This is a genomic window from Tolypothrix campylonemoides VB511288_2, assembly GCF_045999855.1.
Taxonomy (GTDB): Bacteria; Cyanobacteriota; Cyanobacteriia; order Cyanobacteriales; family Nostocaceae; genus Scytonema; species Scytonema bouteillei_A.
In genome coordinates, this window is the sequence record NZ_JBFPMW010000025.1 from 1 (window position 1) to 50,861 (window position 50,861).

General features: G+C 40.6%; 53 protein-coding genes and 1 CRISPR repeat array. Of the genes, 23 read left to right on the forward strand and 30 right to left on the reverse strand.

Going from position 1 to position 50,861, the window contains the following annotated elements; genetic code table 11:
* Nucleotides 1–1,843: 1,843 nt before the first annotated feature.
* Nucleotides 1,844–2,134 (reverse strand): hypothetical protein, encoded by a 291-nt coding sequence (locus tag AB0756_RS39360; protein ID WP_038113185.1) that lies wholly within the window; start codon nt 2,132–2,134, stop codon nt 1,844–1,846.
* A gap of 122 nt (nt 2,135–2,256) precedes the next feature.
* Between AB0756_RS39360 and AB0756_RS39365 the strand changes: the two genes are divergently transcribed.
* Both AB0756_RS39365 and AB0756_RS39370 read left to right on the forward strand, forming a co-directional pair.
* The gene (locus tag AB0756_RS39365) at nt 2,257–4,974 is read left to right on the forward strand and encodes a TnsA endonuclease N-terminal domain-containing protein (protein ID WP_050046025.1); all 2,718 of its coding nucleotides are present in this window, start codon (nt 2,257–2,259) and stop codon (nt 4,972–4,974) included.
* The gene (locus tag AB0756_RS39370; protein ID WP_038092080.1) at nt 4,974–6,533 is read left to right on the forward strand and encodes an ATP-binding protein; all 1,560 of its coding nucleotides are present in this window, start codon (nt 4,974–4,976) and stop codon (nt 6,531–6,533) included. Before AB0756_RS39365 ends, AB0756_RS39370 begins: the two co-directional genes overlap by 1 nt.
* A gap of 1,283 nt (nt 6,534–7,816) precedes the next feature.
* On the opposite strand, the gene AB0756_RS39375 is transcribed toward AB0756_RS39370, so the two are convergent.
* The 5 genes from AB0756_RS39375 to AB0756_RS39395 form a co-directional block, all read right to left on the reverse strand.
* Nucleotides 7,817–7,984, reverse strand: coding sequence for a hypothetical protein (locus AB0756_RS39375; protein WP_153021583.1), 168 nt, complete (start codon nt 7,982–7,984; stop codon nt 7,817–7,819).
* Nucleotides 7,985–8,119: 135 nt separating this feature from the next.
* On the reverse strand, nt 8,120–8,317 hold the full coding sequence (locus AB0756_RS39380; RefSeq protein ID WP_038092026.1) for a hypothetical protein: 198 nt from the start codon (nt 8,315–8,317) through the stop codon (nt 8,120–8,122).
* A gap of 68 nt (nt 8,318–8,385) precedes the next feature.
* On the reverse strand, nt 8,386–9,597 hold the full coding sequence (locus AB0756_RS39385; RefSeq protein ID WP_050045089.1) for a hypothetical protein: 1,212 nt from the start codon (nt 9,595–9,597) through the stop codon (nt 8,386–8,388).
* 82 nt (nt 9,598–9,679) lie between these two features.
* Nucleotides 9,680–10,714: a protelomerase family protein gene (locus AB0756_RS39390; RefSeq protein WP_038092023.1), complete on the reverse strand. Its 1,035-nt coding sequence runs from the start codon at nt 10,712–10,714 to the stop codon at nt 9,680–9,682.
* A 186-nt stretch (nt 10,715–10,900) separates the two neighbouring features.
* The gene (locus AB0756_RS39395) at nt 10,901–11,146 is read right to left on the reverse strand and encodes a hypothetical protein (protein ID WP_038092021.1); all 246 of its coding nucleotides are present in this window, start codon (nt 11,144–11,146) and stop codon (nt 10,901–10,903) included.
* 289 nt (nt 11,147–11,435) lie between these two features.
* Here AB0756_RS39395 and AB0756_RS39400 point away from each other — a divergent pair, with 289 nt between their 5' ends.
* Both AB0756_RS39400 and AB0756_RS39405 read left to right on the forward strand, forming a co-directional pair.
* Nucleotides 11,436–11,741 carry a hypothetical protein gene (locus tag AB0756_RS39400; protein ID WP_038092018.1) on the forward strand — a complete coding sequence of 102 codons (306 nt, stop codon included), beginning with the start codon at nt 11,436–11,438 and terminating at the stop codon, nt 11,739–11,741.
* 345 nt (nt 11,742–12,086) lie between these two features.
* Nucleotides 12,087–12,539, forward strand: coding sequence for a hypothetical protein (locus AB0756_RS39405; protein WP_408019797.1), 453 nt, complete (start codon nt 12,087–12,089; stop codon nt 12,537–12,539).
* A gap of 78 nt (nt 12,540–12,617) precedes the next feature.
* On the opposite strand, the gene AB0756_RS39410 is transcribed toward AB0756_RS39405, so the two are convergent.
* The 4 genes from AB0756_RS39410 to AB0756_RS39425 all read right to left on the reverse strand — a co-directional run bounded on the left by AB0756_RS39410 (nt 12,618) and on the right by AB0756_RS39425 (nt 18,178).
* Nucleotides 12,618–13,049 carry a response regulator gene (locus AB0756_RS39410; protein ID WP_408104055.1) on the reverse strand — a complete coding sequence of 144 codons (432 nt, stop codon included), beginning with the start codon at nt 13,047–13,049 and terminating at the stop codon, nt 12,618–12,620.
* A gap of 401 nt (nt 13,050–13,450) precedes the next feature.
* The gene (locus AB0756_RS39415; protein ID WP_408019799.1) at nt 13,451–13,774 is read right to left on the reverse strand and encodes a hypothetical protein; all 324 of its coding nucleotides are present in this window, start codon (nt 13,772–13,774) and stop codon (nt 13,451–13,453) included.
* A 465-nt stretch (nt 13,775–14,239) separates the two neighbouring features.
* Nucleotides 14,240–17,830, reverse strand: coding sequence for a HEAT repeat domain-containing protein (locus tag AB0756_RS39420; protein ID WP_408019800.1), 3,591 nt, complete (start codon nt 17,828–17,830; stop codon nt 14,240–14,242).
* Between the two features lie 198 nt (nt 17,831–18,028).
* The gene (locus tag AB0756_RS39425) at nt 18,029–18,178 is read right to left on the reverse strand and encodes a hypothetical protein (RefSeq protein ID WP_153021565.1); all 150 of its coding nucleotides are present in this window, start codon (nt 18,176–18,178) and stop codon (nt 18,029–18,031) included.
* Here AB0756_RS39425 and AB0756_RS39430 point away from each other — a divergent pair.
* A complete protein-coding gene (locus AB0756_RS39430; RefSeq protein ID WP_050045162.1) occupies nt 18,171–18,461 on the forward strand; it encodes a hypothetical protein in 291 nt (96 codons plus the stop codon). The genes AB0756_RS39425 and AB0756_RS39430 overlap by 8 nt on opposite strands.
* 276 nt (nt 18,462–18,737) lie before the next feature.
* Here the strand turns inward: AB0756_RS39430 and AB0756_RS39435 are convergent, their stop codons facing one another.
* Complete coding sequence (locus AB0756_RS39435; RefSeq protein WP_038091987.1) at nt 18,738–19,502, reverse strand: SDR family oxidoreductase; 765 nt, start codon at nt 19,500–19,502, stop codon at nt 18,738–18,740.
* 202 nt (nt 19,503–19,704) lie between these two features.
* On the opposite strand from AB0756_RS39435, the gene AB0756_RS39440 reads away from it, so the two are divergent.
* On the forward strand, nt 19,705–20,478 hold the full coding sequence (locus AB0756_RS39440; protein WP_050045161.1) for a helix-turn-helix domain-containing protein: 774 nt from the start codon (nt 19,705–19,707) through the stop codon (nt 20,476–20,478).
* Between the two features lies 1 nt (nt 20,479).
* Nucleotides 20,480–20,779, forward strand: coding sequence for a terminase small subunit (locus AB0756_RS39445; RefSeq protein ID WP_050045160.1), 300 nt, complete (start codon nt 20,480–20,482; stop codon nt 20,777–20,779).
* 211 nt (nt 20,780–20,990) lie between these two features.
* Here the strand turns inward: AB0756_RS39445 and AB0756_RS39450 are convergent, their stop codons facing one another.
* From AB0756_RS39450 to AB0756_RS39480, 7 genes are all read right to left on the reverse strand, one after another.
* Complete coding sequence (locus tag AB0756_RS39450) at nt 20,991–24,323, reverse strand: plasmid replication protein, CyRepA1 family (RefSeq protein WP_038091982.1); 3,333 nt, start codon at nt 24,321–24,323, stop codon at nt 20,991–20,993.
* The gene (locus tag AB0756_RS39455; RefSeq protein ID WP_038091981.1) at nt 24,320–24,505 is read right to left on the reverse strand and encodes a hypothetical protein; all 186 of its coding nucleotides are present in this window, start codon (nt 24,503–24,505) and stop codon (nt 24,320–24,322) included. The genes AB0756_RS39450 and AB0756_RS39455 overlap by 4 nt, the downstream gene beginning before the upstream one ends.
* A 239-nt stretch (nt 24,506–24,744) precedes the next feature.
* On the reverse strand, nt 24,745–25,719 hold the full coding sequence (locus AB0756_RS39460; RefSeq protein WP_038091978.1) for a hypothetical protein: 975 nt from the start codon (nt 25,717–25,719) through the stop codon (nt 24,745–24,747).
* Nucleotides 25,720–25,880: 161 nt separating this feature from the next.
* Nucleotides 25,881–26,546, reverse strand: coding sequence for a tyrosine-type recombinase/integrase (locus AB0756_RS39465; RefSeq protein WP_038091970.1), 666 nt, complete (start codon nt 26,544–26,546; stop codon nt 25,881–25,883).
* Between the two features lie 101 nt (nt 26,547–26,647).
* The gene (locus tag AB0756_RS39470) at nt 26,648–26,809 is read right to left on the reverse strand and encodes a hypothetical protein (protein ID WP_408019801.1); all 162 of its coding nucleotides are present in this window, start codon (nt 26,807–26,809) and stop codon (nt 26,648–26,650) included.
* Nucleotides 26,810–26,863: 54 nt separating this feature from the next.
* Nucleotides 26,864–27,136, reverse strand: coding sequence for a hypothetical protein (locus AB0756_RS39475; RefSeq protein WP_038091967.1), 273 nt, complete (start codon nt 27,134–27,136; stop codon nt 26,864–26,866).
* Entirely contained in the window at nt 27,129–27,305 is a 177-nt protein-coding gene (locus AB0756_RS39480) for a ribbon-helix-helix domain-containing protein (RefSeq protein ID WP_082051665.1), read from the reverse strand. Before AB0756_RS39480 ends, AB0756_RS39475 begins: the two co-directional genes overlap by 8 nt.
* Before the next feature lie 122 nt (nt 27,306–27,427).
* Between AB0756_RS39480 and AB0756_RS39485 the strand changes: the two genes are divergently transcribed.
* Nucleotides 27,428–27,598: a hypothetical protein gene (locus tag AB0756_RS39485; protein WP_153021612.1), complete on the forward strand. Its 171-nt coding sequence runs from the start codon at nt 27,428–27,430 to the stop codon at nt 27,596–27,598.
* Nucleotides 27,599–27,657: 59 nt separating this feature from the next.
* Here the strand turns inward: AB0756_RS39485 and AB0756_RS39490 are convergent, their stop codons facing one another.
* Nucleotides 27,658–27,825: a hypothetical protein gene (locus AB0756_RS39490; protein ID WP_153021611.1), complete on the reverse strand. Its 168-nt coding sequence runs from the start codon at nt 27,823–27,825 to the stop codon at nt 27,658–27,660.
* Nucleotides 27,826–27,840: 15 nt separating this feature from the next.
* On the opposite strand from AB0756_RS39490, the gene AB0756_RS39495 reads away from it, so the two are divergent.
* From AB0756_RS39495 to AB0756_RS39525, 7 genes are all read left to right on the forward strand, one after another.
* Complete coding sequence (locus tag AB0756_RS39495) at nt 27,841–27,963, forward strand: hypothetical protein (RefSeq protein ID WP_408019802.1); 123 nt, start codon at nt 27,841–27,843, stop codon at nt 27,961–27,963.
* Between the two features lie 16 nt (nt 27,964–27,979).
* Complete coding sequence (locus AB0756_RS39500; protein ID WP_038091963.1) at nt 27,980–28,429, forward strand: hypothetical protein; 450 nt, start codon at nt 27,980–27,982, stop codon at nt 28,427–28,429.
* A gap of 82 nt (nt 28,430–28,511) precedes the next feature.
* Nucleotides 28,512–29,354 (forward strand): hypothetical protein, encoded by an 843-nt coding sequence (locus tag AB0756_RS39505; RefSeq protein ID WP_038091960.1) that lies wholly within the window; start codon nt 28,512–28,514, stop codon nt 29,352–29,354.
* 67 nt (nt 29,355–29,421) lie between these two features.
* Nucleotides 29,422–31,713 (forward strand): hypothetical protein, encoded by a 2,292-nt coding sequence (locus AB0756_RS39510; RefSeq protein WP_038091957.1) that lies wholly within the window; start codon nt 29,422–29,424, stop codon nt 31,711–31,713.
* A gap of 233 nt (nt 31,714–31,946) precedes the next feature.
* Entirely contained in the window at nt 31,947–32,153 is a 207-nt protein-coding gene (locus AB0756_RS39515; protein ID WP_408019803.1) for a hypothetical protein, read from the forward strand.
* Between the two features lie 106 nt (nt 32,154–32,259).
* On the forward strand, nt 32,260–33,318 hold the full coding sequence (locus AB0756_RS39520) for a hypothetical protein (protein ID WP_038091942.1): 1,059 nt from the start codon (nt 32,260–32,262) through the stop codon (nt 33,316–33,318).
* Entirely contained in the window at nt 33,318–33,593 is a 276-nt protein-coding gene (locus tag AB0756_RS39525) for a hypothetical protein (RefSeq protein ID WP_038091940.1), read from the forward strand. Before AB0756_RS39520 ends, AB0756_RS39525 begins: the two co-directional genes overlap by 1 nt.
* 152 nt (nt 33,594–33,745) lie before the next feature.
* Here AB0756_RS39525 and AB0756_RS39530 read toward each other — a convergent pair whose 3' ends face one another.
* Both AB0756_RS39530 and AB0756_RS39535 read right to left on the reverse strand, forming a co-directional pair.
* The gene (locus AB0756_RS39530) at nt 33,746–34,012 is read right to left on the reverse strand and encodes a hypothetical protein (RefSeq protein ID WP_038091938.1); all 267 of its coding nucleotides are present in this window, start codon (nt 34,010–34,012) and stop codon (nt 33,746–33,748) included.
* Between the two features lie 103 nt (nt 34,013–34,115).
* Nucleotides 34,116–34,394 carry a hypothetical protein gene (locus AB0756_RS39535; RefSeq protein WP_038091935.1) on the reverse strand — a complete coding sequence of 93 codons (279 nt, stop codon included), beginning with the start codon at nt 34,392–34,394 and terminating at the stop codon, nt 34,116–34,118.
* A gap of 337 nt (nt 34,395–34,731) precedes the next feature.
* Between AB0756_RS39535 and AB0756_RS39540 the strand changes: the two genes are divergently transcribed.
* Both AB0756_RS39540 and AB0756_RS39545 read left to right on the forward strand, forming a co-directional pair.
* A complete protein-coding gene (locus AB0756_RS39540) occupies nt 34,732–35,010 on the forward strand; it encodes a site-specific integrase (RefSeq protein WP_038091932.1) in 279 nt (92 codons plus the stop codon).
* A 1,025-nt stretch (nt 35,011–36,035) separates the two neighbouring features.
* Nucleotides 36,036–36,513: direct repeats of the CRISPR family, unit length 37 nt; unit sequence GTTTCAATCCCCTTACGGGGTGTTAGTTAAATGAAAC.
* A gap of 622 nt (nt 36,514–37,135) precedes the next feature.
* Nucleotides 37,136–39,484: an effector-associated domain EAD1-containing protein gene (locus AB0756_RS39545; protein WP_038091926.1), complete on the forward strand. Its 2,349-nt coding sequence runs from the start codon at nt 37,136–37,138 to the stop codon at nt 39,482–39,484.
* Nucleotides 39,485–39,548: 64 nt separating this feature from the next.
* Here the strand turns inward: AB0756_RS39545 and AB0756_RS39550 are convergent, their stop codons facing one another.
* Nucleotides 39,549–39,779 (reverse strand): hypothetical protein, encoded by a 231-nt coding sequence (locus AB0756_RS39550; protein ID WP_038091924.1) that lies wholly within the window; start codon nt 39,777–39,779, stop codon nt 39,549–39,551.
* A complete protein-coding gene (locus AB0756_RS39555; protein ID WP_038091922.1) occupies nt 39,776–40,378 on the reverse strand; it encodes a nucleotide-binding protein in 603 nt (200 codons plus the stop codon). Before AB0756_RS39555 ends, AB0756_RS39550 begins: the two co-directional genes overlap by 4 nt.
* Nucleotides 40,379–40,666: 288 nt before the next feature.
* Here AB0756_RS39555 and AB0756_RS39560 point away from each other — a divergent pair, with 288 nt between their 5' ends.
* Entirely contained in the window at nt 40,667–41,098 is a 432-nt protein-coding gene (locus AB0756_RS39560) for a response regulator (protein ID WP_408104055.1), read from the forward strand.
* Here the strand turns inward: AB0756_RS39560 and AB0756_RS39565 are convergent, their stop codons facing one another.
* Nucleotides 41,099–41,311 (reverse strand): hypothetical protein, encoded by a 213-nt coding sequence (locus AB0756_RS39565; protein WP_038091918.1) that lies wholly within the window; start codon nt 41,309–41,311, stop codon nt 41,099–41,101.
* Nucleotides 41,312–41,687: 376 nt separating this feature from the next.
* Here AB0756_RS39565 and AB0756_RS39570 point away from each other — a divergent pair, with 376 nt between their 5' ends.
* A complete protein-coding gene (locus AB0756_RS39570) occupies nt 41,688–41,933 on the forward strand; it encodes a hypothetical protein (protein ID WP_038091916.1) in 246 nt (81 codons plus the stop codon).
* A 225-nt stretch (nt 41,934–42,158) separates the two neighbouring features.
* Here AB0756_RS39570 and AB0756_RS39575 read toward each other — a convergent pair whose 3' ends face one another.
* Nucleotides 42,159–42,338, reverse strand: a complete 180-nt coding sequence (locus AB0756_RS39575) for a hypothetical protein (RefSeq protein WP_038091913.1) — start codon at nt 42,336–42,338, stop codon at nt 42,159–42,161.
* Nucleotides 42,339–42,478: 140 nt separating this feature from the next.
* Here AB0756_RS39575 and AB0756_RS39580 point away from each other — a divergent pair, with 140 nt between their 5' ends.
* Nucleotides 42,479–43,198 carry a Rad50 family protein gene (locus AB0756_RS39580; protein WP_137986431.1) on the forward strand — a complete coding sequence of 240 codons (720 nt, stop codon included), beginning with the start codon at nt 42,479–42,481 and terminating at the stop codon, nt 43,196–43,198.
* Nucleotides 43,199–43,383: 185 nt separating this feature from the next.
* On the forward strand, nt 43,384–45,495 hold the full coding sequence (locus tag AB0756_RS39585) for a protelomerase family protein (protein WP_408019804.1): 2,112 nt from the start codon (nt 43,384–43,386) through the stop codon (nt 45,493–45,495).
* Between the two features lie 167 nt (nt 45,496–45,662).
* Here the strand turns inward: AB0756_RS39585 and AB0756_RS39590 are convergent, their stop codons facing one another.
* From AB0756_RS39590 to AB0756_RS39605, 4 genes are all read right to left on the reverse strand, one after another.
* Nucleotides 45,663–46,082: a response regulator gene (locus tag AB0756_RS39590; protein WP_038092048.1), complete on the reverse strand. Its 420-nt coding sequence runs from the start codon at nt 46,080–46,082 to the stop codon at nt 45,663–45,665.
* Between the two features lie 96 nt (nt 46,083–46,178).
* Nucleotides 46,179–46,526, reverse strand: coding sequence for a hypothetical protein (locus AB0756_RS39595; protein WP_038092051.1), 348 nt, complete (start codon nt 46,524–46,526; stop codon nt 46,179–46,181).
* Between the two features lie 486 nt (nt 46,527–47,012).
* Nucleotides 47,013–47,609, reverse strand: coding sequence for an IS630 family transposase (locus tag AB0756_RS39600; protein WP_202048575.1), 597 nt, complete (start codon nt 47,607–47,609; stop codon nt 47,013–47,015).
* A complete protein-coding gene (locus AB0756_RS39605; protein ID WP_038092057.1) occupies nt 47,561–47,959 on the reverse strand; it encodes a helix-turn-helix domain-containing protein in 399 nt (132 codons plus the stop codon). The genes AB0756_RS39600 and AB0756_RS39605 overlap by 49 nt, the downstream gene beginning before the upstream one ends.
* A gap of 306 nt (nt 47,960–48,265) precedes the next feature.
* Here AB0756_RS39605 and AB0756_RS39610 point away from each other — a divergent pair, with 306 nt between their 5' ends.
* Nucleotides 48,266–48,577 carry a hypothetical protein gene (locus AB0756_RS39610; RefSeq protein WP_050045397.1) on the forward strand — a complete coding sequence of 104 codons (312 nt, stop codon included), beginning with the start codon at nt 48,266–48,268 and terminating at the stop codon, nt 48,575–48,577.
* 503 nt (nt 48,578–49,080) lie between these two features.
* Here the strand turns inward: AB0756_RS39610 and AB0756_RS39615 are convergent.
* Nucleotides 49,081–49,641: an O-methyltransferase gene (locus AB0756_RS39615; protein WP_038124551.1), complete on the reverse strand. Its 561-nt coding sequence runs from the start codon at nt 49,639–49,641 to the stop codon at nt 49,081–49,083.
* Nucleotides 49,642–49,924: 283 nt separating this feature from the next.
* On the opposite strand from AB0756_RS39615, the gene AB0756_RS39620 reads away from it, so the two are divergent.
* Nucleotides 49,925–50,257 carry a hypothetical protein gene (locus AB0756_RS39620; protein ID WP_137986172.1) on the forward strand — a complete coding sequence of 111 codons (333 nt, stop codon included), beginning with the start codon at nt 49,925–49,927 and terminating at the stop codon, nt 50,255–50,257.
* The last annotated feature ends 604 nt before the right edge of the window (nt 50,258–50,861 follow it).

A 50,861-nucleotide genomic window follows, 5' to 3' on the forward strand; every position in this document is an offset into this window, starting at 1 on the left:
GGTAGCAAGGTATCTATGGATTAGTCGTTTTGTCTTGTTTTATGTGTGTATTAGTCCTCTAGTTAATATATACATACCCTCTAGTCTATGCATAATTGCATTGATATGCCGTCTAGTCTACCCATAGTTGCATGGTTAAACCGTCTGGTCTATACATAAATACCTAAATATATCCTCTTGTATACCCATAATTGCATGGTTATACCCTCTAGTATTGGCATAGTTGTAATGACTTGTCCACTAGTCTATGCATCATTGCCATAGTTCGTCCCCATTCCTCAGACTCAACCCTCTAGTCTACCCATATCTGCCTTGACTTGTCCACTGGTATAGACATATATATGCATAACCACAGCCCACAGCTAGACCTGACCCTCTAGTACAGACATGACAGCATTCTTCTGTTACCGTGTCCACCATAGATTTTCGCTCTACCATTGTCACTTATTCATTGAGAATTCCAATAGTTATGGCTGCTACCCCAATCATCCCATGACTACCCTAGTCTACCTTGTCCATAGATAGCTACCGCGTCCACTTCTCCCAATCCTCAATCCCTATGTCACTGTCATGTGACTGGTTAGAAGCGTGATCGCATTCAACCTGACTTCACCGCGTCCACTTCTCCAGATGCTACTTCTCCCCAATCCCTACTCCCCCAGTCCCCAGTCCCCAGTCCCAATTTTGCGTCCACAGCTACCCTGGCTTATATAAATATGGATAGCTGTGGACGTAACGCACCCTAATATTTAGAGTACTTACCACTATCCATAGACTGTCATCGCGACAGCTTCACAATAATCAAGTAAAGTTCTATGGTTTGGACGTGAGAAAAGTTGGCTTATCGGGAACGATAAGAGTCGATGCGTATAAAGTGGTTGCGAGCGCATACAATTTTTAGCCCATACCGCGATCGCGTCTCCAGTCAGCAATCCTTATATCACCGTCAGATGATTGTTGCGTGACTGGTTACTACCACTTACGCGATCGCATTTCCTCTACCCCCCTACTCCCCAATCCCCAATCTCAACCTCACCGCGTCCACCGCTGCTACTCTACCGCTTCATTGGCTACTTGATTACCACTTCTCCCTAGTGCGTTGCGATCGCGCCTCCAGTCAGCATCCTTATGTCACCGTCATATGATTGCCGCTTCACCGGGCCACCACTCCCCTACTCCTATTCCCCAATCCCCAGTGACAAATTTCCGATTCTTACATAATTCGATAATCTAATAGTTGCAATTTCAATAATTGCAGTTTCAACGTAGTCACGCTCATTAAATATATAGATCTAACAACTTCCAAGACTACAGACTACGCCTACGACTACTGCTACTCCCATGACTACCATTGAGCAAATACTTTGCATACGTAATATACGTACCCGTTGGTAGTCACGCTCATTAAATATATAGATCTAACAACTTCCAAGACTACAGACTACGCCTACGACTACTGCTACTCCCATGACTACCATTGAGCAAATACTTTGCATACGTAATATACGTACCCGTTGGTAGTCACGCTCATTAAATATATAGATCTAACAACTTCCAAGACTACAGACCATGACTACGACTACCAGAATTCTCCATAACTACTAATATTGAGCGTGGCTACCATGCCTACCAGAAAAACTGCCCTCTAAAATCGCTTGCAGACGGCTTGAAATGTCTTGAGGGCATCAATCTTCATTCTCTGGGGTAGCTGGCATTGCAGCGCCATACATCGCGTGACTACTGCTACATATACTACATTTGTAGTGTATAGGGCGTGGGATTGGGGGTGCGATCGCAATAAATCAGTGGACACCAACGCGTGGACACGGTGAACTTTTGAAGGTCAATTTTTCAGCCCGTATCTACAACGGCTTTTATGACTTAAACCATAACTTGAGCCAGTTTGTGAACCATAACTTGAGCCATAAGTAACGGCAAAATAAGCCTTACGGGAAAAAGCGAAAGAAAACTTTGCAGCAAATAATGAGCCAGAGTTGATTTTTTGCACTATAATATGAATTGGAGTTTTAAAAACCTGAGTGGACAAAACCCCAAGCAAACAAACAGCTTTTAGCCGTACAAATTTCAACTTTTGTCCTAAAATATGATTCAAAATAACCAAGATATGCTTCACTCCCCCCGTAATTAGTAATATAGACTTGTGTAGTGAAACCCAAAAATGTCTCTAGATATAGGGTTTTAGGGAGAGTCAAGAAAAAAAGAAGCCCAAACACACACCTATCACCTGTGGCATCAATGAACTCCTCTGAATTTGACCAATGGTGTTCCCAACAGCAACTAACGGCATCTTGCCAAGACCTAATTGCCACAATCAGGTCAGCCCCACCCTCACGTCGTGTACAAGGACGCGCCAAAAACGTCAGCGGAGTTTACCCCAGCCGGAAAATGGGTCAAACCATCCAATTTGAGAGCCACACCGTAGAACTGTGGGCAATCTACCAAATGGAACACGACCCAGAGGTATTGGAATACTACGACCAGCCACCCCCCTTCAAAATCCAGTACCACAACAAAACAGGACGCAAAATAGGTCACTACCATACCCCAGACTTCTTCGTACTCAGAACTAATGGTGCAGCTTGGGAAGAATGGAAAACCGAAACCGAACTCAAACGACTAGCCGAAAAATACCCCGGACGCTACCAAAAAACAGCCGACGGGAAATGGCACAGCCCACCAGGATGTGCCCATGCTTCTTCCTACGGACTTAAATACCACATCCGCACCGATAGCGAACTGCATCCCATCTTCAGCCAAAACCTCATCTTTCTAGAAGACTACCTGAGATTCAACACCAACATCCCCCACACCATCACTGAACAAACACTCACCGCAGTCCAAGCCAACCCCGGAATCACCATAACCGCCACACTTGCTTCAATACCCGGAGTCAGAGCTAACGACATCTACGCCATGATAGCCACAGAGCAACTCTACGTAGATCTGTATGCAGCACCCCTAGTAGAACACTGGCGAGTACAACTATATCTAGACCAACAAACCCATCAAGCCTACACACATCTAGCCATAACAACACAGCACCATCAACCAATACCCCCACCCACAGCACTCCTACCTTCCACAATCCTGCTATGGGACTCTAAGCCCTGGACATTAGTCAACTTTGGTGAAATCGCCACCACACTCCTACCAGAAATCGGACAACCCATTCAACTACCAACAGCTTATTTCCTGCAACTATTAGTTTGCGGCAACATCAAAATTCAAAATTCAGAAAAACAAGCATCCATCAATAATGCAGTCCAAGCACTCATGGATGCCGCCTCTCCCAGCGACCTCAGCCAAGCAAACCGCCGATTTCATCTAGTACAAGCCTATATTCAGCACCAGGCAGATATCTACAAAGATATTCCTGCCAGTACCTTGAAACGATGGGTAAAACAGTTTCGAGAAGCCGAAGCCAGGTATGGTTGCGGTTACGTTGGTTTACTACCACGTACTTCTAGGCGAGGAAATCGTCAAACCAAAGCACCAAACCAATCAAGCGAACTACTCAATAAATTTATTATCGAACACTTCGAGACACCTAGGCAAGCACCAGCAGCTTCAGTATATAGATTATATATTAGAGCTTGTAACGAATTAAATATACAACCCCTGAGTTCACGCACCTTTTATCACCGCCTCAAACAGCGCCCCATTCATGAACAAACCAAAAAACGTCAGGGAGCAAAAGCTGCATACTCAACAGAACCAACAATCTTAGAACTAGCCCTAACCACGCCCCGGCATGGAGACAGACCCTTTGCCATCGTCCACATTGACCACACCCAACTCGACATCGAACTACGCTCAATTACCACAGGACGGAACTTAGGAAGACCTTGGCTAACATTACTCATTGATGCCTATTCCCGACGTATCCTCGCCCTTTATCTCACCTTTGACCCACCCAGTTACAGGTCTTGCATGATGGCACTACGGTCTTGTATCCAGCGATTTGGTCGTTTTCCAGGGGCCGTAGTCGTAGATGGCGGCAAAGAATTTCATAGCCTTTACTTTGACACCCTACTAGCACGCTACCACTGCATCAAAAAAACACGTCCTGGTGGTAAACCGCGTTTTGGTTCAGTCATAGAACGATTGTTCGGCACAACAAATACCGCGTTTGTATACAACCTCTTAGGTAACACCCAAGCCAGTAAACAACCACGGCAACTGACTCCATCCGTTGACCCCAAACAACAAGCTGTGTGGACATTGGCAGATTTGTATACTTACCTCAGCGAGTGGGCCTACACCATTTACGACACCAGCGAGCATGATTCCTTGGGAGCAACACCATTACAAGTGTATACCGACTCCTTGCTGATAGCCGGAGAACGAGAACACCGACACATTGCCTACAACGAAGACTTCCTCATGGCTACACGCCCCAGTACAGCCAAAGGAACGGCTTTAGTCCAGCCAGGAGTTGGAATTAAAGTCAACTATCTTTATTACTGGAATGATGCTTTCCGCAATCCTGCCGTTGAAAAAACCAAAGTTCCCGTGCGCTATGACCCCTTTGATATGGGTGCAGCTTATGCCTATCTAGAAGGACGCTGGGTTAAATGTATCTCCCAGTATTACAGCACCTTTGTCGGACGTACAGAGAAAGAAGTGCTGTTAGCCGCAGAGGAAATCAGAAAAAAAGACAAGGGGAATTCTCAGAGTACGAATATCTCAGCTAAACGATTAGCAGATTTTATCGCCAGAGCGCAAGAGCATGAAACGCTTCTACTGCAAAGATTACGGGATTTAGAAGCCAAAAGTGTACGGGAAAATTTAACATCTGGTGGACATGATGTCCCGTCCGTTTCCCAAGTACAAGTTATACCGCAATCAATAGCAGTTCCACTCAACAGCAAAGATGTCGCCAAAGTTCATAAAACTGAAAATATCCAACTGTTGGATGTCACAAAACTGCCTGTTTTTGAGGAATACAAGTAATGGAGAACTTTCCTGAATCAGCACAGTCCCAACTCAAGCAATTCAAGGAATATGCAATATCTCATCCCCAGTTGGCACAAGTGGATATGTTGCTGATGGGTGCGATTCGTGAACCTGCGGGGTTTGCCCATGTCTTGGTGTATGGACCTAGCGGGGTGGGAAAAACGACGATGATTCGGCAGATTACTAAACGCTTAAATGGGACTACTGTTGACCAGAATGGTTCTCTTTCGTCTGGCTATCGCAATGGCAATATGTCCCCAATGCCACTGTTACTGGTAGAAACACGACCTCCTGACGGTGGGTTGTTTAATCGTACTGATTATTACCGCACGGCACTGAGGTTATTGGGAGAGCCATTTTATGAGCGGCGGATGATGGTGGATATTGATGCCGAGCAAACCTGGGAGAAAAAGGGGCGTGGCAGAAGTAAAACGGCACAGTTTAATGATTCTCCTGAACTGCGTCAGGCTTTGGAAGAAGCAATGAGTAAACGCGGTGTTAAGGCTGTGATTTTGGATGAGGCGCAGCATTTAATGAAGATTGGTAGTGGGGCTAGTGGTGGTAAGCTTTTAGACCAGTTGGATTGGATTAAGTCGATGACGAATGTGACTGGTGTACTGCATATTCTCATTGGCACTTATGAACTTTTGAATTTTCGCAATTTAAGTGGACAGGCATCACGCCGGGGGTTAGATATTCATTTCCCCCGTTATTTGTTTCAGCATGAACTTGATAGGCAGGATTTTCAGGGAGTTTTACTGGCGCTGCTGAGGCAAGTTCCCCTTCAGGTTGATATTCCGGCTTTGATGCAGCATTGGGTTTATTTCTATGAGCGTTCTATTGGTTGCGTAGGCGTGTTGAAGGATTGGTTAATTCGGGCAGTAGCGGCGGCGTTGCACGATGGTTGTGATACCCTGACTTTGGAGCGATTGCATGAACATACTCTTTCGCTGGCTCAGTGTGAGCGGATGGCGATAGAGGCAACTGAGGGTGAACAAAAACTTTGTTACATGGAAAGTCGCCGCGAACATTTATGGCATTTGTTACAGATGGGGATGACTTCGACTTCTGTTCCTGGTGGGATTGTAGATTTATCATCTGGGTCAAAGTCTACTGTTGCACCTGTTTCTACTGCTACTACTAAATCTACTCGTAAAAAACGTTCTGACGCACAGACGCTACAGGCTAATACTCCTACTCCTACTTCAGAAGCAATAGCTAGTAGCCCAGAACCTAAGAAGAGGCAAACTCGAAAAAAGAAGGAATCTCCTGTGGTAGTAACTGAAGCTACACAGAACACTCAAGAAATGACGCAGGATATACCCAGTGCTGTGACTGAGGTCGCAGAATCACAAACTCAGCCTAAGAAGAGACAAACTCGGAAAAAGAAGGATACTGCTGTAGTTTCCGAGGAAATGCCACAAGATACACTTAGTTCTCAATTCGAGGTAATATCTTTAACAACTGAGTCTAACAATGTTGAAGCAGTTCCCAAGAAAAATGGGCGTAGGAGTGTCGGACAACGCAAGCCACAACGAGATAAGGTTGGGGAGTAGGTAGAAAATTTACAATCTTTTGCTTAATAGAGTGATGTATTGATTAAGAGCTTTTTGGGTTGTTTTGTACCCAGGGGCTTGTTTACCTAATTTTAGTTCCTGTAATACTTGGTCGCGTAAAACTTCAAGTTCCACCATGTTCGGCAGTGTCGGTGTACGCGGTTGTTGATCTTGATTTTCCTCTTTCCGTGTAATACATGGGAAACTCCCCTCTTCTTCCCGTGTATTACTTGGTGTATGAGAACAAAAAAGTTCTACATAAGACAATAAAGTCGTACACAAGACAATAAAGTCCTACACTGAAACCATCCATACTTTGGTACGTTTGCGACTGGATTTTGTATGATGGGCCGTATCACTTAAAGCATTTTCAATCATCTTGGTGTAAAACTTTATTGTCACGCTCGCTCCTCAAAAAAGGAATGGGCAAACGTCCCAAGGTAAAACTTTATTGTCAATCCAGTTTTTTTGGCTAACGTAAGATTAAGGCTTGGGGGCTACGCCAGTGTAAGACTTTATTGTCTCAATACACTTGGTAGATTGTTGCTTTTTACCATCTCTTCTAAATAATCTGCTCAAGTTATTCCTAAGCATTCAGCAGCTATGCCCAATGCTTTCCATGTGTCATCTGTTAGTCTCAATGAGCGGATTTGACGGTAATCATCGTTTTTGAGGGTAAATTTCCCTTGAATATCCCGTTTCAACATCACCCTTTCCATGTAATACACCGTTAGGTTAACAAATTTCTACTGTGTAATACATGGGGAAATGAATTTTCTACTTTGACCGTTTTTTTGACCCATAAAATGAACATCTACTTTGTGAAGCATAATGTGAGCTAAAAGCTCATTTTATGGTGCAAGTCACAGCTTTCGATTTCCAACCGCGTAGCGAGCATGCTAACAAAAAAAAGGCGATCGGCGACAAGGTAACGGATGGAGGGGGGAGGTGGAAGGGTAAGTATTTGTGCTTATGAATGACAAGAAGCCCACACTGCACGGGTATGGGCGAATTTTAAGAACCATTTTGTTCACTTTAAAACTTAACATTGTAGGGCAAAATAATTGACACTCCTACAGCGAGAAAACCGTAGGAGTGTCAAAGAGATTTATAGTCAAGGTCTTTATAGCAACTGACCCCGTTTGAATTAAGTAATTTAATCCTTTATTTAAGATTAAAAATTTTCAGTTATGTAACAGCTAGCTAAAGACAGATAAGTATTTCAACCTTTAGAAGGATGATTTATGTGCTTAATAGTACGGTTTGTTGGTCAAGCGTTAGGATTATAGGTCACTTAATTCTTTAGCGATTTGTCTGGCGATTCGTTGTACTCGGCTTCTAAATACTAGTTCTTGGCTTGTAAGTTGTAACTCCTCACTTCTGGTAACAAGTTCTAAACTTATAGTTCTCAGTTGTATATTCCAAATTTTTAGTTGTTCGGCGGTCATCATAGCTATCACTCTTGTTTTTCACACTACCAGTATCATTCAATCAACATAGTCGTTTCTTCTGTTCAATGGCTTATATGAAAACTGATTTGAGCAAGCTAGATTCTCACAAGTAATCGAAGGGATAGCGATAGCGCTTCACCAAAACGGGTAGTACTGCCTCATTTTGGCTTCTATTGCGTTGCAAAAATCCGTAGTTAAGTGATGTAGTCTCTTCTGCCTTTTAATATCTATTCTTTGTTCAAAATTCAAATTTTTTCCGTCTTTAAACTCTTGTTCAAGTTTTTGGTACAAAACTTTTATTCTTACCATATCTAAATCTTCATCTTGATTCATAATTTATTACTCTTTACTTTAGGTTTCTTAATGTTAAGAGTAGGAGGAAACATCCCCTACTTTTAAATTTAAGCTAACTTCTCAATTTCACCAGTTTCTTCGATTAAAATTCCTTCACTAACTAGTACATAAGTATATGCTTTCCGTCCGTCCTTAACTCGCACTTTATAACCAGGGTTAGCTTTGAGAATATCGTGAATTTCTAATAGTGAGGTTTCGATAGGAACTACTTTGATTTGCGTTGCCTTGGGCAATGTTGGCTTAGTCGTTGGTTTTACAGTAGTTTCTACTTTGGTTTCTTTTGGTGCGATAGCTTCGCTGCTGCCCTTTGGGCAGATCGCTACTGCTGGCATGGATGACTCAGAGAAATTCACAAAATCAATGTCTCGCTCAATTGCCGTAGATCTGCCTCGATTGTCATAGGCGTTGAGTCCATGCTTGGTGTTATGGTCATCAATCATCACTTTGTACTGTTCCATAACGTTCTTAATCAATGTCATCTTTGACCCTGTTAAAGCATTGATAGCAGTACCAGTAAGGCACCACTTTTGTGATTTTTCAGTCGCCATATCGTTGTGATGCATGATGGCGACCATAGCGCGTTTAGCCAGTTCTTCAGCCCTACCCGGTAATGTTCTTAACTTTGAATTGTTCAAGAGTTCAGCAGTAGGGATGGATTCTAGATCGGTCTTAGTAGCTTGCTCAGCTTTGCCTACCACTGTTCGGGCATACACTCTACAGGCTTGTTTGATAAAGTCAGCTAGGCTCATTCCAGAGTGATTGAGAGCATTTTCAACAATTGCTTGAGTCTCTGTGTCCAGTTCTAGTTGTTGCAGTGTCATATCTTCTAGTTTTGTAGTTTGGGGCTGTGGTTGTTCTTGTGGCTGTTCTTGTGGTTGTGACTCAGTTTGTGTAGTTGGCAATTCTGGGAGGTTGTTAAAATATGCAGTTCTTGCTTTGTCTCCAACAATTTCCCATCGTTCAGTACTTGAGGTTAAATACCAAAGTGCTAAATGCTCATAACGGGATATTTGACCCTTACCCTGTGTTGTATGGTAGTAGCCTCTTTTAGCAGATTCATTATCGGGGAATGCTTGCTTAATGGTTTTGCGAACGGTGGGCAAACCTCTAGTACTGAAACTACTGAAATTTTTGATTGCTGCTCTTAATTCGTGCCAAGCTTCAATAGTCAGAGTTTTAATGACTGTTTCATCAGTAATGCCTTGAAGCTTAGAAGCTAGTTCCTGACCGATTTTTGTAGCGATTTCTGCCTGTGACATAATTAAGATATCATTTACTTGATTTGTATCTTTAGACTAACCCTCTAGTTTATAATCGTCAAGAGGGTTGGTCTAGGGATTCTTAAATTTTTGTGATTGTCCCAGGTTTGATTTCGTATCGCTTGTAAGCATTGATGGTATTTTCGTCATCATCCCCTAAGATGTCCTTGGCGTAGTCCGTAAAATCATACTTATCAACTGTGGGGTCATTTTCAATACACGCTCTTAAATAAGCAGCACGGAACTTGTGGTATGTTCGCTCATCTTCTGGGAAGATGTCCCAATCCTTTACAGCCAGATTAAGAACTTTTGACCATGTGCGGTTGACTCGTTCGGGGTCAGAATCCCTAGAAAAGCGTTTACCTTTACCCTCAAGCCAATCTAAACCAGTGCAAACCAATTCCGCAGGGAGTAGGGTAGGAATGTAGAACGTAGCTTTTTTAAGTGGAATGCTCTTAGCTCCTATCTTTACCTTGCGGTCTTTACCCTTGAGTTGACCCCTAAAAGCAATCTCATATTCATCTGACTGTTCAAATACGGCTGAACAGTGTACTTCTCCCATCCGCCTACCAGTTGCTAGCGCGATCGCACAACTAACATCAATCCAGTTTGGCTCTTTACCCTCTGCTACCTCAGTCAGTGCGTTATGGGCAAACTTAAGGGAGTTGGTTAAATCAATCTGGACGCGGTTTTCTTTTTGGCGACGTTCGGTAACTTTTCCTCTATAACGGATGTTTTGACGTTCTTTATACTCGCTAAACAGATAACTAAGAGCATTCCCAAAGTGAGTAGCAATGGTGTTTACTGGATTCACTAGAGCAGGATCTTTTAATTGAGTTTTAGCAGCTTGTTTTAGTGCTTTTTTGAGTGCAGTAATTTGTCTCAAGCAAGTGCCATACTCTTTTTCATCCTCTGGCTTATCATCTGGGTAAGTAAGCTTGAGTAGTCGAGCTTCTTGCACCGCTAATTTTTCCCATCCCGGTATATCCCCTACTCCCTTCTTACGCTGATTCAGTTTGTATGGTGCGAGTGCTTCAAAAATCGGTAACAGCTTTTTTACGCGCTCGTCTATAAAATTATTTTCTAACTCATCACTTGACTTCACTTGTCTACTCATACCTTGTTTTCCTAGTTATGCTTTAAGTCTAACCAAGGCTATATGCAATGTCAAGAGGGTTAGTCATAAGATACAGGGAGGCACTTACATAATGCTAAAAATAACCACCTAACACGTAGGCTAGGCGGTCATAGAATATTTATTCTTTTTTAAACAGGGATTTATTAGATCTTATGTTGTAAAGCACTAAATTTGCTTGTATTTTGCTAAAAACGGATTTAAATGCTTGTTCTGCTTATGTTTTGCTAACCATTGTTCACAAACTTCATTAACCAGTTCTATTTCTTCACGGGTAAAGTCTTCATCTGATTTTCCTGAAGCTAGAATTTTTGCGGCTATTGCAGCTTTATTGTACTCAACGCCTCGTTTGAACAATTCTACGTAGTATATGTTCTCCTTATCTTCAACAGTGGCATGAAACCTTCTTTCCATTAACTAAGCCATCCTAGGGAACTACAAAGCTACCACTACTAGAATGTGTAAATGTCGATAGTGATTACAGCCACCAAAAGATAGACCAACATTTCATCCTTAAGTTAGATGTTTTTTAAAACTATTACTTTAGGTAGAGATGAAGACCATGATTGGAAAAATTTGTTCGGGCATTTATCCCTCTAATATTCTTTAACAATCTGGACTCAGAAAAGGCGCATACAGCGCCTATGATTACCATAAGAAAAAAATCATTGCAGAAATTAATTTTTAGGAATTTCGATAGCTAATGTTGTTTGAAAAAGCAGACATTCCTTTTCCAAAAAAAATGTATTACTTTACACAATTAGTAGCTACTATTGACTATCGCCATCATTATTTTTATGTATATCACTATCCCGAACTTGTAGCTTTTAACTGGCTCGTAATTGTAAACGGGATAGCAGGCGGTTTAGTCGAGGTAGGGGTACATTGGGTGTCTTGTCGTGAAGATGCAGAGCTATGGGGCAAGCTCTGTATTGACGCAATTTATACGGGAAAACACTCTGAATTCCTTGAAGAATCTAAAAAAGCAGGGCAAATACCAAAACTCTGATTTAGCTACGCTGATTCAGCTTATATGGTGCGAGTGCTTCAAAAATCGGTAATAACTTCTTAACTCGGTCATCAATAAAATTATTTTCTAGTTCATCACTTGACTGGACTTGTCTATTTATACCTTGTTTACTTTAGTTATGCTTTCAGTCTAACCAAGGTTGCAGTCAACGTCAAGAGGGTTAGTAATGGCATGAAGAAAAACACTAATATGGTACAAGAAAAATATTTGACCGCGACTGAGCAATTAATCTTCTGAGAATTTACGTAGTTTTACTGATTGCTTGTCTGATAATAATAATTAAATTGAGTGAGAAAGTATTTTTGAAGTAATTGTGTAAGAACTATGGTTAGTAACTCAATAGACTTAGTTTTTGGAACTATTGTCAACATGGCTAATGGAAATAAATATAAAGCTATTGCGGTTCAAGATATTTTCAAAGAAACCAATTTAGATCCAACTACTTTAATTAATGCTTTGGAAATTTTAGAGAAAAGAGTTTTTATTAAATTATCTAGTCCTTTTTCTAATGGTATAGATGTGCATTCTGTATTTATTACTCTAGAAGGTATAGCAATCACAGTAAATCATTTAATAAGCTTAGTTATTCAAAGTATTGTTAATATGGCTAATGGAGATAAAGATAAAGCTATTCCAGTTCAAGATATTTTAAAAGAAACCAATTTAGAAGAAACTACTTTAATTAATGTTTTAGAAATTTTAGAGAAAAGAGGTTCAATTAAACTATCTAACCCTTTTTATAATGGCATAAATGTAAATGCTGTATTTATTAAATAAAAAGCTATCTTACGTGCTCAAAGTGACATCATGAAGGCACAAGCACCGAAACAAGAATCTTCAGAATCTGACTCATAATCATTGGTACATAAGTTTTTTGACTTTTGCTATTAAATCATCAGGGTCAATAGGTTTTATTAAACATACGTTAAATCCGGATGCTAAAGCTAAATCACAATCATCTTTTGTAGCTAAAGCAGTTATAGCAATTGCAGGAATCATGCTGAGGGTAGTGTTAAGGTTTCTAATTTTACGAATAAATGAATAGCCATTAACTTGAGGCATAACTATGTCGCTAATTAAAATATTTGGTTGACATTCCTTTATTATCTCTAAAGCTTCTATGGCTGATGATACTGTTGTTACTTGAATACCGTAGAGCGCAAGAATAAAAGCAATTAATATACCGTTATCAACATCATCATCTACTACAAGTGCTCGTAATCCATCTAAAGCTTGAGAATTATTTTCCACGTCATTAGGATGACAATCATAAGTATGATTTATCATAGTAATAGTATCTCCTATTTGAGAGTCCAATTAGGGGCGAAGTCCTGCTAGAGACTAGGTGGCACTAGTTTTCTAGTGGGCATCTAATATTAGTTCATTTAATCAATTTCTCTATTTTAAATTTTCTTCTTAATCAAGTATTTCTATTTAGTAAGTCAGATTCTTGCTAGCGTCGTTTACTTTTGGAAGTGTAGAAATGTCGTCAATACTCTAAATGGGTTTTTCACAAAAAATTCTTAACCTACGAATGTAGTATGATGCCATGCTTTGTGAAGTAAATATACTTATTAGAGTCAGATTTTTTAGAATTGGACGTTTTGTTCCAATGTAGTACGCTGCTATCCCTTGGTGTGCGGTTGTTTTAGTGCGATGTCGTCAAACACACTCTGTAGAACTTTGGCTTATCTTTCACACCACTGCATTTCTATTTCTGCTGAATAACTATAATTCTCACTATAATGAGTTACTTTAGTAATTCTAAAATTTTGATTTCTCCAAACAAGAAATTCTCCTACTATAGGAGTTCTAGGTAATCTCATTATTTTAGATTGTACGGATTTTAATACTGGGTCAGATTCTAATACATTTTCAGGAATCCCTACGGGAATAACACGAATTTTATTCATCAACCATATGCCACTGCAAAAGTAGACAAAATCTTGAATTATTGTGTACTTTTCAAGCGGGATTAAGAAATTTCTCAAAATCATACTAGAATTAAACATTTCAACTTTCTCCCTTAAGATAGTCTGATATTTCTTCCTATAGGTAGATGATATTCGCATTTTTCTTAAAATGCAGCATTTGTGTACAGACTTTAGTAAGTGACTTTGAGGAAGTTGTGAGGTGTGTAGGAATTAGCCTAATATCGTGTGTAGTACGCTGCTATTCCTTGATGTGCGGTTGTTTTAGCGCGATGTCGTCAAAAACATATTTCCAAAAAATCAACTCAAGCATCAAAACGCAACGAAACCCGACCACTCTCCCCCAGCGACTATTTTTAGCTAGTGATTTCAGCAATAGACTGAAATTGTTTGCGTCCAGCATGGCAGTGATCGAACATGGCTTATGTGAAAACAGATTTAAGCAACCCAGATTCTTGCAAACTAGATTCTCATAACTAATCGAAGGGATAGCACTTCACCGCAACGGGTAGACTGCTTCATTCTGGCTTCTATCTCATCCTATAACTACCCTTGCCTTTCTTCATTCCAAGCTTGATAAAAATCTGGATAAGTCATAGTTTGGGCGCAGTGCCAGAGAACTTCGTAAGCCTCATTATTTAATAAGCGATTTTTCAAAACTGTGACAACTGTTGCCATCTTCTGAGGTTCTGTTAACAATCCTTTTAAACTAGATGCCGCGTGCCAACGGGTTTCTTCATCTTGAGAATCCCGAATTAATTCTACTAATGCAGTGATAGCAGTGGTGTTATTTGGAGCTATTTGAACTAAACTATATGCCGCTAGCCAACGGGTAGTTCCAGATTGAGAATCCCGAATGAATTCCACTAATGCAGTGATAGCCATGGTGTTATTTGGGGCTATTTGAACTAAACTATATGCCGCGTGCCAACGGGTTTCTTCATCTTGAGAATCCCGAATTAATTCCTCTAATGCAGTGATAGCAGTGGTGTTATTTGGAGCTATTTTCACTAAACTATATGCTGCTTGCAAACGGGTAGATTCAGATTGAGAATTCCGAATTGATTCCTCTAATGCAGTGATAGCGGTGGTGTTATTTGGAGCTATTTTTCCTAAACTAACTGCCACTTGCAAACGAGTAGCTCCAGATTGAGAATCCCGAATTAATTCCTCTAATACAGTGATAGCCGTGGTGTTATTTGGAGCTATTTCTCCTAAACTATATGCCGCTTGCAAACGAGTAGCTCCAGATTGAGAATCCCGAATTAATTCCACTAATGCAGTGATAGCAGTGGTGTTATTTGGAGCTATTTTCACTAAACTATCTGCCGCTTGCAAACGAGTAGATCCAGATTGAGAATCCCGAATTAACTCCTCTAATGCAGTGATAGCCGTGGTGTTATTTGGAGCTATTTTCACTAGACTATTTGCCGCTTGCATACGGGTATATTCATCTTGACAATCCCGAATCAATTCCACTAATGCAGTGATAGCAGTGGTGTTATTTGGAGCTATTTTCACTAAACTATCTGCCGCTTGTATACGGGTATATTCATCTTGAGAATTCCGAATCAATTCCTCTAATGCAGTGATAGCCGTGGTGTTATTTGGAGCTATTTCTCCTAAACTATCTGCCGCTTGCATACGGGTATATTCATCTTGACAATCCCGAATGAATTCCTCTAATGCAGTGATAGCCGTGGTGTTATTTGGAGCTATTTTTCCTAAACTATCTGCCGCTTGTATACGGGTATATTCATCTTGACAATCCCGAATCAATTCTTCTAATGCAGTGATAGCCGTCGTGTTATTTTGAGCTATTTCAACTAAACTAGATGCCGCTTCCAAACGGGTATATTCATCTTGACAATCCCGAATGAATTCTTCTAATACAGTGATAGCCATGGTGTTATTTGGAGCTATTTGAACTAAACTAGATGCCGCTTCCCAACGGGTAGTTCCAGATTGAGAATTCCGAATAAATTCCTCTAATACAGTGATAGCCGTCGTGTTATTTTGAGCTATTTGAACTAAACTAGATGCCGCTTCCCAACGGGTAGTTCTAGATTGAGAATCCCAAATTAATTCCACTAATGCAGTGATAGCCGTGGTGTTATTTGGGGCTATTTCTCCTAAACTATATGCCGCTTGCATACGGGTATATTCATCTTGAGAATTAGCGATTAAATTCTCTAAGGCAGCGCTCGCTCTTTCAAGATTCGTCTCTACAAGTACAGTCCTAGCATTTTCTACTATATTTTGGTTAAATGTCTGCCATTGCCGTGAGTGATTATTGAAATACCCAAATCTCCATGTAACGATTTGGTTTACTATTTCATCTACTTGAGAGCAATCTTTGAGTTCAGTAATTCCCACAGCCGCTAAAAAGTAAGCTTTATATTCATAAAAACCTTTGTCTACATCTTTTCTGTTCCATTGACCGCATCTATCCTGAAAGTTTACCAACGCTCCAATAAATTCGTGCTTCTGCTCTTCTTTTATATCCTCTCGCCCCAACCACAGCAAAATCACCTCTTTCCACTGTGATTCAAATATACGATAAGTTCCTTGCTCTGGATTTTGAGGAACGTGACTCAGAAAATAGTGCCAATCTTCAACAGCTAACGCCGCGAAATATTCTTCAAAGGTAGCATGGTAAAAAGCATAAACTTTTTCTTCACTGTTAGATCCAGCCGCAATGCCTACAGAATTCAGCCAACCTAATTGTAATGCTTTGTAAAACAGCGAAGTCTCATCATCTGGATCTCCGAGTTCTTTTGTGATAAAACTTTCTAGCAACCGGAACCGTGAACCACCCTCGTCGATATCCCACAGGGCTAAACATCCTAAAGCGTTGCTTAAGTCTCGTTGTTCTTTTTGACTAGTGGGGAAACGGTTTTCTTTCCATTTGTAGAACTGCCTTACAAATCGCTTGTATAGTCCCGCTTTTGTTTGTGGTAAATTTCCCTCTTCACTTTGCCAGATACTACATAACAGCGTCAAACGCAGCGGAGTTTGCACCAAGTCCCGCAAGCCCACTCGTCCAGATGAGTCTAATTCTGTCTTTAACCGTTCTCCTTTTTCAATGTCTTCTATAAACCAGTTGTCGATAAACTGATGTACTTGTTGAGGGTAGTTAAAGTTTAGTAGACGATAGGTTTCAAAAGTTTCTAGTGCATGACGATCTGCTTGCCAGACATTCAATCGGCACGTTAACACCACCCGCGATAAACTCACCCATCCATTTAACTGACGAGAAATTTCTTCTAACAGGTAATAAGATGCTGAGCTTCCAGATATTTCATCTACCCCGTCTAACAGCAACCAGACATGATTTTTCTGAAATAGCTCTATTAAGATTTCTTCTTGTTTTGGTATTATACATCCTACCTTTAAAGTATTTTTTAGCCAATTTTGCAATAAATATTCTTCTAGACTTTTGGACTGTAAATCCGCCAAAGAAATCCAGATTGGAAATCCTAAATCTTTCTCTAACAGCCAAAAAGCGATCGCTTGGAGTAGTGTTGTTTTTCCAGCACCTGGTTCTCCAATCACAGCTATTCGCTTACCTTTGGTTTTCCCTTCACCGCGTTCTAGAATTTGGCTGAAAAAAGCTTCATGCTCAAATCGTTGCTGCGTTTCATACTCTGGTTCATAAAGACGTGTTCCCGCATCTGGGGAAATGTCTTCCTTTTTGCGTTTATCCGTTTTTGTTCTCTGCACGAATGCTAGGGGAACATAAATTGGCTCTCTTTCTTTTTTGGCAGACTCATCTTGCATCAAAACATTACTGGTTATTCGCTTCTGTGGTTTCAGCATTTCTCTACAGACTTTGTGCCAGTTAATAAAAGTAGCTGTAGTTTCAAGAGCCAGACCATGCTTTTGAGCGAGAGCTTGTAATTCTGGATTTCCAGAGCGATCGTTACACGCTGCAAGGATTAAATCTTGAATCCATCCCTGTGCTTCTGCTGTTTGAATGAGCTGAAAGACAATTTCTGTTAAATCTGTTCCAAGAGCGATCGCATCTAAATTTTTATCTAACTCAAACGACAGCATTTGCTCTAATGATGATTTCTCCGGGAAAGCACTCAATAAAGCTTTTTGGATTTCCTGACGCTCGTTTCCAGATAAAGACATTGTTCAAACCAGATCGCATATTTTAGTGAAGGGATTCCCGACATTTTTCAAAAGTCAATAATTTTTCCTATAAAAATGTTTTAGCTTTCTGCTAAGGCGCTCGCCACTAATTTTTTTTAGCTCAGCCGTATAAGTGGAAGCATTCTTAGAAATTTGATAACAATGAGGTCGCATTTCATCCACAACATCCAGAACTTTCTACTGAGTAAGAAAGCGAATATGGCTCTTTGTGGTATTAACATTAATGCCTGATTTCTCAGCAGCATCATTGACTGTCAACCACTGATTTGGTGAATTTTTAAAGACTAAGAAAACTTTTAGCAAATGTGTTGTTACTTTTTTGGACATAAGTTCTCCTGAAAATCCCCTAGCAGAAGATTTGACCAAACCATATCAAACCATACCTAACCTTATAGACTTGATTGTAACCCTAACTAAAGATTTCCTACCAACTGTTTTAGCGCGATCGCTTCCACTCCTCTCTACTCCCAATTTCCAATCCCCAATTCATGCATCTCCCGATGGTGGATGCAGTAGGGGTATAGCAATTTTCACCCCATACACCCCTCAGAAAATTCTTTATGCTAAAAGTTTTTCTGTAGTATTAATTGACAATGTAGTAATTGAGTAATGGCATACCTGTCTACAGCCAATAGTTCTGGCGGTATTTGGCGAGATTAAAACAACTTCTCGACAAACTCTTCCAAGTCGGAGCGCTTGATTCTCCAACTTCTACCAATAACCTTGGCTTTGAGATTCCCTGCTGTAACCCCTAGATGGTCTAATTTTAAGGAGGAGAAAGCAGTTGCCGTCGGCAACCTTCTTCTCCTTCTGTAAAAAGAATTATCATTATTGTTCAAACACCACTTCTTAGTTTTTATTGATTAATTTATTCTTTGGAAGTCCCTTAACTCAACTGCCAACTTAAAGTACTCACGCCACCATCAATGATCATCTCACTACCCAGCATGAAGGAGGATTCATCGGAGGCTAGGAACACCGCTGCTTTGGCTATTTCAATCGGAGCGCCAAACCGCTTTAACGGAATTTGGTTGCGGATCGCCTCTGCTATTTGCTGAACTTGCTCGGCTGGAAGACCAGACTTTCCGAGTATCGGTGTGGAGATCGGACCTGGGCTAATGGCGTTGACCCGAATTCCTCGCTCGATCAGTTCACCAGATAGAGTTCTTGCCAGCGAGATCATCGCAGCCTTACTTGCACCATAGACGCTAGAGTTTGGCATTCCGATGTGAGCATTAATTGAGGTATTTAAGACGATCGAAGCGGGATTTGCCAAAATTGGCAATAGATTTTGGATGAGAAAATAGGGTCCTTTAAGGTTGACTGCAATTTGATGATCGAACGTTGCTTCATCCCAAGCCTCAAGCGGTTGAAAAATGCCAATCCCAGCATTAAGAAAGACGGCATTAAGCTTGTCGAAAACTTTAGCGATTTCCTCTGCCAAGTGCTTTTGTTCGCCGACTTGACCCGCATCGCTCTTAATGACGATTACCTCTTTGCCCAGTTCTTGCTGTGCTTGAGCTAGTGTGTCTGGGTTGCTCCCAGTGACTGCTACACGCGCACCCTCTGCAAGAAATTGTTTAGCTGTCTCAAGCCCTATACCCGTTGTGCCACCAGTGATGAGGGTACATTTTCCTTGTAAGCGGTTCATGCAAAATCTCCTGATTCTGAGGGTTTTGAATCAGATTAGCATTAACGAACTAGCGAGAGCGCTCGCTTTGATTTCCACTTTCCCAAACTTTAAAGTGTAGCGACACTAGGCGACAACCAGGGTAGAAGAGAATCAGGACATTTGCGACAATAGTAAGGTTGAACGTCAATAACGACAAATGAAGAGTAAAAAGGGCGCTAAAATGCAGGCCTTAAAGCTGTATCAGCAAAATAAGCTCACTGATGAAATCGCACGTTTATGCGAAATATCCCGAAGAACAGCCCAAAGATGGGTGCGAGAGTTTGAACAGACAGGAGTCATAATCACTGGAAAAAATGAAACTCCTCAGGAGGAAACGACAAATAATGTCGCTACTGTCTCGCCAACAATATCAGTTCTGGAAAAAGTCGCCAAGATTGAACCAAATCAAACTCTAGACCTCAGCTTAAGCAGTCGGTTGGCGATTCGCTTGCTGAATTTAACTGAAGTGGCGATCGCGACGGTGGAGGATTGTTTGACGAATGTGGACGCAAAACCAACTGACAGATTAAAAGCCGCCGAAATGGTTGCACGATGGGTGGGACTCGATGACAAGGAGCGAAGGTCAATTTTCAGCCAGGTGACAGAATCTTGTGACGCAAAGCTAGCAACCGTAGATCTTCAAAAATCATCTGCAACCGTCAAGCCACAGAAAGTACTGCTCGCCCAACAGAAATTAGAAAAAGAGCGAGAAAGAGAACAAGCTACCCAGAAAGAAAGATTTCACTTTCACAATTATGAGATTTCTGAGTACTTTTGGCGTACTCAAACCCTCCCAGACGAGTTAGGAGAGGATTTTGATGCCAACTATTTCTTAAGCTTCTTAGAATGTGATGAGGATTTTACAGAGGATTACGAAGTCTACCAACAAGCGTTGAGAGCGTTGGATTTGCGCGGTTACAATGTTGAAGCTTATCAAAATTCAATTAAAGAGTGAAATGCTTGAATCTCCATTGAGAAAATCTGAAAATCCAGAGAAAAACTTAACTCCGAGACAACTAAAATTTTGCCATGAATACATAATTGATGAAAATCCAGTGTACGCCTACATTCGTGCTGGCTATCACAAACGACTGCAAGCAGCTCAAGAAGAAAGCTTAAAATTATTAAACCTGACAAAGATTCAAGCCAAAATAAAGCAGTTAAAAACTGAAAAACTCGAAAAAGCATTAAACCGACAACTTAGAATTGCGGCAGAACTTGCAAAAATAGCTTCCCCTGGCCGCAAACTGCTTTGAGATCAGCTAGAAATGGAATGCGAGCGCGTGGTTACGATTGTTGAATGCTAACATTTACTAGCAAAAGCTAACATCGAGGTCATGTTTTTTGAATTTTTGGCTTCATTGTCGCGGGATTGTCGCCAAGCCGTTTTCACACCTCAATTGGCACTCAAAGCAGCGACCATCTTATGATTCCGCTTTGCGATCGCAAGCCCTAGATATCCAGTACCTAGCTACACCATTCAACCCAATCTGGAGCCATTGAAGCAAACCGTTCAAACTGGCTTGGATTCTCATCACCCCACAAAGAGATAACAGCCCACTTTTCGTCGTAGCTGAGAGGTTTCAGAAGGTCTTTAACTGCCTCCACCCCAAATCTCAGCGAGTTCATTACGAGGCGAGTCACTTTTTTTGCTCTGTCCGTAAAAGGATTTGTCTCCGTACTCTCCTCATTTAGCTGATTTGGGTGCTCGTTTTCTGCCGGAGTTGATTGGTGTCCAGACCCCCGAGCAAAGTACTTTCCACCTATAAATGGGGGGGGTGTGGACACGGGAGGAGATTCGCTTTTTATGCCGTACTGTGAGAGCATTCCAGCAGTTAGGCGTTCTGCTGCCTCTTTGTCAAGCTGTCGCTGTCGCTCTTTGTCAACTCGGCGTTTCTGGCGGTATTCTAGAACCTGTTGGGCGAAAGCTAGGTCTTCGGGATTGAGTGTATACTGACGAACTCGGTGTCCTCTTGTCCCTGTTCGCCGTGAAACAGTGGACAAGCCCAGCTGTTCTAGATAAGTACCCAGAATCCACATTGGGCTGACATCTTCAACTGGAATAGTAATGCCCAAAATTTGTTTGATGTGGGGGGCAAATTGATGAGAGCGCTCTCGTAAATTAAGTAGAATTTCCTCGGTGCCTGTGAACTCCTGACCTTTGAGCATCATTGAGATGAGAACATCTCTGAGTCCCAAAGAATGACGCATTTGCCAAGTGGTAGAGTAGTTACCCCAATCAGTACAAATTGTCAAGCGCTCTCGCTCCTGTTTGTCGCGTTCTGCAACTAATTCCGGAGGTGTTTGGAATTCTCGCCCAAGGTCATCGACAATCACTTCCCCAGGGGGCAACAAAATCGCTTCCAAACTGACTAACTTACGAATTAATCGCCCAGAGTCATCTTTTTCTACTAATTCTGGAGTGACAGGCATCCCGTAACTATCAAAAATTCGGAATTTTTCACACTCAAGAATTTCATCGGGCTTGAGATAATCTTGTTTTTGGCGGGCATCATATGTTTTGCGGTCGATATCTTTGGCATTGGCGACTGCTGCATAATGCTCAAGATCGAGAATGGAAGAAGCGGTTTTCATCAAATCCTTAGCCGCTTCATTCACTCCATCTCCCATTGGAATAATGGTATTTCCCATGTCCTCAAGAAGCGAGCGCAAATCAAGGCGTAAATTATTGATGGATAAGTTTCGTTGCGCCTCAAGCTGGCAAGAGATATCTAGCGCCCAATCCTTCTCAACTCCGCGCTTGCCCGTCTCCCGGTCGATGCGAATTAGGAACGCGGTCATCTCATTTTTTTGTAAGTATCGTTCTTTAATGCGTTTGGGGTTGGTTTCGTTGTAGCCAAACGGTGGACGTTCAGCCACCCAAACGTGCATGGGGATGTTAGTTCTGTTCCTCCATAGTTGTTGGGCGCACTCGTTTGCTGATTGAGAAACTGCATGGAATGCGCCGAAAATGATATCAAAATAATCAACACTAATGTCAACCCCCGTTCCCAAGCTAGGACTGGTTAGCAACACGTCTATGCTCTTAAGAGCTGTGTTAATTTCTTGTATGAACAATTGGTTTTCTTCGCTGCCAGAATTCTCACTGTGGATTGCCCACACTCGTAACTGACGGTCTGCCTCTGGTTCTGGGGTATCGTCTTGGGTGTCGCTGTGCAAAACATTGCCCAGCATCAAAAAACTGCGCTCAAGCTTTTTAATAAAGCGTTTAGAATCACTAACAACTATCGCTTTGTTTCCGGTCAGTACTTGGGCGTGTATTTGTGCTATCAAAGCACTGCTGTTAGTACCTTCGTACCAAAAAACCTCTCGCCCTCCCGACTTCCAGTTATTCTGAATAATAAAAGGTGACTCTCCTTGGGGACGCATAGCATGGAAAAATTCTATTGTCAAGTCGTCTAGATGGGCATCCGCCAAAACTACGAGTTTTGCTCGGTAAACTACAGCTTCCAGAACCTCTAGAATACTTGCCCGATGATTGCGACAGGTTTTAGACTTCAGCAGGTGAGCGAGATACTGACAAGCTTCATCAACAAAAACACACCCGTAGGCTTGTAAATTATTTGCCATTTTATACAGCGAATCAATGGTGATGCTGAGAGCTTTGGTTTCCCCTAAGCTACCGCCGTTGACTGCGTTGTACATAACAGTCTCCAGTCTGCCTGCAAGATTTCTCAGCAAGTTTACCCTGTGACCGTTGTTTAAAAAGCTCTCTTCTGGGTGTTCCTTCCGCCAACGTGACAAGAGTTCAGTTTTACCAGTACCCATGTCACTTTGAAGACCTACCAACCCAGAGTCAGGTAGTTTTGTGACTGCATCCGAGAGGTAGCGCGTGTTAACCGTGATATTAGGCTGATATTTATGCAGCCCTCTAGTCCGGTTGATGCGAATTTCCGCTTGATATTCGCTTAGTGTTCTAGCGTCACCAATCAGCGCTGTAACAGCTTGGTTAGATTTTTTTCCCAAAACTGAAATCCAATCATCTACCCCTTTTTCCTGCCCTGGTAGCAGCGCGACTTTGCAACGGCAAGCTTGGCGGGTAATCGCCCATCCGGTACGCTTCGTAGCTTTGTAGAGTTGTTTTCTGGTTGACGGTTTGGTTTCGTAGTCAAACAGAACGACAAATTCCCGTCCTGTTTGAGCAACGGGAATGAGATCGGGATGCATCCGCTCTAGTTCACCGTCACCGACGCGACCACCCCATATTCCTGGCAGAGCTGCACTCACAAATCCAAGTGATAATAGAGACGCTGATTTTTTCTCGCCCTCGGCTAAAATGATGGGAATTTTGGGGTTTGCGACTACCCAAGCCCAAAAACCAATCGCTTCTCCTGCTTCTGTGGTGACAATTTGTTCTGGCATGGGGACTCCATACCTCTTAGATACCATCTCCCAGGTATGCAACGGAACTCGCAAGTAGGTAACGCGGTTGGAAGTCTTAGGGGGTGACTCATATTTTACACGTTTCTCAATAGGTTTCTGAGCTTCCTTGTCCCATCCCATGCGAGCAAAATCAGGCTTAAACCTTCCCCATTCCATTGGTTCCCAGTCGTTGAGCGGGTCTAGTCCGCTCACCCACCAACCACCCTTGAGTACATGGTCGTATTGTCTAAGATATTTGTCTCGCAGTCTTCGGTCGTTGCGTCGGGCATCTTCTCTGAGAGCATAGAGCAAATGTTCTAATGCTAAGTTTCCTGAGAGAGTTTTAACATTTAACTGAATAATGCTTTCATCTACTGCGCTACCAAACCATTCGTGGAGGTGTTTGGGGTCAATCATGACTCCACCTCCCCTGCTGCAAGCGCTTCTTGTTGCAGCAGATACGCTAAAAGGGTGATTGAAGAGTCACCGCTGTAACCAAGCAATTCCAAGCAATTCAGACAATCTGTGAGCCGTTTTTGCTTGATTAATCTACCAAGACTTGGTAGAATGTCATCAATGTAATATTTGAAATAACTCATGGGTTGTCTCCTTCTTCGTCTATCAACAGGAGACAGCCTTTAACTTTTTGCCTATAGCGGCGTATAGACGCAACTCGCTAGAATAAAATCTTGGATATGTATTGTTTGGGTGGTTGTCTCGTAAGGTAAGGGCGAAACGACCAGCAGTATTAGCGAGTTGCTTCCCGTTAATTAAGGGCTGCCATCCACTTTTATCAGCTAACCATATCTAAAAATCGTTTTGGGAACTATTCGTATATTTACAAAACTTTACATTGACGATATTTAGCGCCGATTCTCCGACCAGGTTTGTCATGTACTTTTCTCCCGTCAACAAGTAATATTTGATATTGAGGTCTTTTACGTATAGAATTCCAAGTTGTTCTAGCTTTTATATAAGGAGTGTAAAAGATATCTTCGTAGTAACCATTATCACTAACGATTTGATAATGTAAAGCAGCGATATGATCCAGATATAGGTGAGTGTAATCTAACCAATCTTCTGTATTGCCAGGATTGAAAAATTCTGTTGTTTCTCTAGGACTTTTTGCCGTATAATCGTCCAAATCCCTTAAATATCTCGCTTCATTTTCATAGGCAGTATTTTTGCAATCGACGCTTGTTAATATAGTTGTTAAAAAATAAGAACATTCAGAAAATAGCCATGCCAATTCAGGATTTTTTAAAATAGTCGTGTTTATGATTGGCTCATCTAATTCGGAAAATAGATATTGGATAAGTTCATGTCTTTTTTTGCAAACTATCGCTAAGCTTCTGTAAGCCTTCATCTTGGGATTTTTTAATAACTCTTTAGTTGGGAGATCGTTTGCCCAATACCACAGCCACGTAGCGACACTAGAGTAGATATCATTTAATTTTTCTTTAGATTCATCACTAAGATTTGGATAATATCTTTGCACCAAGATAGGTATCTTTTCAATTAGTTTGCATACTAATCTTTTGTTTTGATTTACATACATACCTAAAGTAGCTACTGCATCCAACCAGTCATTAGAGTTTAAATTTTGTTCCCATTGAATTTTTCTCAATAATGAAGACAAGCATCTTACAAAAAGTTCGTCATTATCAAGTCTAAATTCACTAGCGGGAAAATTAAAAGAATAGCCACTGTCAAGTAGGACTACATTAAAGGTTAGTAGTTGAGATTGTGTATTTATTAATTGTGGCTTGAGCGCAGAACTTAAATTATTTTTTATAGTCCTTAGCTTGTTCATCTTTTTTCTTACCTCCAAATATCTTTCAAATTATTTCCTTCTCTGAAGTTATTGTGCTCAGAGGATTTGGCTACAACGGGATAAATTTATCTCCCAATGTAGGTGCGGGTTCGCTCATGCGATCGCTTCCACTGTTTGTCCAATTGGGAGCATTACTTAGTTCAAATGGTATTGCTCTCAAGCGTTCCTGTGTCAGGGGTTGAGCTTACGTCGGAATAGAGAGATTTCACGACGTAGCTATTCCCAACATGAGAGAGCATAGACAAAGCCGAAACCGCACCCCGTACCTGGTCTGGTCGAACTTCTAAATACTTCTGTAGTTCTTCCAAGTTTCTGTGTCCCGAAATCTCCTGAATGACCCGCAACGGGATGCCAGCATTGCTCATCTGGGTTAAAGCGGTACGGCGAAAACTATGAGTAGAAACACCTTCTAAGCATAGGTTGTAGCACGCCTCTCTCAATATCCGGGCTGCCGAATCCGACTTAATGTGTCCTCTGTCGTGACGACCGGGAAAGAGAAATCCCGTGCGAGTAGTAGGTTTGTACTGAAACAGGAGTGACCTTAGCTCATCAATCACTGGGATAGCCCTAGCAGCCAATTTTCCCTTAGTGTTGTGCCTGCGGAAGATAATTTCATCCCGCACTCGCATTCGAGCGGTGTAAACATCGGCGGTGTTCAGGGTGCAGGCTTCGTCAATTCGGCAAGCGGTATACAGGCAGACACCAAACAAAGCTCGGTCACGGTCAGACTGAAGCCCCGAATTAAAAAGCAGCTGAATTTCTTCCTGTGTCAAAACTTTAGCCCTCCCGTGTCGGTTGATTTTCATACCGGATAGACCACAAACGTCAGTTTTCGGACTCTACGTCCTTTACTGAGATTATTCCTCCACTGCACCACTGGACAAGTAGCCATTTATCTGATTCCCGGTCATTCCTCACCTCTCTCTTTTTTCTGTGACGCGATCGCTTTCTTCAAAACAATCTTCGCCAACTGAGATGGACCCATGAATTCTTTTTCTGCCCAATCAATCAAATAAGCGTACTCTTCTGTTTCAATACGGATTGTTAGTTGCGGCTTTTTTGAAGGCATAAATTAAATCTAGTATTAAGCTTGTCGGTCAATCTTTACTCATGCGCTTCTTAACTACGGATTGCTCCGCCCGTTGCCGGATTGCCGCAACAAATAATCCCAAATTCGTTGGATTTCAGTCTGGAAGATCTGGCGATCTGTTGCGGCTTCATTAGCTATTCGTTCAGTAGTGCTAATCAGTCCTATGATCGCATCTTCAATTCGGGTTAATGCTGCATCGTGCCTGTTTGTGGTATCAGCGTTGCTGATAACTACTTCTGCCATGTCAGCAAGAACTGCTTCTATACGGTCAAGTCTTGCATTGGTTGGCTCTGGGGTGTTAGTCATTTTTTCCTTTTGATTTGTCAGCTAAAGCGTTCTCTATGAAAATTTTCACTAGGTTATTGACAGTCCTACGTTCTTCTGCTGCCCAAGATTTCAATTTCTCTAGGGTTTCTTTGTCTAAGTAAATCACAACTCTTGGTTTGGTGCTGGGCATTGCCTCATGTGTATTCATCTGTCTAATTATCACCTCTTGTGTACATTTTTGTCTCTAGGGGTTGACACCTGTGTTTACCTGTGACTACCATAGCACTATAAACCAAAAACCGCCAACAAGCATTCAGCCAGTTACAAAATATGCAAAAAACCAACTACAAGTCGCTCAGGCTGAGCCTGAGTTATCCTGCCGTGGAAAAAATCAAACAAATGTACTCACTGCCTGCCGATGCGAGTACCCATGCGATCGCGAGCTATTTAGAGAAGCTGGTATTTGAAACCCAAGTTCCCAACCAGATGAGGGTTCAGTAATGACTACAATATCCCAGCTAAGAGAGGACAAGAAGCCTATAACAAAGCGATGGCATACCTTAAGGAACAACGTCAACAACCACTAGCAGCATAATGACCCCAGAAATCAAGCCAATCATTTTTCGTGTACTGGCACGTAAAAACAACTGTGAATCGATTAGGGAGATTAATAGAGTGACCGTACAGCCTGAGAAATTATTACGGTCTACTCCTGAAACCCAATCCATCTAGTTAGAGAATCCATGCGATTTGATCACCGATTTTTGGTAGTTGCCATGATTGCAGTTACCTTTTTTCCCATGCCTGTACTCGCAACAGGGCAAGCACCGAGGCGACAGCAAGCGCGAACAGTGCAACTCAATTAACCAATAGGAGCTATCTATGAGCTTTGGAGAACATTTTGAGAATGCTGTCATTGGATTTGTGAACAAAATAGACGCGATTATTAAGCGTAACCATGATTGGCATGAAGAGTCGATCTCACTGGGGTTGATTAGTGATGACGAAAAACTCCGAACGCTGAAACGTGATTTGTATTGTGAAGTTCGACTGTCTAACCCCAATCAGCAAAAAATCATCAACCTGACTCAAACTATCCAGACCTTAGAGGAAATCAAACACGCTGAAGAAGCAAGGAAGTTTGAACGCCTCAAGCACTCTTACACTTTCCCAGTGCAGTTAGAAGTTTTCACCAACACCACATTTTTTTTAGCGATCGCAGTTGTGATGATTAGCTACCTTGGCTCATTTACTTGTGGTAACTCTCGCTCTCAATTTTGCAGTAATGCCCGTGTCATCCCTAGTCAGGTTGATCAATTTTTCAAAGATTAGATTGGAGTACGGGAAGCAGGCAGGCAACCTTAACCCGTACTCTACACCCTCATTAAGCACGTCAAATAAGGATTTTTTAATTATGCCATCCAAGAAAGGAACCGTTACAGGCGCAAACCTTGATAAACCCAACCGTGGCAAGAAAGGCGCTCTAACTGGTAGTAAGCGTGTTACTGGTGAAAAGGTTGAAGTTACCCCAGAGATACCAGAAACACCAGATGTATTACCCACCAGTGACCCGGAAGTTGCTACTGCTGACTTTAACGCTCGTGCTAGCTTGGCTGAAAAACTCCAACAGGCAGGACAAGTCGTTGCACCTGTGGTTGGTGCGGTTGGTGAAGTTGTTAAGGGTGTAGCAAACAAAGTTACAGCCACAGTTAACGGGTCAATTGATTTCAATCCTTCGAGCCTAAGTAATGGTACTGTTGACACTGCTGCCATTCTCTCTAAAGCAGATGCCAACATTGATGAATCTGTACCTCAGCTAGATTCTGGTGAAGCCATCAAGCGAAATATAATCATTGCCAGACAGCGAAATTATGTTGGTGTTGCTATCAATAACACCAAGCTTAAACAAGACCTGGCAACACTTGACCTTGAGCAACAAAAGCTTATTGGATTACTGATTGACGGTAAGACGGCAGGCATTAGCAATGAGAAAAAAGCTGTTCAATACCAACGTGCCCTCGTAGGACGTGACACCGAACTGAGCAAGCTTGAGCTTGATTCGGAACTATTGACACAGCAACGTATCCGCACTACAGGCACTCAAAACCAAACTGAACTTATCCGAGAGCAAGAAGAGTTAAAGGTTGAGATGTTGCGTGAACAAGTTGAGAAACAGAAATACGAAATTCAAAACGTCCAGTATGAAAAAGAAAAAATCAAGCAAGAGGCTGTGGCTAAATTTGCAGCAGGATTCTAAAGTTCTCAACTAATTAAGAAAACAAGAGGGGTGAAATTCCCCTCTCATTTGTAAAAAAGGTTGTAACATGAAATTCAATCATATCTATTATGGCGTATTTGTTGGTAGTGCCTTACTCGGTGTTGTTGGTGGTATTCAAGCCTGGAATTTACCGCAAGGTTGGCAGAAAAGCATAGCAATAACTATTGGTGTTGGTGGTAGTACTTCAGCCTTAGTATGTGCTGGATTGGGAATTGCTTACGGTACTAAACACCAAAGTTTAGAGAATGAAACGAGTGAACGTATAAACCGAATAGAAACAGCTAAAAACCGAGAATTAACTGATTTAAAAGTAGTCATTGATAACTTGAAAAGCAGTATCAACGTTCTAGAATCTCAGGGTGATAAGTACACGGAACAAATCAGCAATCTTAAAGACAAACTTAACGAGAAAGCTAAGGAATACTTTCATCTAGTTGCTGAGAAAGACTTGAGAATTAAAGAACTTGAGGGTATTGTTAGCCTGAGAGACACGCGAGTAGAAGACTTCCTGACTGATTGCAGAACATACACTATTAATTTCTTTTCAGCACGGTATGACGATATTACAGCCATCCAAAAAGCACTTGAGAAAGCTTACACTAACTCGGATGTACCAGATGAGTTAAAGAGAAGTATTGATAAACGACTGAGTGACATACAAGAGTTAAAGCTTGAATTGTACGATGCAATGGATGAAGTCAGAAAGACTGATTTTAAAGATTTCAAAGAGGTTCTTGGATTCATTTTCACTTTTGACAATAAGTTTCTAAATGCCAAAACCCGGTGGAAGGATGTCAAAGTCAGAGAGATTAAGGGTGAGAACAAATCTTTAAAAGAATCACTGGATAACTCAATACCAAAACCAGTTGCTATCGAGAGATTTAAAGAGGGTGTGTCGGATGTAGACGCACAAATCACAGAGAAGTATGAGGCACTGCTGTTAAATAACAACTCAATTCATTCTCAATTACTGGATTTACTTGAAAAACGGAATTTAGTGATTGATGACCTAACCAATGAAGTTGAAACTTTGCTCCACGAAAACAAAGAACTGCAAAAGCCACTGTTAGCAATTGGAACAAGCGATTATGCCTTAGCTGCTAATCGGATTGCCAACTATTACCATGAGAACTACGGCTATAAGCTTGATGTTATCAATTGGCAAGAAAATGAGACAGGGTATACGATATTGTTCGCAACACGTCGTAATCCAGGTCTCACAGAAAGTGAATTATTACCTCACAATACCTTAGAGCAATTAGCAGCGTTTACGAATGCCCTACAAGGTACATTTCCCAAGTTCACCTTTAACTACCAGCATTCAACCGTATCGCTCGAAGTGACCTTACGCAAGCCAGTTAAGAAAGAGCAAGCTAAGGGTGACATAGATAAAATTTGGATTCCTGTAGATCGGTTTGAAAGCTACGTTAAGAACTGGGAACGAATAAGAATCACGGCAGGTAGCACCGGGGGCAAATCTCCCACAGCTAAAAACCTGGCACTGGCAATTATGAAAAGTCGGAAGGGTCAGGGTGAAATTCGGTTATATGACCCACAGCATGGATCGAAAAAAGATTACTGGGATATGCCTAAAGCTGGCACGAATCATGAGGACAATGTAAAAGGAATGGGTGAACTGTGTGAACAGTTGGACGAGCGCACCAAATCACCCTCAAACAATCATCCGTTTATTCTTTATATATTCGATGAAGTTGATAGCACCATCGCTCAAGAGAGGGATACTAATGGTTACTACTACTTTAGAGATAAGGTCACATACTCGCTGAAGCAAGCATCTCATCAAAACATAGGAGCGATTTACATCGGTCAGGCTGCCGATGCTAACACTATACCCGGTATGAGTTGGAGTGATTGGAATAACGCAGTACAACTTCATATTGGGGCTAATGCTGGAGTATGGCTCGATAAAGCTAAGACGATAACCAGTGAGGATAAGACCCGATTGCTTGAACAGTACCGCAAGATTCAAGAGTACTGCGATCGCCGTAACGAAGAACTAGGCTTGGACATCTTCACCGATCCGGCTGCCTATCGTTTCGCGTTAGCAGTGCCTTTAACTGGTCTACCCAAGTTTATCCAGTTGCCAGACTTTGACAGCTACGACTACTGGGAAGTGATGCAATCAAGCAACAATCAGGTTAATACTGTAATTTCTACTATTTTAAAAGAGGTGGAAAATGAGGTTAAAAATTCAGATGAGACAGGAACGAATATCAAAACTTTGACCTGTCCCAAGTGCGGTTCAGAAAGAGTAGGGTCTAAGGGTAAGGAATTTCATAAATGCTTAGATTGTGGTAAGACTTGGAAGAAACAATAGCAGTTTACTAACAGGAATTAGCATTTTGTAGCAAGTGCGTAAGCTTTTTTATTTACGGAATTTACAGAATTCCTAAAGAGAACCTTACAGAACCTCACGGAACCTAGTTTCTAGAATGCTTGCTATATAAAGGTTGTGGCTACGGACGGACAGACGGAACTTTCCCTAGAGTGGGGGAACGGACTTTTACGGACTTTTCTCAATTTTCCCAGAAATTGATGTTAGGAGAAACTATGTCTCAGTTTATTAGCAACGACAAGTACGCAATTAACATTGATAGTATTGTCGCCATTGAATGGCATTGCTTTGACCCCGATCGGTCTGGTCACTTTACAAAAAATTGGTTTAATAACGGACAATGCTTGAAATTATATTTCCGGGATAAAGCTGATGATGACATACAGATGAAACTAGAACAGCTTCTCAAACATTCTGATTAATTCTTAAAAATGTACCCAATAGGGTACAAAATCATCTTGTCTGTGTTATCTTAGCAGCAATAAAAGTTTGTAACCTTTACAGTGTAATCAATAGGGAGAATTAGAAATGACTGAAAAAACTGCTAGAGTACCCAAAAGTACCCGTTCAAAAACTGCCTCAAAAACACCCTCTAAAATCAAAAAATATTTTAAGTCGGTTATTGACCTGGGCAACCATTGGATTAAAGCATATGTAGAAGGGTATGACTATCTGAGAGAACCAAGCTGGTATGCTCGGTGTTTGAATAATACATCAGATAAGATTCCCGGTCATGTTAAATATATTGATGGCGATCGCGAAGATTTGAAAAACACTTGCTGGATGGTTGGGACACAAGCAGCGAGAAGTGGTAGCAGTGACCTGATTAGATTGGTCGATGATTACACGGGCAAGTCATCTCTATGGCTGCAATACTTTCTCGGTACATTGGCTCACTTACCACAAGTTAATTCAGAGATGGCTTTTGAAGTGACTGTGACCTGCAATGATGTCAAGCGTCATGAGCCAGTTATCAGGAAAAATGAAGGTACACACAAAGTTGAGCTTGCTGGCGTACCCGTATTGGTACAAATCAAAATCAATGCAGTGTACCCAGAAGGTATAGCAGCATTGAAAAGTCAAAACCTTGATGGTGCGGTAACTATCTGTGACATTGGCGGTGGCAACACGTCAATCACTCGTTTCTTTAACTCGGAACTTGTTGGTGAGCCAGTCGTTAAAGACTTTGGTGCTGAATACCTGATTGAGAAAATTGCTGCTAATTCTGACCTGAAAGCACTCATCAAGCAACCACCCAGTAAAGATGTAATCAACAGGAGTATCGAAACTGGGGTTAAGTTCAAGAAATCGGAGACAGGGGACAAGATAGCAGCGCTTTACTACGGTGAATCTGATTTGAATTTTTATCCCGTGTATGAACTAGAGTTGAAAGATTTCATTGATTGCAAACTACGTGAGGTTACTAAGCAGTTAGAGCAATATAAACTCGCAGGTGACAAAATTCTGATAATCGGTGGTGGATCTAAACTCCCTTTACTGAGTGCTGCATTCAAGAAAAAAGGTTTTTTAATCTCAGATAACGGTGCATTCGACAACCTTAAAGGATTGGTCAGCGAGGTTATGTAATGGCTATAGACAAAATCAGGATTAAAAAGTATCAGCAACCAAAAATCGAGCAGTGGTCACAAGCGTTAGATATCCCGGTAACGAAGTTTATAGAAGATGCCATCAACTTTTACACAAGGTATTTAGACGGTAAACAACCAGTAACCACAGTAGAGCCAGTGACCACTATAGAACCAGTAAGCCAAGTGAGCCTGAGTGAACAAAAACCGCTTATAGAAACAACTGTGATCGATGTTGATGAACCAGATGATTTTGATGGAGGAATTGAATTGTAAATATGAGACCTGAAACCAGAAACGCTTTGCTAAGTGCTTATATCCAGTTATAGTAAGAAAAATGATTGGTGTATCTACTTCACGCCTACTAACTGTATAGGTGTGAGTTTTCTTATTAATGGAAGCGAATCTATCTGAAATCCCTTTTGTTATTAATAAAAATGCCCTTCCCAACAAATAAGTTCTCCAGTTTCCGCGTCATACACCAGTGTTTGAATTGGAATTTTTGGATAAAATTTTTGACTGGAATCGGAAACTTTGACAATCCATACCTTCTGTCTTGGCAGTACCCTATTTAGAATAGATATTTTTTCAAGTGCAACACTAAAAGGTATTAATTCAGCCAAAATTAATTGTCTATCGTTTGGGATTTTGGCAATTATAAATTCTTGGGAAATAAATTTCTGTTTAATTGTCATTAGAACTTCAAGGGAAAAATTTTTTTCTTATATGCATCAAATATATACAGTATGGAAAGAGGATTGTTGATGAAAATCACTGATTTTGTGTGATATTGACCGTTTATTCGCTAAATCGGAGTTTTGGTATTCCCCCTGCTTTTTTAGATTCTTCCAGGAATTGAGAGTGTTTCCCCATGTATATTGCATCAATACAGCGCTTACCCCATAGCTCTGCATCCTCACGACAAGATACCCAATGTACTCCTACCTTGAGAAAACCGCCAGCTATCCCGTTTACAATTACGAGCCAGTTAAAAGCTACAAGTTCGGGGTAGTGATATATATAAAAATAATGATTTCGATAGTTGACAGTAGCTATTAATTGTGAGTATATATTCATTGATTTTTTGTTTAAAAGGAATGTCTACTTTTAAACAATAATAGTTATCAAAATTCCTAAAAATTAATTTCTGCAATGTTAAGGATTGATACATCTTCATTGGTTGTATTTAATACAATTGTACTTAATGTATCTGCGACAGTTATTAATAATAAAATGCGTAAATTTTCAGTGTGATTACAGCTATCCATAGGCAGATAAGCATTTCAATCCTGAGATAGTTGCATTCTAAAACTAATACTTTGGACAGAGGTTAAGATCGCAGTTATCTAATCTCTTTTGTTTACCACTCACATCAGCCGTAGACTGTTGATACAGGGTAAACAGCAGTTGAGCGATGAAAGTCAATCGGCACGGTAGGGCTAAAGTGCTTACACAGGATGAGATACAGCAAATTTTCAACCACGGGCTTGTATTTGACCGCGATAACTTCGTTGCGCTAAGAGATCGCACTTTATTTGGTGTATGTCTGTTTAGTGCTTGCCGTATTCGTGAAGCGTGTACTTTGCTGACTCAGGACATCTACACACCCAAAGGACTGGTAAGACCAAAGTTAATCCTAAGAAACCCACTCCCCCAACTCACAACCGGGATAGTCGTGGGTGCTTTTGTATGAGTATATATACTCAGTAAATGAAGTGGCTTATGACCCTAAGTGCGAACATTACAACAAAAGCGGCACTGGTAGCAGAACTTGCATTGACTTCTACCCAAGGGTAGTTTTTTTCTGTCAAAACGTAACTTCTAGAATGTTGGTAACCAAAATAATGGTGACGAGTGCAAAAATGGTTAATCAAGATATCTATTATAAAGCTAAGTTTTTGACTCCTAACAACTCAAGCGTGATAGCTATTGCGTCCCAGATACAATACGTATTGGTTCTAAACTTCGGTAAACAGTTAATTGTAGATATTGACAATGTCACGTATCCGAGTGATGTGAGGTTTGTAAAAGCACAACGATATATTGTTATAGCTTACGAAAAAGTTGACGGTTCCGGGACACCTCGGCTTGAGCTATATTTTAATTTTGATAGCCAACAAAACAATACTTTGTTATTCACTACAAAAAATTTTTGACCAAATTATCCACACCGTGCAAGCTCCTGCATTCATGCATAGGTAGTTTACAAGAATGCGATCGCAGTAGCGGTACTCACTACACAATTAACCGCTTAGTACTCTCTAGGGGGTTGTTTTTATGTAATCCCCTTGCGGGGCGATGTAAGTGAAAAGTACTGGTGCTTATTACAAGTTTCCAGAATCATGGGCAAAGTTTCCATCCCCTTTCGGGGCGAGGTAATTGTAAAGGAGATTGAAGTTAAAAATTTTCCCAAAATCTTAGTGTTTCCATCCCCTTGCGGGGCGAGTGTTGTGTAAAGATGATTCAATTTACCCGTGGCGCGGGAGGATTCGTGTTTCCATCCCCTTGCGGGGCGAGGTAAATGTAAAGTTCGATGCCACCCAAGGGGTTAGGTCTGGCTCTGTTCAGTTTCCATCCCCTTGCGGGGCGAGGTAAGTGGAAAGTCTTGGTGGATTGGAGCATCTTTTTTGCTAGGATCTTTATGGTTTCCATCCCCTTGCGGGGCGAGTGAAATGTAAAGTATATTTATACACAGTCATGAATGTTCAAGCTCGTATTGTTTCCATCCCCTTGCGGGGTATTAGGTAGATGAAACATGGCAAACAGAAGAATTTTTAGATCACAGTCATCAAATGTTTCAATCCCCTTACGGGGTGTTAGTTAGATAAAACTGCACGTGAGCTAGTTGGCGCAGGTGTGAGTACTAGGTTTCAATCCCCTTACGGGGTGTTAGTTAGATGAAACTGCGATCGCATCCAGAGAAGCGCTTCAGTTCTGCCATGTTTCAATCCCCTTTCGGGGTGTTAGCTAAATGAAACATGGGTAGAAGGTGAGGCAAAGTTGGTGCTAGGACAAAAGTTTCAATCCCCTTACGGGGTGTTAGTTAAATGAAACCCAAATCCGTTTTTTAGCAAGCCTCAAGAAGTTTTGTTTCAATCCCCTTACGGGGTGTTAGTTAAATGAAACTTTACGAGTGCATTCACAGCGTACAGTACGTTAGTTTCAATCCCCTTACGGGGTGTTAGTTAAATGAAACCCTTGGACTTGGAAACAACCTTATTACAAGAGTTCTACGCTTCATTTTGGCACGACTCTTTTAAAAGTCGATTTCAGCCGTCAAGAATCTACCGTTAATACTCAGTCAACTTGCTGAAACTATTGTATTGTCAAGGTTCTGAACTTTTGGCAGCAGATGTTGGTTTTTGCACCCGCTTAGACTTGCCAAAAATGTTAATAACCACTTAAAACATAGAAGTTGTAATTTGTAGTGTCAAGTTTTATTTGAAAAACTTAATTGAGTCGCTGACAAAGAAAAACACATTAACTACAACACAAATGTACTACTGCTAATGGAAATTAACATTGTCTTGAACGGCTGTACAACTTATAACCAATCAACCAGCGTACTTTTACGCGGAAGATATCTCTAGATAGTGGGCAAATATGAGTTAAACGACATCGTGCTAAAACAACAGCACACCAAGGGATAGCAGCGTACTACACACGTTAGCTTGTAACAAACTGTAAAAGATATTTGACTAAAGCCATGAGAAGTAGAATACACAAGCTACCGGAATTAATCTTACGCGTCCTGTAGAATGATGTAAATTTTTTCTATTAGTCCGTAATTTCCAGTAAATTGTCACTAAATTTTGAAAATGGGCTTATCTGGACGACAGCGCAAGGAACTACAATCCGCTTTAGTTGATGCTTTTCCGACGAAATCATCATTAGAGCAAATGTTGTCGTTTGAATTGGATAAGAATCTGGAAGCGATCACAGGTGAAGGAAATTTAGAAAAAATTGTTTTTAATCTAATCAAAAGAGCAGAAACAGAAGGATGGACTCTTGAGTTAATCAGTGCAGCGTGTAGGTCAAATCCTGGCAATCCTAAGCTACAAGCTATTAGCAAATCTAGAAGTGAATTCACTTCTAGAGATAATGTTCAAAAACTACTGTTAAAGCAAGTTAGTACTGAAGTTATCTCACGATTAGAGCAGTCTTTACATAATCGGATTTATATTGTCCAAGATGTAGACAAAAATCCAGAGCAGATTGAATTGCCTTGGTCAAGTGAAATAAAGGTAGGCTCAAAACCGAAAGTTCATTTAACCAATACGGAAATAACAGCAGTTTATGACCAGCCGGAGATTGATGGAAGATTATTAATTTTAGGTCAGCCTGGAGTAGGAAAAACTACGATGCTTCTCAAACTTGCTGAGGAGTTAGTTAACCGGGCTAAAGATGACTCTGCAAATCCTATACCTGTATTATTTTCTTTATCATCTTGGAAGAATGACAATCAAAGTATTAAAGATTGGTTAGTTGACCAACTTAAAGATAAATACGGGGTAAGAAAAGATATTGGTAAACAGTTAGTAGATAATCAAGAAATTATACCTCTCTTTGATGGTTTAGATGAGTTAGCAGTAGAACGTCAAGAAAAGTGTGTCGTAAAAATTAATGAGTTTTTACATCCCTGCAATTGGAGTAATCCTGTGGTGGTTTGTAGTCGGATAGAAGAATATCAACGATATGAAGCTTTACTCCAACTAAATAACTCCCTGGAATTATGCCCTTTTACTTCTCAACAGGTTTATCAGTATTTACAAAGAACAGAGAACCTACAGTTATGGGATAGTATTAGTCAGGATGCAGATTTAAATCAATTAACTAGGACACCTCTCTTATTAAATATTCTTGTACTTTCATTTCAAGAAATATCAATCCAAACATGGCAGCAGTTTCAGTCGTCTGAGGAGCGTTTGAGTTATCTATTTGATGCTTATATTGAGAAGATGCTAAAACGTCTTTATAAGGAGAAACGACCTAAACCAGAAAATACTAAACGCTGGTTAGGTTGGTTGGCACAGCAGTTAATTAAGGAAAGTGCAACTGAGTTTTTAATTGAAAGAATGCAACCAACTTGGTTGATAAAAAAACATCACAAAGTGGTTTATAGTTTGATAATATGGGGAGTGACAGGAGGGCTAATAAATGGGTTAATTTTTGGGCTAATAAATGGGTTAATTTTTGGGCTAATAAATGGGTTAATTTTTGGGCTAATAAATGGGGTGAGTTTTGGGCTAATAAATCTACTGATTTCAAGGCTGATAAATCTGCTGATTTCCGGGGTGATTTTTGGGCTGATTTCCGGACTGATTTTTGGGTTGATTTATGAGTTAATGGGAGAGGTAATAGAAAATCATATAGAAAAGCTTTACCTAATTAATTGTTTTAAAATTTTTAGGATAACAAATATAAATCTGCTGATTTCCGGGCTGATAAATGGGCTGATTTGGCTGATTTATGCGCTGATTTATGCGCTGAAATTAGATAGAAAATCAGATCTGATTTCATCTCTGATTTTTGGGCTGATTTTTGGGCTAATTTTTGGGGTGATAAATGGGGTGATTGGAGAGAAAATTCAAACAACTGAAACCTTAAAATTTTCTCTGATTGAATCTTTGACTGGGCTGATTTCAGGACTGATTGTAGGAATAATTTTTGGGCTGATTTTTGGGCTGGCTTTTGGGCTAATTTCCGGGCTGATTTTTGGGCTGTTTTCCGGGCTGATTTTTGGGATTAATGGACTAGAAATTGAAAATAAGACTACTCCTAATCAAGGGATTCGCAAATCAGTCATTAATACTATAATTCTCTGGTTGGCAACTTCTTTACCTTTTACATTACTCATCTTTATGAGTCTAAAGATTACACAAAATGAAATGAGTTTTAATAACCTTTTAATAGGTAGCTTCGTGTCAGGATTATTTTTGGGAATGCTTATTGGAATAACCAGAAGTGGGACACCAGCCATTAAACATTTCGTGTTGCGCGTAATTCTCTGGTCTAACGGCTACATCCCTTGGAACTATGCAGAATTTCTCGACTACTGTACCAATCGTTTATTTTTGCAACGAGTAGGCGGTAGCTATCGCTTCATGCATGACCTGCTACGTCAACACTTTGCTAATTCCTATGCTGAAATCCAAAAACGGTCGTAACTAAAGTGACTGAGTTTACTCATCTGAGGGCATAAATTCTCTGATATTACTTTTGATTTTCTGATTAACCAGATTTCTGGTTTTCTGGTAAACCAAATTTCTGGCTTAACGCTTCCACAATAACAGAGGTCACAGTAATACCCTGCTCCTTAGCTCGTGCCATCCAGTAACGACGTTGGGTTAGGGGAACTTTCACACACAGGTTGACAAATTGTTCTGCCTCATGTTCTGGTTCACTGGTTATCTGGTTTTCTGGTTGTCTGGCTTTCTTAATGATGTCTCCGTACTTGCTCATTTCAAAATCTCCAATACTTCTTTACCTAGTGCTGTGTAATCTCTCCAAGCAACTCGTAACCGGGATTCTTTGACATCACGGATAGGAACACCTTCCATTGCTGCTTTCTCAAATCCTGATGTCCGCCGAATCATTGACTTAAAAACTGGGATGCCTCCTTTGATAAGCTCCTGCTGTAATGTCACCCCTTCCTTACTAGGGTGTGGAGCAACAATAGTTAGCAAGCATCGGTAGTTGGTATCGCCCAAGTCTTTGACCATTTCAAGCATTGGCTCAAGACTTACGATGTCGGGCTTTGTGGGTAGTATCAGCAGGTCACAGCCCTTCGACAGTTCCTTAAGGTCATCGGAATCAGGACGTGCCGGGGTGTCGATGACCACAAAGAAAGCATCAGCGACTACCTTAAGGGCTTGGCGTTCATCTACTGTGGGAAAGGGAAATGAGCCACGTTTAGACCATGCCAAAGTTGTTCTGTTCTGGTCTCCGTCTACAAGAACAGTTTTACCCTTTTCGCTAAAGAAAGTCGCCAAATGTATTGCAGTAGTGGATTTCCCGACACCGCCTTTGTACCCAGTGATAGTTACGATTTTCTTATCCATATGGTTTACCAGAAATATGGTTTACCAGAAATATGGGTGATTAAAGGTTACTAGCAGTGGTGGGGAATGTCAATAAATAAAGAATTAGACGACATCGCGCTAAAACAACCGCACACCAAGGGATAGCGTCGTACTACACACGATATTAGGCTAATTCCTACACACCTCACAACTTCCTCAAAGTCACTTACTAAAGTCTGTACACAAATGCTGCACTTTAAGAAAAATGCGAATATCATCTACCTATAGGAAGAAGTATCAGACTATCTTAAGGGAGATACTATTACTATGATAAATCATACTTATGATTGTCATCCTAATGACGTAGAAAATAATTCTCAAGCTTTAGATGGATTACGAGCACTTGTAGTAGATGATGATGTTGATAACGGTATATTAATTGCTTTTATTCTTGCGCTCTACGGTATTCAAGTAACAACAGTATCATCAGCCATAGAAGCTTTAGAGATAATAAAGGAATGTCAACCAAATATTTTAATTAGCGACATAGTTATGCCTCAAGTTAATGGCTATTCATTTATTCGTAAAATTAGAAACCTTAACACTACCCTCAGCATGATTCCTGCAATTGCTATAACTGCTTTAGCTACAAAAGATGATTGTGATTTAGCTTTAGCATCCGGATTTAACGTATGTTTAATAAAACCTATTGACCCTGATGATTTAATAGCAAAAGTCAAAAAACTTATGTACCAATGATTATGAGTCAGATTCTGAAGATTCTTGTTTCGGTGCTTGTGCCTTCATAATGTCACTTTGAGCACGTAAGATAGCGCTTTGTATCCTGTCATCTATTCCAGCCTTAAGGGAAACAATTTCTGCTCTCAATTCAACAACTTCTGCTCTTAGCCACATGATTTCAGCAGCTAAATTATCAATTTCAGCCCTGAGAATATCCTCTTTCTTAGCCATCAAACCAACCTTAAATATATGCCAGTGTAAAAGTAGACAAAAACTATAGATCTTGTGTACTTCTACTTTGGGATTTACAAAGCAGTCTATTGTCTCCTTAATATGAATGGTTTAAATCTATCTTTAGATTGATATCAATGTAAAAAATTGATGGTATTAAAAACACACCGATGATTTATTAAAGAATTATTAGAAGGCTAAATGCCCGAACAAATTTTTCTAATCATGCTCTTTATCTCTACCTAAAGTAATAGTGTTAAAAAAACATCTAACTTAAGGATGAAATGTTGGTCTATCTTTTGGTAGCTGTAATCACTATAGACATTTACACATTCTAGTAGTAATAACTTTGTAGTTCCCTAGGATGGTTTAGTTAATGGAAAGAAGGTTTCATGCAACTCTTGAAGATAAGGAGAACATATATTACGCAGAATTGTTCAAACGAGGCGTTGAGTACAATAAAGCAGCAATAGCCGCAAAAATTCTAGCTTCAGGAAAATCCGATGAAGACTTCACCCCTGAAGAAATAGAACTGGTTAATGAAGTTTGCTCTCAATGGTTAGCAAAACATCAGCAGAACAAGCATTTAAATCCGTTTTTTGCAAAATACAAGCAAATTTAGTACGTTTACGAGATACGATCAAATAAATCCCTTTAAAAACAATAAATATACTGTAACCGCCCAGCCTATGTGTTAAGCGGTTATTTTGATAATTTGTATTCTATATAAATATATTTTCAGCCCGATCCACAAGGAAATCAGGCTTATGGAAGTGCGATAAGCCGGGGGAGGCTTGCGCGGCAGGGCGATAAGCTGGATACAGCTTGCGCCTTCATGCGATCGCGTTTACTGGTCGTTTGGTAATAGACCGTCCTCTATCAATTGCTTAATTACTGCTTTTCTCACATAATCACTACGGTTGGGGATAGACCGTAAGATTGCATCTATATGTGGCGGAAACTTTGCAGCGATCGGTCTCTGATGGTCTGTAGTGCCTAATCCTGTGTTTTGATATTTATGGGTCATGGTGTAGTCTCTGTTTAACTCTATAATAACACGTTAACGTGATTACATATAGATAAATCTGATAGGTGAATGCAAGTATCATTGAAAACTTTTATCTACTTAATTCTTGTATAATCACGTTAACGTGTTATATTAAGTGCATGAGAGACAAATACCGCTTCGAGTCACTTCAAGTCTCTCACGTTCGCTTCACTACAGAATTTAAGGAATCTCAAATCATGTTGCTATCTCAACTTATCGCCAGCCAACAAGACCAATATCAAGCTATCCAAGCTCAAATTGAAGCTCTTCAAGAGCAGCAACGTCAAATCCAGTCTTACTTACAACGCTTGGGTAGCGTTGAGTCACAGATGGAATCTGCTGCTAAGTTAATGCAAGAAGCCGTAGCATCCATCCGTCAAGAGTGTCCTGACGAGTTGCCAGCATATCAGTCTTTAATCAATGGTTTCTTTGGTCAAGCACCTATTGCTGTTCTTAATGCAAGTGTTGACACCGATCCACAGCCCGAAGTTACCACACCAGCACCATCCGATAGCTGGACGGAAATTGATGAAGACATCGACAGCTATTACAAAGCTAATCCGGTAGTTGAAACTGAAAACACCACCCTTGAAACCACAGCTGTAGTTGTTGAGGAAGACGACTGCCAAGACCCCGAAGAACGCTTGCAAGAGAAAGTCGGGGAGGAAGGCGAAAGCCAACCCGAACTTGATTTTTCAGGCTTGACTTGGGTGCAAATTAAGCGATTGGCATCCTCTATGGGTATTGATATCAATCGCCGTAAACGTCCACATATGGAAAAAGCCTTAACCGACATTGGTATCACCCAATCTGAAATCGCGCAATTCTTAAAGGGTTAGGTAATAGCTGGGGGGAGTTGTTCTCCCCCACCCCAATCAGCAATACCCAATACCCAATACCCAATATCCAATATCCAGTACACAATACCCGTTAACTCTTTAAATTAACTTTGTACATTTCTATTGACGGTGTACAAAGTTATAGTTATTATAGGCGTATAAAGTTAAATGAGGATGACAAAATTATGCCAACAAACAAACCTGATAAATATAGTAAATTCGTTCGGCAAGTCCGTACAGCCTGGGTTAAGGAATGGTCTATGGAATTCCTGACGGGTCTTGAAAGTACTTCAAATGATGCTATTGAGGGTTATTGCAAACCTAAACTGGATGAATTTAGCTCTATGTGTCAGGAAAAAACTGATAGTCCTGAAGGTTCTGATAGCTGGAAAAGTTCAGCAGTCAGCTATTTATCAGGTGTAAGGAAAGCTATTAAATCATGGCAAGAGTCAGTAGAACTAAACGATCACAACAGTTTCGAGCATAAAGGTAAAGACGGTAGTGTTATCCGAGACCACAAAGCCCTACTGTACATGAACTATGGACGCGATTTCTTAAGTGCAGTTAAGACTAAGGGTGAGACTAAAAAGCAACAACAACGACGGAACTTGACACCCATTAACAATGTGTCCGAAATCCAAGAGGCGATTGAAAAAGCTTGCTTGTCTTCTAACTGGAAAGAACTAGCAACAGGCATTGAATTCGCTATGGGTGCTCGGATCGGAGAAGTGCTGCTGACTGCTGAAATCCAACAAATTAACCAATTCCAAGTCCAGTTTAAGGGACAAATCAAAACCAAGGATGAAGATAGGCTAGAGTATCCCAAGTACACCCTCATTGAGTCTTGGAAAGTCGTAGACGCACTCTTAAAGCTACGTAGACAGGTTGAAAACAAGGAAATTAAGAATTGTTTGCTGACTGAAGTTGACAGCCGTAAGAATTCAACAGTCAACCGTAAGGTAAGAGAATTGTTTGGGGAACTATTGCAACCTCCACATGGTGTAGACCAAATCTCAAGTCACAAACTCAGATCGGCTCATGCAGCGATCGCATTCTATTTGTTCGGTTCCCATACCCAATCATTCGGTTCATTCGTCAAAGATAACCTCGGACACAAGGGAGATGGTGAAGCCGCAAACTATGAAGATTACTATGTTGCTAATAAAGATGGTAAACCAGTTGTTCAGGGTGCTTGGTTGGATCGCCTGAGTGAAAAACCCGGTGAACCGACTCAAACCATTGTACAGCCACGGTTAAGACTCACTAAAGCTGCTAAAGAGTTAATTGACAATCAAGAGTTCTTAGCATTCCCCGATCAAGTAAGCAGAATTGAAGAATTAATACGGTTGGCTCAAATAGGTAAGCAGTTTGAAGAAGGAAAGTTAGTTAAAGAGGTTGTAACAATGGTAGACAAACCAGTTGAAAAAATTGTTGAGAAAAGAGTTGAAGTTCCCGTTGAGAAGATTGTTGAGAAAAGAGTTGAAGTCCCAGTTGAAAAGGTAGTTGAGAAAATGATTGAAGTTCCTGTTGAAAAAGTTATTGAAAAAATGCTGCAAGACAAAACGATTGAAAAAATAATCCAACAATTGGTTGCAGTACCTACTGTTGAAGTCACCACTGCTGAAATAGTCACTGCTGAAGAATCTACTACTGAAGTTCCTACTATTGAAGTTCCTACTATTGAAGTTCCTACTGCTGAAGTTCCCATTGTTGAAGTACCCACTATTGAAGTGCCTACTATTGAACAACCACAAAAACCAGTAATCGAAAAAGATTTAAGTCAAGTCAGTAACGATAAACTGTATGGCTCAACTACTCCTTACAGTGGTAATGAAAAAATCCGTAGGGCTGTACAGGCTGTAAAAGCTTATAACGAACGGCAGTACAGTACAGAGACTATGTGGGCTATCAACACTAAAGTTTTGACTGAGTTGACTGGATGCCGATCGTCCATCCTAAAAAACTATTTAGAATCACCTGAAGGTAGATTGCAGGTCACAGATTACAACTTAGAGAAAGGTTTGGGATATCACCACAATAAAGGACGTGGTAGCGTTACACAGTTCATCAAGCTAGAAGGTACTCAATCCACTAACGCAACTCCAGTACAAGCAACTGTTAGCCCAAAAATCAAAAGCCAAACCATTACTTTAAATGCTAGAGAAGCTTCACGAATGGACATTGAACACGCTCTCAAACAAAATCCCGGTTGGACAGTGACCACTAAGGATGGAAGTAAAGTTATAGCGGTTTATAGGCTGAATGAAAATAATGAAGTAATTGAAATTAAAGATTAAGCAACCTTACTATCAGTCATTAAAAAACTTGCTGCTGCTAACCCTGGATAACATGAGTTGTCTGGGGTTAGCTAATTTTAATAAAAGTAGCTTTTATATACTGCCAATTGGCACAAAATATAACCCCAGATAGTTTAGTTATCTGGATTCACAGAAGGTTTTTGATTCTATTTTATCCAGAGGTCGTAAATATTTTTTAGCAATCCAGCTAATTCCTCGGAATTAGTAGGGTTAATTAAACAAGAATTAGCTCCTAATTCATAAGCTCGTTGATAATCTTCCTGTTTAATAGATTGGGTAAAAACAACAACTGGTAACTTTTGAAGATTGGACTGTCTTTGCCACCAATCTAATAATTGAAAACCCGATACTTTTACTATATCCAATTGAAAGATTATAAGTGAAGGTAAAGGGTGTAATTCTCTATTAGAATACTCACCTATACCACTAAGATAATCTATTGCAGATTGACTATCTGTCAGTGTTTTTAATGAAATTTTGAGTTGAGCTTTGCGAAAAGCATCTTGAAACAAAGCTAAATTCTCAGGAAAACTTTCTACTAACAAAATAGTACTATAAGTACACACAAAGACTTCTTAAAATAAAGTGTTGGGCAAGAGGCATGGGGTCAGTTTTGGTTTGCTCAGCTAAAATACTAGCCGCATCCAAGGCGCGTTTTATGACTAAAGACCGGGAATTGACCGCCCAGAGTTCCCCTTACAGTATGCCATCATTGAAGCAAATGTCGCTTGATTCTGAGTAAAAATAGCTTTAGCTTCAGCACCCTTGGATGCAACACTAGTACGTAAAACTTCTAAATCGTTTTCTCTCTCCTCACTTATGTTATTGACAGCTATTGCTGCTAAATCATTGTCTAAATTAACTTGAGACTCACTTAGTTTTAAATTCCCTGTTGATAGTTCAATACTCAAGTCATTTTCAGAGATCTTAAGCAATTCATCTATTTTTTGCAATTGCTGTTCAATTATTTCTATTAATTCTTGACTACGTTTTTCTGAGTTAGAAATCATTAGTTTTACTCACTCAAGACATTTTCTTTTCAACATTCGGCGAGCTATTAAGTTTCACTGTGACGAGGAACACAGTTACAAGTCTAATACTTTTTATAGATAAATCTATTTTTTTTTCTCTATAGTGAATAGATGACTATACTGATTCTCTCTATAGTTATAATCAGTCCGTGGGATTAGGTGGGATTAGGGACTAGGCATTAGGCAATGGTGAACGCGATCTCGTCGCTTGCGCCCTTTACAGAGATCGCACCACGTCCCCACACCCATACATCCAAAAACCAAAAAAATACCAATACCTACCAGACCCTGCTATAAAGCAATTTAAGAACGATGGAGGGGTTTTGCACACCACAACTCAAGCATCTGTAGACAAGGGTAGTTATGGGATGAGATAGAAGCCAAAATGAGGCAGTACTATCCGTTTTGGTTTCAATCGACATGACATCAGAAACACTTCCCTCTCAGATACAGCAAATTCCGATGTTATGAGGTACAATAACAGCACTTAGTGAACCAATTTTTTAAATGTTGAGGATTCATCAAGTCGAGAGCAACAGAGATAACTTTATCAACCATTTCGGTTGTAGTTGGAGAAAAAGTACGTAAAAAAGATTTAAGTTGTGACCACCATAATTCAATGGGATTAAAATCAGGAGAATATGGAGATAAACACAAGACTTTTGCACCTACAGATTCAATCATTGGTTCGATTGATGCTAGTTTATGTGCCGGTAAATTATCCATAACTACTACTGCTCCCGGCCATAATTGAGGCAATAAGAACTTCTCAATAAATCCTTCAAAAGCTAGGCTATCCATTGAGTTATTTATTGTCATTAATGCCACAACTTTTTTAAGACTTATTGCTCCAATCACCGTAACTTTTGCTCCCCGGTAAAATGGCTTCATTTCATATACTCTTGTTCCCTTTTGTGAACGTGCATGCGTTCTTGCTAAACCCAGTATTACCCCTGTTTCATCTAAAAATACCAAGTTTTCTGGCTCTATCTCCTTGACTTTTTCCCAATATTCTACTCTGAGTTTTTGAACTCTTGGAGTTGCTGCTTGGCTACTCCGCAATGTTTTTTTTTGCGATTTAATCCTAATTTTTGTAAAGAACGACACATTGCCGTCTGACTCACCCAATTACCTGTCTTTGCCGCAAATAATTCACAGAATTCCACTATTGTTGCATCCGGATTCTCTGACACTAGTTCTCTTAACTCTAATTCCGCATTTGTCAGATGACTAAATCGTGGCTTACCCGGTTTTAATGGTTGTAAATTACCATGACTTTTTTGTTGCTTTACTAGCTTTTGTACTAAACTTTTGCTCACTGCAAATCTGAGTGCTACTTGACGAATCGAGATTTTTTCCTCAATATGCGCTGCCACTATTTTTTCTCGAATATCTACTGAATATGCTTTCATGACAGTATTATCTTTTGATTTTATTAATACTAACTGTACCTCATAACATCGGAAACTGCTGTAAAATAGCAATACTAGTTTGATTGAATTGAAACCACCCACTAATCCCACTCCCCCAACTCACAACCGGGATAGTCGTGGGTGCTTTTGTATGAGTATATATACTCAGTAAATGAAGTGGCTTATGACCCTAAGTGCGAACATTACAACAAAAGCGGCACTGGTAGCAGAACTTGCATTGACTTCTACCCAAGGGTAGTTTTTTTCTGTCAAAACGTAACTTCTAGAATGTTGGTAACCAAAATAATGGTGACGAGTGCAAAAATGGTTAATCAAGATATCTATTATAAAGCTAAGTTTTTGACTCCTAACAACTCAAGCGTGATAGCTATTGCGTCCCAGATACAATACGTATTGGTTCTAAACTTCGGTAAACAGTTAATTGTAGATATTGACAATGTCACGTATCCGAGTGATGTGAGGTTTGTAAAAGCACAACGATATATTATTGTAGCTTACGAAAAAGTTGATGGTTCCGGGACACCTCGGCTTGAGCTATATTTTAATTTTGATAGCCAACAAGACAAGACTTTGTTATTCACTACAAAAAATTTTTGACCAAATTATCCACGCCGTGCAAGCTCCTGCATTCATGCATAGGTAGTTTACAAGAATGCGATCGCCCTTAAACCAAAAAGACTGCACAAATTCGTGCAGTCTTTCTAATCCGATTTGACCCAATTGGTAGGGTTTGTGGGATTTGCTATCAGCGCTCACGGAAGCAGGAGAGTTTCCAATTATTCCGAATTGACCCAATCGGTGGGAGGCCCGGTAATGTTTATTCTTTCACAACACAAGAATGAACGTTTCCAATTATTCCGAATTGACCCAATCGGTGGGAAGTTCGTGTAGGAGCCCTTACCTAGTAAGGATTTCAGACTGCAAATCGACACACCTCTCAAAAACATTGTACATCCTGTCAAAAATTGAGTAAAACACATACCCCAAATCCTTACCCAGTCCGCAATCGACACACCTTAACTGAAAATATAGGGTTTGGGCGATTTGGCGAAGTGTGTCGATGAACATACTTTTCTCTTAAAACCACTGTCATGTGCTATTCATTGAGTACGTGTTGCTAGAATCACTGAATTTTTTGCGGTCACACGGATTTCTGTGGCAGCAATATGAGGATCTTTGAGCCAAAATTCCCTTATTGGATCTGTGCGCCCCTGCCATTGTGAAGGCCAGTATTCTTCAGGTGTAAGATCGTCTAGTAAAATCAAGCCTCCCGGCTTGAGAGCAGTTATCAATGTCTGGGGTTCTGTGACTTTTGCCTTTCCCCCATCGGCAAATAACAAATCAAATGGAGCATAGGTGAGTAAATCGCGCCAGTCGCCTTGAAGTGCGTGAACGTTAGACTTACCTGCAAATAGCTGTTGCACAAGTTTGGCAAGCTGGCGATCGCTTTCAATAGTTATGAATGTACTATCTGGGTGTAATGCGCTGACAATCCACGCAGCACCAACCCCGCATCCACTCCCAATCTCAGCAATTTGACCCTGCCTGATGTGACTGGTGAGGACATACAACAAGCGACCGACTTCCGGGAGTGAAGATTGGGTAAACTCAAATTGTGCTGCCAAGGATTCAGCCTGTTGCACTAATGATAGACTTGTCATTATTACTCCTTTAGCACCAACACTTCATGCAGCATAGCTTGATAAAGCACTCCAACAACCCCAAGGAGCGATCGCACTGCAACCCCACATCCTACAGCCCATACTCCCTACACCCAAAAACTCAATAAATACCTAATACTTACGATACCCCGCTAGAATGCCCTGTAAGGACGATAGAGGGGTTTAGCAGTAGTTTTTTTTTGTACATTTGGCGATTTAAAGTCGTTTCCAGCCCGTTCTGGCTAGCAATCAAAGCCTACCCAAACCTGTAGCTAGCCCAGGCTTGCAGCAAATCATAAACATGGGAGGGTTGGAGGCATGGACTGAAGGAGAATTCTCAACCCCTAAGATCTATAAGCGGTTTTTTGCCTCCAACTGTCAGTTGATTGACATTTTTCGGGAAGGGCTATTTTTTTTATTCCTAGAAATAAATTTAACTGGACTATTTAAAACTCAATCTGAAAATCGTAGTGCGATAAGCTACGCTTGCGCCAAAGGCGATCGCGCTAAAATCGTGCGGCAAGTTGGTGCTAAGCATAAATACTCAGCCGCTTTCAGGGAATGCGATAATCTGGGTACAGCTTGCGCTTCGCGATCGGCTTTGCTTCACGACTGAAACTGTATCGGAGGCTTGCGGCGAAATTGGAGTGAGTATTTATGCTTACTAGTTCTGTGGGAATGACGGGCAAGTGCTTAGAGTACGTAATGTTAGTTTTTCTAAATGATTGACAAGTTTTGACTAGTTTATAAGCAAAAATACTCATAAGGAGAAGTGGACGGTGGACGCGATGAATCTCGGATGTTTGGGTTTGGGTTTGGGTGCGATAACTTCGTTGCGCTTCGCGATCGCATTGGGGAAATGGTCAACTTTCTACTTTGTACTTTCTACTTTGTACTTTCTACTTTGTACTTTCTACTTTGTACTTTCTACTTTGTACTTTCTACTTTCTACTTTGTACTTTGTACTTTGTACAAACTTAAATACATTGTACGCACTTAAGTACTTTGTACGATTTACTTCAGACTTTGTACGCAGATATATCAACCTTGTACGGACTTTGTACGCAAACATGACCACTTTGTCCTTACATTGTACGCATTTTGATGCAGATGTAGGCGACTTTGTACACTTTATACGCATATATGCCAACTTTCTACGTACAAAGTACAAAGTTATACGCTTGCAAGGATTTTAGAGTACAAGATTATGACTGTAAAAC

What these genes read in the sequence shown, in the direction of transcription:
- AB0756_RS39365 (WP_050046025.1), top strand. Translation starts at nt 2,257, where the DNA reads ATGAACTCCTCTGAATTTGACCAATGGTGTTCCCAACAGCAACTAACG.
- AB0756_RS39370 (WP_038092080.1), top strand. Translation starts at nt 4,974, where the DNA reads ATGGAGAACTTTCCTGAATCAGCACAGTCCCAACTCAAGCAATTCAAG.
- AB0756_RS39375 (WP_153021583.1), bottom strand. Translation starts at nt 7,984, where the DNA reads ATGATGACCGCCGAACAACTAAAAATTTGGAATATACAACTGAGAACT.
- AB0756_RS39380 (WP_038092026.1), bottom strand. Translation starts at nt 8,317, where the DNA reads ATGAATCAAGATGAAGATTTAGATATGGTAAGAATAAAAGTTTTGTAC.
- AB0756_RS39385 (WP_050045089.1), bottom strand. Translation starts at nt 9,597, where the DNA reads ATGTCACAGGCAGAAATCGCTACAAAAATCGGTCAGGAACTAGCTTCT.
- AB0756_RS39390 (WP_038092023.1), bottom strand. Translation starts at nt 10,714, where the DNA reads ATGAGTAGACAAGTGAAGTCAAGTGATGAGTTAGAAAATAATTTTATA.
- AB0756_RS39395 (WP_038092021.1), bottom strand. Translation starts at nt 11,146, where the DNA reads ATGGAAAGAAGGTTTCATGCCACTGTTGAAGATAAGGAGAACATATAC.
- AB0756_RS39400 (WP_038092018.1), top strand. Translation starts at nt 11,436, where the DNA reads ATGTTGTTTGAAAAAGCAGACATTCCTTTTCCAAAAAAAATGTATTAC.
- AB0756_RS39405 (WP_408019797.1), top strand. Translation starts at nt 12,087, where the DNA reads ATGGTTAGTAACTCAATAGACTTAGTTTTTGGAACTATTGTCAACATG.
- AB0756_RS39410 (WP_408104055.1), bottom strand. Translation starts at nt 13,049, where the DNA reads ATGATAAATCATACTTATGATTGTCATCCTAATGACGTGGAAAATAAT.
- AB0756_RS39415 (WP_408019799.1), bottom strand. Translation starts at nt 13,774, where the DNA reads ATGTTTAATTCTAGTATGATTTTGAGAAATTTCTTAATCCCGCTTGAA.
- AB0756_RS39420 (WP_408019800.1), bottom strand. Translation starts at nt 17,830, where the DNA reads ATGTCTTTATCTGGAAACGAGCGTCAGGAAATCCAAAAAGCTTTATTG.
- AB0756_RS39425 (WP_153021565.1), bottom strand. Translation starts at nt 18,178, where the DNA reads ATGTCCAAAAAAGTAACAACACATTTGCTAAAAGTTTTCTTAGTCTTT.
- AB0756_RS39435 (WP_038091987.1), bottom strand. Translation starts at nt 19,502, where the DNA reads ATGAACCGCTTACAAGGAAAATGTACCCTCATCACTGGTGGCACAACG.
- AB0756_RS39440 (WP_050045161.1), top strand. Translation starts at nt 19,705, where the DNA reads ATGCAGGCCTTAAAGCTGTATCAGCAAAATAAGCTCACTGATGAAATC.
- AB0756_RS39445 (WP_050045160.1), top strand. Translation starts at nt 20,480, where the DNA reads ATGCTTGAATCTCCATTGAGAAAATCTGAAAATCCAGAGAAAAACTTA.
- AB0756_RS39450 (WP_038091982.1), bottom strand. Translation starts at nt 24,323, where the DNA reads ATGATTGACCCCAAACACCTCCACGAATGGTTTGGTAGCGCAGTAGAT.
- AB0756_RS39455 (WP_038091981.1), bottom strand. Translation starts at nt 24,505, where the DNA reads ATGAGTTATTTCAAATATTACATTGATGACATTCTACCAAGTCTTGGT.
- AB0756_RS39460 (WP_038091978.1), bottom strand. Translation starts at nt 25,719, where the DNA reads ATGAACAAGCTAAGGACTATAAAAAATAATTTAAGTTCTGCGCTCAAG.
- AB0756_RS39465 (WP_038091970.1), bottom strand. Translation starts at nt 26,546, where the DNA reads ATGAAAATCAACCGACACGGGAGGGCTAAAGTTTTGACACAGGAAGAA.
- AB0756_RS39470 (WP_408019801.1), bottom strand. Translation starts at nt 26,809, where the DNA reads ATGCCTTCAAAAAAGCCGCAACTAACAATCCGTATTGAAACAGAAGAG.
- AB0756_RS39475 (WP_038091967.1), bottom strand. Translation starts at nt 27,136, where the DNA reads ATGACTAACACCCCAGAGCCAACCAATGCAAGACTTGACCGTATAGAA.
- AB0756_RS39480 (WP_082051665.1), bottom strand. Translation starts at nt 27,305, where the DNA reads ATGAATACACATGAGGCAATGCCCAGCACCAAACCAAGAGTTGTGATT.
- AB0756_RS39485 (WP_153021612.1), top strand. Translation starts at nt 27,428, where the DNA reads ATGCAAAAAACCAACTACAAGTCGCTCAGGCTGAGCCTGAGTTATCCT.
- AB0756_RS39490 (WP_153021611.1), bottom strand. Translation starts at nt 27,825, where the DNA reads ATGGATTGGGTTTCAGGAGTAGACCGTAATAATTTCTCAGGCTGTACG.
- AB0756_RS39495 (WP_408019802.1), top strand. Translation starts at nt 27,841, where the DNA reads ATGCGATTTGATCACCGATTTTTGGTAGTTGCCATGATTGCAGTTACC.
- AB0756_RS39500 (WP_038091963.1), top strand. Translation starts at nt 27,980, where the DNA reads ATGAGCTTTGGAGAACATTTTGAGAATGCTGTCATTGGATTTGTGAAC.
- AB0756_RS39505 (WP_038091960.1), top strand. Translation starts at nt 28,512, where the DNA reads ATGCCATCCAAGAAAGGAACCGTTACAGGCGCAAACCTTGATAAACCC.
- AB0756_RS39510 (WP_038091957.1), top strand. Translation starts at nt 29,422, where the DNA reads ATGAAATTCAATCATATCTATTATGGCGTATTTGTTGGTAGTGCCTTA.
- AB0756_RS39515 (WP_408019803.1), top strand. Translation starts at nt 31,947, where the DNA reads ATGTCTCAGTTTATTAGCAACGACAAGTACGCAATTAACATTGATAGT.
- AB0756_RS39520 (WP_038091942.1), top strand. Translation starts at nt 32,260, where the DNA reads ATGACTGAAAAAACTGCTAGAGTACCCAAAAGTACCCGTTCAAAAACT.
- AB0756_RS39525 (WP_038091940.1), top strand. Translation starts at nt 33,318, where the DNA reads ATGGCTATAGACAAAATCAGGATTAAAAAGTATCAGCAACCAAAAATC.
- AB0756_RS39530 (WP_038091938.1), bottom strand. Translation starts at nt 34,012, where the DNA reads ATGACAATTAAACAGAAATTTATTTCCCAAGAATTTATAATTGCCAAA.
- AB0756_RS39535 (WP_038091935.1), bottom strand. Translation starts at nt 34,394, where the DNA reads ATGAATATATACTCACAATTAATAGCTACTGTCAACTATCGAAATCAT.
- AB0756_RS39540 (WP_038091932.1), top strand. Translation starts at nt 34,732, where the DNA reads ATGAAAGTCAATCGGCACGGTAGGGCTAAAGTGCTTACACAGGATGAG.
- AB0756_RS39545 (WP_038091926.1), top strand. Translation starts at nt 37,136, where the DNA reads ATGGGCTTATCTGGACGACAGCGCAAGGAACTACAATCCGCTTTAGTT.
- AB0756_RS39550 (WP_038091924.1), bottom strand. Translation starts at nt 39,779, where the DNA reads ATGAGCAAGTACGGAGACATCATTAAGAAAGCCAGACAACCAGAAAAC.
- AB0756_RS39555 (WP_038091922.1), bottom strand. Translation starts at nt 40,378, where the DNA reads ATGGATAAGAAAATCGTAACTATCACTGGGTACAAAGGCGGTGTCGGG.
- AB0756_RS39560 (WP_408104055.1), top strand. Translation starts at nt 40,667, where the DNA reads ATGATAAATCATACTTATGATTGTCATCCTAATGACGTAGAAAATAAT.
- AB0756_RS39565 (WP_038091918.1), bottom strand. Translation starts at nt 41,311, where the DNA reads ATGGCTAAGAAAGAGGATATTCTCAGGGCTGAAATTGATAATTTAGCT.
- AB0756_RS39570 (WP_038091916.1), top strand. Translation starts at nt 41,688, where the DNA reads ATGGAAAGAAGGTTTCATGCAACTCTTGAAGATAAGGAGAACATATAT.
- AB0756_RS39575 (WP_038091913.1), bottom strand. Translation starts at nt 42,338, where the DNA reads ATGACCCATAAATATCAAAACACAGGATTAGGCACTACAGACCATCAG.
- AB0756_RS39580 (WP_137986431.1), top strand. Translation starts at nt 42,479, where the DNA reads ATGAGAGACAAATACCGCTTCGAGTCACTTCAAGTCTCTCACGTTCGC.
- AB0756_RS39585 (WP_408019804.1), top strand. Translation starts at nt 43,384, where the DNA reads ATGCCAACAAACAAACCTGATAAATATAGTAAATTCGTTCGGCAAGTC.
- AB0756_RS39595 (WP_038092051.1), bottom strand. Translation starts at nt 46,526, where the DNA reads ATGATTTCTAACTCAGAAAAACGTAGTCAAGAATTAATAGAAATAATT.
- AB0756_RS39605 (WP_038092057.1), bottom strand. Translation starts at nt 47,959, where the DNA reads ATGAAAGCATATTCAGTAGATATTCGAGAAAAAATAGTGGCAGCGCAT.
- AB0756_RS39610 (WP_050045397.1), top strand. Translation starts at nt 48,266, where the DNA reads ATGGTGACGAGTGCAAAAATGGTTAATCAAGATATCTATTATAAAGCT.
- AB0756_RS39615 (WP_038124551.1), bottom strand. Translation starts at nt 49,641, where the DNA reads ATGACAAGTCTATCATTAGTGCAACAGGCTGAATCCTTGGCAGCACAA.